Consider the following 56,656-nt stretch of genomic DNA (forward strand, 5'->3'; position numbering starts at 1 on the left):
ATGCAGGTGGGTTACGCGCTCTATCCGCTCGGCAACGGCGCGAACGGCGTCAACTGGGACGATCCCGCTTCGCACCAGGCGGCGGTGAAGCAGGCGCTGGAAGCGAATGGCTATGACTTCTCGACCCAGCACCCGCCGTTCGTGCGGGTCGTGGGGATCATTGCGCTGATCTGCGCGCTGGGGATGCTCTCGGCACTGACCTATGGTTCGGTCGCGGCGCTGCTGTCGGAGATGTTCCCGCCCCAGATTCGCTACAGCTCGATGTCGATCCCGTACCATATCGGCGCTGGCTACCTTGGCGGGTTCCTGCCGCTGATCGCGGGCTACATCGTCGCGACGACGGGCAATGCCTATTCCGGGCTGTGGTACACCTGGGTCGTGATGGCGTTCGGCCTCGTCGTGGGGCTGTGGGGCATCAAGGGCGGTCCGCCGCGCGATTTCGAGGTGTCGGACCACGAACTGCCGGTTTCGGTCGCCAATCCGTGACAATTCTTCCGCCGCCGACGCTGCGGCTGCGCCTCGACACCGCCGCGCTGGCAGACAACTGGCGCGCGCTCGACCGGCTTTCGGGCGCTGCGCGAGCGGGTGCGGCCGTCAAGGCTGACGGTTACGGACTGGGCGCTGGGCAGGTCGTGCCGGTGCTGGCAGAGGCTGGCGCGCGCGACTTCTTCGTCGCTCACTGGAGCGAGGTGCCGGAGGTGATTGCGCACGTTCCGCCAGAGCGGGTCGCGGTGCTGCACGGGCCATTGCACGACGATGACTGCGCATTTGCGCGCAAGGTTGGCGTTAGGCCGGTCCTGAACAGCCTGGCGCAAGTCGCGCGTTGGCAAGCGAGCGGGGGCGGGACGTGCGACCTGATGGTCGATACCGGGATCAACCGGCTTGGCGTTCCGGTCAGAGCGCTGGGCGACCCGGTGTTCGCCGGACTCGAGATCGATACCCTTATGTCGCACCTCGCGTCGGCGGACGAGGATAGCTCTACAAATGCGCTCCAGCTTGCGCGCTTTGCAGAGGTTTGCGCACAAATGCCCGCGCGTCGCCGGAGCCTGGCCAATAGCGCCGGGATTGCGCTAGGTCCGGACTACGCGTTCGACGTCACCCGGCCCGGCCTGGCACTCTACGGAGGGGTTCCGCGAGCCGAGCTGGCTGGCGAGATCAAGGCCGTCGCCCATCCCGAAGCGGCGATCCTGCAGGTACGCGAACTGAAGGCTGGCGACGGCGTAGGCTATAACCACGCCTTCATCGCACCACGGACGATGCGCGCTGGAGTGGTTTCGCTCGGTTATGCCGACGGTTTCCTGAGGAGCTGGGGCGAAGCGGGTGCATTGAGCCACAAGGGGCGCAGCCTGCCGCTGCTCGGCAAGGTGTCGATGGACATGGTGGTGGTCGATCTCACGCACGCGCCCGAGATTTCCGAAGGCGATTGGCTGTCGGTCCCCTACGATCTTCCCGCTGCCGCTCATACGACCGGGCTCACCCAATACGAATTGCTGACGGTGCTCGGGCGACGATTTCGACGCTAGCCAATCAAGCAGCATTGCAACGCTTTGCTGCACCACAGGCGGTGCAGCATTTGTTGCGCTGCACATGCTGCAAGTGCTAATGCCGGGGTTTCGCAGCACGCTCCGGAGAGGTGAGTCGGAATGTCCAGGAAATCGACCAACGGTGACGACGCGGTCATCATCAAGAAATACGCCAACCGCCGTCTCTATAACACCGCCTCCTCAAGCTACATCACGCTCGACGATCTGTCGCGAATGACTCGCGAAGGGGTGGACTTCAAGGTGCTCGACGCCAAGTCGGGGGAAGACATCACCCATTCGATCCTCACCCAGATCATCATGGAAGAGGAATCGAGCGGTTCCGAACCGCTGCTGCCGATCAGTTTCCTGCGCCAACTCATCACGATGTACGGCAATTCGATGCAGGCGATAATGCCGAGCTATCTCGAAGCGATGATGACCAATTTCAGCGAGAACCAGGCCAAGCTGCGCGAGGCATTCAAGCAAGGTGCGGGCGACAACCCGCTCGCCAAGATGGCCGAAACCAACATGGCAATGATGCGCGCTGCCGCCGAGGCGTTCATTCCCGGCAAGGGCGCGAAAAAGCCGGCAGCCAGCGCTTCCAAGGCAAGCGAGCCGTCTGCCGATGCTAGCGCCGAACTGGCAGAACTGCGCGCGCAGATGGCGGCGATGCAGAAGAAGCTCGACCAGCTCGGCAAGTAATCGGCGCGATTTTCGCCGCGAATAGGCACTGGACCCGCCCCGTCAGGCGCGGCTAGTGCCGCCCGGTCATACCTACCAGCAAAGAACCGCAACCAGTGTCCCAGATTCGCCATGCCCTGTCGGTCAAGCGCGCCGACGATTTCGCCCAGTGGTACCAGGAAGTCATTTCCGCCGCCGACCTTGCAGAAGAGTCGGGGGTTCGCGGATGCATGGTCATCAAACCGTGGGGCTTTGGCATCTGGGAGCGGATCCAGCGCCTGCTCGACGCGCGCATTCGCGATACCGGGCACGACAACTGCTATTTCCCGCTGTTCATTCCGCTCAGGAACTTCGAGCGTGAGGCCGAGCACGTCGAGGGCTTTGCCAAGGAAATGGCGGTCGTCACTCACCACCGGCTGATTGCCGACGGCAAGGGCGGGCTGGTGCCCGATCCCGAAGCCAAACTGGAAGAGCCGCTGGTCGTGCGGCCGACCTCCGAAACGATCATCGGCGATGCGATGGCGCGGTGGATCCAGAGCTGGCGCGACCTGCCGCTCAAGATCAACCAGTGGGCCAACGTGGTGCGCTGGGAAATGCGCACCCGGATGTTCCTGCGCACCAGCGAATTCCTGTGGCAGGAAGGGCATACCGCGCACGAGACCGCCGAGGACGCGAAAGAGCACACCTTGCGGATGCTCGAAGTCTATCGTGCCTGCGCCGAGGAAGACCTCGCGTTGCCCGTTATCGCGGGCGAAAAGCCGGAAAACGAACGCTTCCCCGGGGCGGTGGAGACCTGGTCGATCGAAGCGATGATGCAGGACGGCAAGGCGCTGCAGGCCGGCACCAGCCACTATCTCGGCACCAATTTTGCTGAAGCCAGCGGGATCCGCTTCCAGGATCGCGAAGGCGGCCAGCAGCTGGCGCACACCACCAGCTGGGGCGTTTCGACCCGCATGGTCGGCGGCGTGATCATGACTCATGGCGACGACGACGGGCTGAAGGTCCCGCCCGCGCTCGCTCCGTGGCAGGTGGTGATCCTGCCGATGCTGCGCGACACCGACGAGGATGCCGCGTTGCTCGAATATTGCGAAGGCCTGAAATCGCGCCTCACCGCCCAGCAAACGCTCGGCGAGCCGCTGCGGGTGCTGCTCGACCAGCGGCCCGGCAAGGCGGCGGGCAAGCGGTGGGACTGGGTGCGCAAGGGTGCTCCGGTTATCATAGAGGTCGGTCAGCGCGACATGACCGAAGGCAAGGTCAGCCTTCTGCGCCGCGATGCGCTGTGGGCGGAAAACGGCAAGCCTGCCTTTGCAACGCCTTCGATCGACCAAGTGGGCGAAACGATTCCAACAATGCTCGCCCAGATGCAGCAGTCGATGCTCGAGGGCGCTCGCGAATGGCGCAATGCGCGGATCACGCGCGGGGTAAGCGAATTTGCAGCGCTCGAGGCCGCGTTTGCAGAAGGTGTGAAGAATCCCGGCTGGGTCGAAGTTCAGTGGGCCAGGCCGACGGGCGATGAACTCGACGAAGTGGTCGAACGGCTCAAGGCGCTCAAACTAACCTTCCGCAACGTTCCGCTGGACGCGGAGCCTGCCGATGGGGCATGTATCTTTACTGGAAGGCCTGCGGTCGAGCGCGTGCTGGTGGCGCGCGCCTATTGATCCGGCGGGTCATCCCAACGAAGCGACAAGGGGATCGGTTCATGCTCGGCGCCATCAAGTACCAATTTTCGCACCTGTTCGACTTCACCGGGCGCGATGCCCGCCAGACCTTCTGGTTCTGGATTCTGTTCGTCGTGATCGTGAATATCGTCGTCTCGCTGGCGGTCAGCGTGCCGATGATGGCTAACGCGGTTTCTGTCGGTATCGCGAGCGCGCAGGGGACGGGGCAGGGCCCCGACGAGGCAGCAATAATGCAGAGCATGAGCGGTGCCGTCGGCAATATCGTGCTGGTGTCGCTGGTGCTGGCACTGGTCAATATCGTATTGGTTGCCGCTGCATTCGTCCGCCGTCTGCACGACAGCAACAAATCGGCAGTCTGGGCAGTGGTTGCCGGTGCGCTCTACATTCTGTCGCATTGGCTCGGATACCTTCGAAGTGGCGATGTCGTCGAACTGATGCAGCGCGCGGCATCGGCGGCGGACCCGCAAGCCGCGCTTGCAAGCAATTCTGCGATGGCGTGGGATGGTCTGATCGGATGGATTCCGGTGATCATGCTGGTCGTCTTCGGAGTGATGAATTCGGATCCCGGCCCGAACAAATACGGGGACGAACCGGTCCGCTTCTGACCGTCTGCTGCTTCACGGCAGGGGATGACGCGCACTGGCGATTGGCCTAGGGGCTGAGCGATGCCTCACCGCCGCCAGCCCGGCTTGCCCAGCCGCGAACAGATCCTCGAATTCATCCAGACTTCGCCCACGCCTGCCGGCAAGCGCGAGATCGCCAAAGCGTTCGGGCTCAAGGGACAGGAAAAGATCGCGCTCAAGAAGCGGCTGAAGGACATGGCCGAAGAAGGCCTGATCGACGGCAAGAAGACCGCCTATCACCGGATGGGCGGGGTGCCAAAGGTAACCGTGCTGCGTGTGCTCGAGATCGACGATGGCGAGGCGTTCGCGATTCCAGACGCGTGGAGCCCCGACGATGCCAGCCCGCCGCCGCGCCTGCGAGTGATCGAAGGCAAGGGCAAACGCGCGCGCCAGCCTGCGCTCAAGGTTGGCGATCGTATCCTCGCCCGTACCGAGGAGACCGGGCGTGGCTGGATCGCGCACCCGATGAAGAAGCTGCCCGCGCGCACCGAAGGGCTGATGGGCGTGGTCGAGATCGACAAGGCGGGCAAGGGCTGGCTCGCGCCGGTCGACAAGCGGGTGCGCAATTCTTCCCCCATCGCCGACCTCGGCGAGGCCGAGGCAGGGCAACTGGTGGTGGCCGAGCCCGCGGGCCGCTCGCCGCGCGCCGGAGTCAAAGTGGTCGAAGTGCTCGGCGATCCGCTCGCGCCCAAGGCGTTCAGCCTGATCGCCATCGCCAAATACGGCATCCCGCACGTGTTCCCCGAAGAAGTGCTGGCCGAGGCCGAACTGGCGGCGAAACTGCCGCTCTCGCACGAAAACCGCGAAGACTTGCGCGAATTGCCGATCGTCGCGATCGACCCGGCCGACGCACGCGACCACGACGATGCGATCTGGGCTGAGCCCGATGACGAAGGCGGTTACCGTGCTGTCATCGCGATCGCCGACGTCAGCTTCTACGTCCGCCCGGGCAGCAAGCTCGACCGCGAAGCGAGGAAGCGCGGCAACTCGGTCTATTTCCCCGACCGGGTGGTGCCAATGCTGCCCGAAGTGCTGAGCGCCGATGTCTGCAGCCTCAAAGAGGGGCAGGATCGCGCCGCGATGGCGTGCCACATCCGCATTTCGCCGCAGGGCAAGGTCACCAAATGGCGCTTCACCCGTGCGCTAGTGCGGATTGCCCACAACATCGCTTACGAGGACGCGCAGGCCCTGGTCGATAGCGGGGAGCCGCCCGAATGGCTCGCCAACCTGTGGGGTGCATGGAAGCTGCTTGCCGCTGCCCGTTCCGAGCGCGATCCGTTGGAGCTCGAGCTTCCCGAACGCCGCGTTGTGCTCGACGACCAAGGCAAGATCGCCGAGATTGCGGTGCGCGAGCGGCTCGACGCGCACCGGGTGGTCGAAGATTTCATGATTGCCGCCAATGTCGCTGCGGCCAAGGCGCTCGAAAGCAAGACCGCGCCGGTGGTGTACCGCGTCCATGAGCCGCCGAGCCGCGAGAAGCTGATCGCCTTGCGCGACTACATGAAGACCTTTGGGCACACCCTCTCTCTCGGGCAGGTGATCACGCCGAGCCTGTTCAACCGGATGCTCAAGGACATCGTTGACGAGAGCGAGAAAGCGCAAGTGATGGAGGCGGTGCTGCGCAGCCAGACGCAGGCCTATTACGGGCCGGCGAATGCCGGGCACTTCGGCCTCGCGCTCGGCTCCTACGCGCACTTTACCTCGCCGATCCGCCGCTATGCCGACCTGCTGGTGCATCGCGCGCTGGTCGACGCCTTCCAACTCGAACAACCCAAACCCAAGGGCGACTTGCCACCGACTTCGGGCCTGTCCGACCGCGACCGAGAAGACCTCTCGAAGGTGTCCGACGCGATCAGCCAGGCCGAGCGCCGCGCGATGGAAGCCGAGCGCGATACGATCGACCGCTATGTCGCCGCGTGGCTCGCCGGGCGGGTAGGGGAAGTGTTCGAAACCCGCATAACAGGGGTGCAGGGCTTCGGGTTCTTCGCGACGATCATGGGGATGGGCGGCGACGGACTGGTGCCGGTCTCGACACTGGGTCGCGAGCATTTCCGTTACGACGAAGCTTCGCAGACGCTCACCGGCGAAGCCAGCGGGACCAGCTATGCACCCGGCAACCGGTTGCAGTTGCGATTGGCCGAAGCAAACCCGCTCACCGGCGCCCTCAAGTTCGAGCTGCCCGACGGTGAAGGCCGGATCGAGCCGCGCGGCAATCGCCCCGAACCGCGGCGAAGCGCCAAGCCCAAGGGCAAGTACATACAGGGCCAGCGCGGACGCCCGAAGAACATCCGCCACCAAGGCCGCAAGCGGAAATAGCCCGCCTCAGGCCAGCCGGTCGATATCCTCGTCGGTGAACGTGCCGGGCACGATATAGACCGGGCAGGGCAGGGCGCCCGCCTGGCCGCTGAAATAGGTCACCAGCGGGCCGGGCCCACCTTCGGCGGCGGTGCCGAGCACCAGCGCGGCGACCTCGGCGTGTTCGTCGAGGTACTGGCGGATCACCTTCTGGGTATCGCCTGTGCGCACCGCGATCACCGGCATCTTGCCGATCTCTGCAAACAGGCTACCCGCCGCGCTATGGGCAATCACTTCGGCGCGGTCGAGCGCCTCCTGCTCGATCGTCGCCTGCACACCGCCGAACGCGTTGAAGCTCTCGCGCTGGACCGGCGCGAGGATATGGACGTTGCCGCCGGTCTTCATCGCGCGGCGCGAGGCAAACCGCAGCGCCTTCAGCGCTTCGGGCGTCTCGTCCATGATCACGAGGTAGATCCGCATTCTTGCCCCCTGTCGTTGCGCGCACGGTATCTTCCGAAATCGTATTCAGGGCAAGAACCTTGCTCCATCCAGCGCATTGCGCCAAAGCGACGCTACGTAATCCGCACGTATAGCGAAGGACTGCCCGCTCGTATGCCGACGCCGATCAAGATGCCTGCCCTGTCCCCGACGATGGAGGAGGGAACGCTCGCCAAATGGCTCGTGAAAGAGGGCGATAGCGTCGCTGCCGGCGATATCATGGCCGAAATCGAGACCGACAAGGCGACGATGGAATTCGAAGCGGTCGACGAAGGCACGATCGCCAAGATCGAAATCCCCGAAGGCACCGAAGGGGTCAAGGTCGGCACCGTGATCGCGATGCTGGCGGGAGACGGAGAGGATGCGAGCGACATGGCGGCATCGGCTCCCGCGCCTGCACCTGTACCGGCAAAGGAAGCGACGACACCGGCACCGAGTGCGGCTTCCGCCCCTGCTGCAACGCCTGCGCCTGCCAAGAGCGCTCCGGTTGCCACCGGGGACCGTATCATCGCCTCGCCGCTCGCCAAGCGGATTGCCGAACAGAAAGGTATCGACCTCTCGACCGTGATCGGCTCCGGGCCCAACGGGCGGATCGTCAAGGCAGACCTCGAAGGCGTTGCATCGGGCGCGGCCCCGGCAAAGGCAGCCGAGGGCGCGGCTCCTGCCGCCGCTCCGGCCACGGCCCCCGCTACAGTGCCCGATTTCGGCATTCCTTACGAAGCGGAGAAGCTCAACAACGTCCGCAAGGTCATCGCGCGCCGCCTGACCGAGGCCAAGCAGACCGTGCCGCACATCTACCTCACGGTCGACGTCCAGCTCGACAAGCTGCTCAAGCTGCGCAGCGAACTCAACGCCGCGCTCGAGGCGCAGGGCGTGAAGCTCTCGGTCAACGACCTGCTGATCAAGGCGCTCGCCAAGGCGCTGGTGCAGGTTCCCAAGTGCAACGTCAGCTTTGCGGGCGACGAGCTGCGCAAATTCTCCCGTGCGGATATCTCGGTCGCGGTGGCGGCGCCTTCCGGCCTGATCACCCCGATCATCGTCGATGCCGGGGCGAAAGCGATCAGCACGATCAGCACCGAGATGAAGGAACTGGCCGGCAAGGCGCGCGACGGCAAGTTGCAGCCGCACGAATACCAGGGCGGCACTGCCAGCCTGTCGAACCTCGGAATGTTCGGGATCAAGCAGTTCGAAGCGGTGATCAATCCGCCGCAGGGCATGATCCTGGCGGTCGGTGCGGGCGAGAAGCGGCCGTACATCGTGGATGACGCGCTCGGCGTAGCCACCGTGATGAGCGCCACCGGCAGCTTCGACCACCGCGCGATCGACGGCGCCGATGGGGCCGAGTTGATGAAGGTGTTCAAGGAACTGTGCGAGGCACCGCTGGGGCTGGTGGCTTGAGTTGGTCACTTGCAGCTAGATCGGCAATTGTCGCCTTGATCGCGGCAGTTGCTGCCGGACTACCAATGGCAGTACTTCTGACTTGGGATGTAGACCCGACAATGCGGCTTGGTGTTGCATTCAATTATATCGAGTTCGCGATGGCCGGTTCGTTCCTCATCGGTTTGCCTGTCGCAATAGGTATTTTCTTCGGTTTCAGAGAGTTACCGGACTTTCGGTTTCCGCATTTGTTGCTGCTGGCAAACTTCATCGCAGCCCTCCTAATTTTCATAATTGTTGGGATGTCCGGCGCATTTGGCGCTGTGTTCTTGGGCGTTCCGATTCTTTTCGCAGCCAATGTTTTCGCGATTGCAGGGTGGTTCATGGTGTTCCGCCCATATCAGATGAAGCATGTTGACTGAACGCGACCCCCTCATTCGCATCACCGCGATGCCGACCGATCTCAACCCCTATGGCGGGGTGTTCGGTGGTTGGCTGATGAGCCAGATGGCACTTGGTGCAGGCGCGCTGGCGAGCCGGGTCGGGAAGGGCAAGGCGGTGGTCGTCTCGGCCACCGATTTCGCCTTTCCCGGCGCGATGGCGGTGGGCGACGAGCTCAGCATCTATTGCGACATTCTCGCCACCGGCAACACTTCGCTGACAATCGCTGCCGAGGGCGTCGCCCGTACGCGCAACGGTGAGGCCACTACCCGAGTTGCCAGTGGCCAGTTCAAGTTCGTGCTGCTTGATGAAAACGACCGACCGCGCCCCGTGGGCGAAGCGGCCCCGGAATTGACAAGGACCTGATCGATCATGGCTGATCAATACGACGTAATCGTTCTCGGCTCCGGACCCGGCGGCTATGTCGCGGCGATCCGCTGCGCGCAGCTGGGGCTGAAGACCGCCATCGTCGAACGCGAGAACCTCGGCGGCATCTGCCTCAACTGGGGTTGCATCCCGACCAAGGCGCTGCTGCGCTCGGCGGAGATCCTGCACTACGCGCAGCACGCCAAGGACTATGGCCTCAAGATTGCAGGTAGCATCGAAGCGGACCTGGAGGCGGTGGTGAAGCGCAGCCGCGGCGTCGCCAAGCAGCTCAACCAGGGCGTCACGCACCTGATGAAGAAGAACAAGATTGCGGTGCACATGGGCGAAGGCACGCTGACCGGTCCGACCAGCCTCACCGTGAAGGGTGACCCCGGATCAAGGTCCGGGGCAGGAAAGGGCGAGGAGAAGCTCACCGCCAAGCATATCATCGTTGCCACCGGTGCGCGTGCGCGCGACCTGCCGTTCGCGCCGGCCGACGGCAAGCGCGTGTGGACCTATCGCCATGCGATGACCCCGCCCGAAATGCCCAAGAAGCTGCTGGTGATCGGCAGCGGCGCGATCGGGATTGAATTCGCCAGCTTCTATAACGATATGGGCTGCGAAGTGACCGTGGTCGAAATGCTCGACCGGATCGTGCCGGTGGAAGATGTCGACGTCTCCGCATTCCTCGAAAAGAGCCTCACCAAGCAGGGCATGACAATCATGACCGGCGCGGGCGTGGAAGACATCAAGGTCTCCGCCAGCGGCGTGAAGGCGAAGATCAAGGACAAGGCGGGCAAAGTCTCCGAGAGCGAATTCAGCCACTGCATCGTCGCGATCGGCATCGTCCCGAACACCGAGAATGTCGGGCTGGAAAAGCTGGTCGAAATGGACCGCGGGTTTATCCAGATCGACCCGTACGGCCGCACCAGGTCCAAGGGGCTGTGGGCGATCGGCGATTGCACCCCGGGGCCGTGGCTGGCGCACAAGGCGAGCCACGAGGGTGTCACAACAGCCGAGGCGATCGCCAAGGAGCTGGGCAACAAGGATGTCCACCCGCACCCGCTCGACCGAAACAACATCCCGGGCTGCACCTATTGCCACCCGCAGATCGCCAGTGTGGGCATGACCGAGGCCAAGGCCAAGGAAGCCGGGTACACCGTGAAGGCGGGCACGTTCCCGTTCATCGGCAATGGCAAGGCGATCGCACTGGGAGAAGCGGAAGGCTTCACCAAGACGGTGTTCGACGCGAAGACCGGCGAACTGCTCGGCGCGCACATGGTCGGCGCGGAAGTGACCGAAATGATCCAGGGCTTCGTCGTTGGCAAGACGCTGGAGACGACCGAGGCGGAACTGATGCAGACGGTGTTCCCGCACCCGACGATCAGCGAATCGATGCACGAAAGTGTGCTCGCATCCTACGGACGCGCACTGCACATCTGATCGCGCAGGCGACGCAATTGTTTGCCCGCGCCGCTACGCTATCATGTGAATACGGATCGGAAATGCGAGGAAAGTGGTGGACGCACTAGGGCTCGAACCTAGGACCCGCTGATTAAGAGTCAGCTGCTCTACCAACTGAGCTATGCGTCCACACCGTCGTTTCCGGGCCGGTCTGGCTGGCCCCCGAATCGTCGGGAGAGGCGCATATAGCCGCTCGCGCGCGGATGCCAAGGGGTTTGCCGGGTTTTTGTGCGGAACGCCTCAACCGAGCCCGCGCCGGCCGCTTTTTGCGTTCCACCGGTTGATCATCATCAACGTGCCGATGCAGATCATGTTGGTCATCATCGAGCTGCCGCCGTGGCTCATGAACGGCAGCGGGATGCCGACCACGGGCGCAAGGCCCATCACCATCATCAGGTTGATTGCGACGTAGAAGAACACCGTCGCCACCATCCCGCCCGCGAGCAGCCGGGCGAAGCGGTCTTCCGATGCGAGCGCCACTTTCCAGCCCCATCGCAGGATCAGGAAGAACATCGCGAGGACGAATATCCCGCCGAGGAAACCCCATTCCTCCGCCATCGTCGCGAACACGAAATCGGTGTGCGGTTCGGGCAAGTAGTTGAGATGGCTCTGCGATCCCTGGTCGAACCCCTTGCCGGAAAATCCGCCCGAACCGATCGCGATCTTCGACTGGGTGATGTGGTAGCCATCACCCAGCGGATCGCTCTCCGGATCCATGAAGGTGAACACGCGCTTCTGTTGGTAGGGCTTGAGCCCGAAAAAAAACGCGATCGGGGCGGCAATCAGCCCGGCGATTGCACCTCCGGCGAACCAGCGCATCGGCAATCCGGCGAGGAACATCACCACCACGCCGCCGAAGCCGATCGCCAGCGCCGTGCCGAGGTCGGGCTGGGCGAGCACCAGCAGCATCGGCATGCCGATCAATACGCCCGCCGGGATGATCGAGCGCCAGGTCGGGACCATGCCCGACGGCAGTGAGGCGTAGAACCGCGCGAGCGCCAATACGATCACCGGCTTCATCAGCTCGGACGGCTGGAGCACCAGCGGCCCCAGGTTGATCCATCTTTGGCTGCCGCCGCCGATCGCACCAACCGCCTCGACCGCAACCAGCAGCAGCAGGACGACGACATAGGCCGGGTAGGCGACCAGTTGCACGAAGTCCTTGGGCACGAGCGTCATCACCGAAGCGACCCCGAGGAACACCGCGAACCGGATCAGATGCGACAGGGCATAGGGCTGCAAATGCCCTCCGCCTGCCGAGTAGAGCACCGCTCCGCCGAAGCAGACCAGCGCGATCAGCGGGATCAGCATCTGCCACGGTTGGCGCAGCACGGCGGCAGGGATGATCGAGTTCATTCGCTTGTGCCCGTTGGTGGGGCGGCCGGGGCTGTCGCTCCTGCCTTGGCGGCCTGCGCTTTGGCGACCATCTCCGCGCGGCTTTCTGCATCGACCCGCGAGTTGGCAGGGGGCGCTTCGATCTCCTGGTTCGCCAGTTCGATCCCCGCCTCGCCGACGAATGCGGCATATTCGCGCACCATGCGCTGCTCCGGCGTGCCGCCCCAGCTCTTCTCGAGCGCGTGGAGAGTATCCATTGCAGAGACGGGATCGAACAGGAAGGTCATTACATCCTTGGCGATCGGCGCGGCGGCACGGGCGCCAAAGGTGCCGTGTTCGACCACCACCGCCATCGCGTAGCGCGGCTTGTCGGCCGGTGCGAAACATATGAAAAGAGAGTGATCGCGCGATTTCCAGTCGCCCACGTGGCCTCGGCTGACAAGCTTTTGGACCTGCGCGGTGCCGGTCTTCCCGGCCATCTGGATGCCGCCGATATTGATCCGGGCGCTGCTTGCCGTGCCCGCGCCGTTGACCACGCGGAACATCCCGTCGCGCGTTACCTGGAACTGGTCGGGTGTGAACGGAAGGGTCGGACCGAGCGGCTTGGGGTGCCCGAACAGCAGCGACGGGTTCAGGTCGCGCCCGGTGGCGATCCGCGAGACCATCACCGCAAGTTGTAGCGGCGATACAAGCACATAGCCCTGGCCGATCACGGCGTTGAGCGAATCCGCATCAGTCCATTTCTTGTCGAAGCGGTGCATCTTCCACTCGGAATCGGGTACCGTGCCGTATCGTTGCGAAGTGCCGGGAAGGTCGAATTCGTGCCCCAATCCGAACATCTTCGCGACCGGCGCGATCGCGTCGTATCCGACACGATGCGCCATCGTCCAGAAGTAGGTGTTGCAGCTCTTCTCGATCGCGCCGCGCATATCGAGCGAGCCGTGGACCGCGTCGCAGCGAAAGAACCGGTTGCCGAGGCGATAACCGCCGGGGCAGAAAATGTGCTCGTCGGGCGAAACACCGAGCGATTGCAGTGCCAGCGTCGCCATCGGCTTGACCGTCGATCCGGGGGGGTAGAGGCCGCGCACAGCCTTGTTGAGCAGCGGGATGTGGTCGTTGCTGTTGAGCATCTTCCACCGCAGCCGCCCGATCCCGCCGACGAAACTGTTGGGATCGAACGACGGCATCGATGTCATCGCCAGGATGCCGCCTGTCTCGCAGTCGATCACCACCACTGCGCCCGACTCGAGCCCGGTGCGGCGGGCAGCGAAGTCCTGCAGCGGACCGTCGATAGTCAGCTTGACCGGTTTGCCCTGGATATCTTCGCGGGTTTCGAGTTCGCGCACGATCCGCCCCTGCGCGGTCACTTCGACCCGCCGGGCACCGGGCACGCCGCGTAGCGCTTGCTCGAAATCCTTCTCCAACCCATCCTTTCCGACTTTGAAGCCGGGGGTGATCAGCAGCGGATCGTGGTCCTTTTCGTATTCCTCGGCCGATGCAGGTCCGACGTAACCGATCAGCTGGCCAACCGATGGGCCGGTTGGGTAGTAGCGTGAGAAGCCGCGTTGGGGGATTACTCCCGGCAAGTCGGGCAGCCGGACGCTGACCGCGGCAAACTGGTCATACTTGAGCCCGCTGGCAACTTCGATCGGGGCATAGCCGTGAGTCTTGCCGACCTTGTCGAGCAGGTCCTGTTTCTTGTCGGGACCGAGCGACAACAGCGAGGCGAGCTCGTCGATCTCCTTCTTCGGATCGCGCATCCGGTCAGGGAAGATATCGACCCGGAAATCGGCGCGGTTAGAGGCCAGCGGAGCGCCGTTGCGATCGAGTATCCATCCCCGGCGCGGGGGGACGAGCGTGAGGTTCACCCGGTTACTTTCGGATTCGGTGCGATACTTGGCGTGCTCGAAGATCGACAGGTAGCCGAGCCGTGCCGCAAGGATCACGCCGATCCCCCCCTGGACGCTGGCGATGGCGAAGCTGCGACGGTCGAAGCTGTTGCTCAGCGTGGCCGGGGTCACGATCTCGCGCGCGCGTTTGCGCCACTTGCGCATCAGCCGATCACCCGCACCCGGGTGAGGCGAAGTCTGTCGAGTATCGCGACCATGCGAGCGATAATGGGGAACATCGGGATCGACAGCAAGAGTTGGGGCGCTATCACCGCGAAGGTCACGCCGTCGATCCGACTGCCGGAAACCAGCGCGGATACGATCAGGTAGCCCGCGATGAACACCGTCGCGACCAGCCAGTCCTGCACGAAGGCGCGCCATGGAAACCGCGCTTCGAGCGCTTCGATGCCGATCATCGCGACCGACCACAGCAGGATCGCGCTGCCGAACGGCTGGCCGCTGAAGAGGTCGTTGAATGCGCCGAGGAACACCCCGCACCACACCGGCAACAGGCCGGGACGGACGAGCCGCCAGGCGAGCAGCATCATGAATCCCAACGGCGGAACCAGCGGGATGGCCGAGGCGATCGGGAATTGCGGCACCAGCGATCCAAGCATGATCGTCGCCCAGGGAATCGAATACGCCAGCAGCGGCGAGTGCGTGCGGTTGATCTTGCTGCCGTAGTGGTCGCGGCGGGCGCGGGCGGAGATCGGGTCGATCATTCGTCGGCCACGTTGGCTGCCGGTTCAGCGCCGACTTCGAGGTGGACCGGGGTCTTGGCAGTCTCGACTGCCCTCGGCTGCCAGATCGGTTCGACCGCGACGAAGTCGGTCGCAGCCGGGTCGGCGATGACTCGCGCGATCCCGCCATCGGAAGTAACCGTGTCGAGGATCGCGACCGCGATGCCCGGCTGGTAATACCCACCCGCGCCGCTGGTCACGAACACGTCGCCCGGCTTGAGCGGGTTGAGGCCAAGGTTGATCAAGCGGATCCGCAAACGCCCGTCACCGCGCCCTTCCGCGAATGCGACCACGTTGTCCTTCGTGCGGCGCACCGGAACCACGCTTTCGGTGTCGGCCAGCAGAAGGACCCGGGCGCTATCGGCTCCGGCTTCGAGCACGCGTCCGACGATCCCACGCGGAGAACGAACCGGCATTCCGGGAGTCACCCCTTGGTCCCGCCCCGCCCCGAGATAGGCGAAGCGGCGGGTGCTGGCGGCAGACGATCCGACCAGCCGCGTCACCACCACCGGCGGCAAGTTGCTGTCTTTCAGCTTGAGCAAGGTCTTGAGACGGGAATTTTCCTGCCGGATCGCGTCGGCTTCCTTCAGCCGGATGCGTGCGAGCTCGACTTCCTTCTTCAGTCGGGCGTTCTGGCTGCCTGCCCGCAGGTAACCAGAAATCGCGTCGAACAGCCCCTGGCCGTCGGCCCGCACGGTCGCGCCCGCCTCGCCGGCAGGGGCGACCACGTCACCGGCAACCGAACGCACCCCGTTGAACGATGTGGGGCGCCACAGCGAAATGGCGAGCAGGACAGCGCCCAGCAACGCGCCGACCGTCGCCAGGACATAGCCGGTAAAAAGTCCGTATTGCGCCCTTCGCGAATGCCCCGAGCGCCGTGATGAAGTCGGCGCCATGTCCTCTCAGCTCCTTACGCGGTCATCAAGACGCCGCGGTAGACCGGATCTTCCATCGCGCGCCCCGTACCGATCGCCACGCAGGTCAGCGGATCTTCCGCGATGGTCACCGGCAGGCCGGTCTCTTCGCGCAAGTGATCGTCGAGCCCGCGAATGAGTGCACCGCCACCGGTCAGGACAATGCCCTGGTCGACGATGTCGGCGGCCAGTTCTGGGGCGGTGTTTTCCAGCGCGATGCGCACGCCTTCGACGATCGCGCCGATCGGTTCGGACAGTGCGTCAGCCACGTGACCCTGGTTGATCGTGATCTCCTTGGGAACGCCATTGACCAGGTCGCGCCCCTTGATGGTGATCGTCTCGCCGATCCCGTCCTCGGGCGCCATCGCGACACCGTAGTCCTTCTTGATCCGCTCCGCAGTCGATTCGCCGATCAGAAGGTTGTGGTGCCGGCGGACGTAGCTGACGATCGCTTCGTCCATCTTGTCGCCCCCGGTCCGGACCGAAGTGGTGTAGGCGAGACCGCGGAGCGAGAGCACCGCGACTTCGGTGGTGCCGCCGCCGATATCGACTACCATGCTGCCGACCGGCTCGGTCACCGGCATGTCCGCACCGATTGCGGCGGCCATCGGTTCGAGGATCAGGTAGACCTGGCTTGCACCCGCGTTGCTGGCCGCGTCGCGGATCGCGCGGCGTTCGACCGAGGTCGAGCCCGAAGGAACGCAGATCACAATCTCCGGATAGCGCAGCAGGCTCTTGCGGCCGTGTACCTTGCGGATGAAGTGCTTGATCATTTCCTCGGCGATTTCGATGTCGGCGATCACCCCGTCGCGCAGCGGACGGATGGCCTCGATCGAGTCCGGAGTCTTGCCCATCATCAGCTTGGCATCGTCACCCACCGCCTTGACGCGCTTGATGCCGTTCAGCGTCTCGATGGCTACCACCGACGGCTCGTTAAGGATGATGCCTTGACCTTCGACATAGACCAGCGTGTTCGCTGTCCCGAGGTCGATTGCCATGTTCTGCGAGCCAATTTTGAGCAGATTCGAGAAAAAACCCATAGTGTGCCAAATTCCGTAGGTGTTTCATGCCTTTGCCGCGCCAAGGCACGAACAATGCATCCCGGGTAATACGAGGAATGCGCGACCCTTAGACAAACAGTCAAAAAGGGGCAAAATTTTTGTGCGGTAACCCACGGGTAATCCACACCGCCTGCCTCGAAAAACCCGCCATTGGTCGCTAGAACCCGGTCGATGCCGCAAATTCGCCGCCTGCCAGACGAACTCGTCAACCGGATTGCCGCAGGCGAAGTGGTCGAGCGACCCGCCGCTGCGCTCAAGGAGCTGGTCGAGAACGCGATCGATGCCGGCGCGCGCACTATCGCGGTTTCGCTGGTCGAAGGCGGGTTAGACCGGATCGAAGTGATCGACGATGGGTGCGGGATGACGCCCGATGAAATGGCGCTTGCGCTCGAACGCCATGCTACGTCGAAACTGCCCGACGATGCGATCGAACAGGTCGCGACACTGGGCTTTCGCGGCGAAGCTTTGCCTTCGATTGCCAGTGTTGCCCGCTTCACGCTCGAAAGCCGTCCGAAGGGCGCTGTGCAGGGCTGGCGCAAGGTCGTCGATCATGGTGCGCAGGTGGAAGACGGACCGGCCGCGCTGCCGCCGGGCACCCGGGTCCGGGTCGAACACCTGTTCGCCAAGGTTCCCGCACGGCGCAAGTTCCTGCGCACGCCGCGCAGCGAATACGCCGCTTGCCTCGATGTCGTGCGGCGGCTGGCGATGGCGCGGCCCGATGTTGGGTTCTCGCTCGAGCACGGCGGGCGACGGATCCTTGCGCTGCAGCCGGGGCAGGGCCTGGTCGAGCGGGTCGCGCAAGTCGTCGCACGCGAGTTGAAAGACAACGGCGTGCCGATCGATCTCGAACGACCCAGCGGCTCGGGCGCTATGCGGCTCGGCGGGATCGCGGGCCTGCCGACCTTCAACCGCGGGGTCGCCGACCACCAGTACCTGTTCGTCAACGGTCGCCCGGTGAAAGACCGGCTGCTGGTCGGTGCGGTGCGCGGTGCCTATGCCGATATGCTCGCGCGCGATCGCCACGCGGTGCTGGCACTGTTCCTCGAGCTGCCGCCCGAGGAAGTCGATGTGAATGTCCACCCGGCCAAGACAGAGGTCCGCTTTCGTGATCCGAATGGGGTGCGTGGATTTATCGTTTCGGGCCTGCGTCTCGCGCTGTCGGCTGGCGACCGGCGCAGCGCGCAGGCACCCGATGCGGCGGCAATGGGCCGCTGGCAATCGGAACCGGTAGGACCCGACCCGGCACCGGCGCTGGCATCCATCTTCACCGGGCGCGATTGGTCAGGTTCGACAACGGGTGTGCGCGAAGCCTCGCAAGCATGGCGCGGCCAGGTAGCGAACGTGATGACTGCGCCGAACGACGCCGCGCCTGCGGGCCGGGCGGAAGAAGCGGCGCAGCTCCCCGAGAACTTTTCGGATTACCCGCTCGGCATCGCGCGCGGACAGGTCGCGGAGACCTATATCGTGGCCGAGGCGGAAGACGGGCTGGTGATCGTCGACCAGCACGCTGCGCACGAGCGGTTGGTGCTCGAACGGCTCCGTGCCGCCGGTGCTGACGAAGCAGTCGCCCGCGCGCAAGCGCTGCTTATCCCCGAAGTGGTCGAACTCGACGAGCCCGATTGCGACCGGCTCGAAGGCGCGATCGACAAGCTTGCGGGCATGGGTCTCGCGATCGAGCGGTTCGGCCCAGGCGCGATGCTGGTACGCAGCCTGCCGCACGCGCTCGCCAAGGCCGATCCGCACAAGCTGCTCGCCGACATTGCCGATGACCTCGCCAAGCACGGCGAAGCACTGCTGCTCGGCGAAAAGCTCGACCTCGTGCTGGCGACGATGGCGTGCCATGGTTCGGTTCGCGCTGGCCGGGTGCTGACCGTCGCTGAAATGAATGCCCTGCTGCGCGAGATGGAGCGGACCCCGCGTTCAGGCCAGTGCAATCACGGCAGGCCGACATGGGTCAAACTGTCGATGGGTGATGTCGAGAAACTGTTCGGGAGGCACTGATGCGTGGCATTGCGGTGGCGATCTGTCTGTTCGCGCTGGCGGGTTGCGGGCAGGGCCTGACCCAGGCTGAGCGGCAAGCGCAAGATGCCAAAGACGTCGCCGAAGTGAAGGCAGCCAACACACCTCCTCCCAAGATGATCACCCCGCAGGCGATCCTCTACCCCGATATCGAGAAGGCCGGGATCTATGGCGCATCGTGCGGCTTCGTGCCCGATGGCGGGGGGCTGCGGGCAATCGCCATCGCGATGGAAGACCAGGGCTACATGAAGATCGATGGCGAGATGGTGATCTTCGCTGCCGACAAGGGCAGCCGCCAGCTGCCCGGCGCTGCGCGCGAGCATTATGACGCGCACGATTACGGTTTCACGCTCGATATTGCGGAAAACCAGAGCTCGGGCACCGATCCGGAATCGCACAACTATCCGGCCGTTTTCGTGCTGCGCGACGGACAGGGCCGCTCGGTCTTTGAAGCGCAAGGCATGGCGCAATGCGGATCATAGAAGCGAAGTAAGCCAAGTTCGAAACAGGCGATCGCCCTAAATCCGGGTTAACCCGCGATCCGCGTCGTCCAATCCGCAAATGCATACCAGGTTTCGGTGTGAGAGATCGGGATCTTGAGGACCAGCGTCGCAACCGCCACGACGAGCGCAATGGTCCACGCCGGGTGGACCGACCCGCGTCGGCGCTTGTCGGCGATCATTCCGGCCACAACCAGCAGCTGAAGCAGTAGGCCGACGACTGTGGGCATGGCTTCGGGAGGGAGGGGAGCCGTTCCCGGGCGTAGCCCCGGGGCAAATCCTGCGGCCATCAGGAAGGCGAACCGCGCAGCCGCCGCATCGATCAGCGAAATCGTACCTGCCAACATCAGCCGCTTGTGCAATTCGGGGCAGTTCACGCAGGCGATCGCTGCGCCGGTAAAGATAGCGAAGAGGGTCATCGCCGATAGTGGTGTCGTCAGGAAAGCGCGGGCTTCGTTACCGCCGCCCTGAGCGAGCCGGTGGGACAGGCTCGAAATCGCGGTAACGTAGCCGATCACCACGACCAACGATGCGAAAGAAATGCCCGCCAGCCCCCAACTGCGGTGGCTGCGCATCCTGCCTTGCGAGCCGAGCCATGCCTGCATGATCAGGAAGAGCACCCAAGCCGTGCTGAGCACTCCATGTATCTGCAGCAGTGGCGGACCGTTGAAGGTGCCTGCCGGAAGCTGCAGCCAGTAGGTTGGCGCGAACCCTATGATGGCAATCGCCGCGCATGCCACCGCCAGCCAGAGATATTCACGACTTCGCAAACCTGCGCCCCGGTTCGTGCTTTCGGACCGGCCTATGCGTTCGTCGGACTCTGTTGCCATTCCGGTCACCTCCGCCAAGCAAGAACGCGCCCACATTCGGTCATCCGCCAACGGGAAAGGTTGCGAGCGCAATCGCCGAAAAATCAATGCAGGCCGTAAACCTCCGTGCTTAGGTACTTGATGCCGGTATCGCACATCAGGGTCACCACGGTCGCATCCGGTCCAAGGCGTTCGGCCAGCTTGAGGGCGGCCACAACGTTCGCTCCCGACGATGCGCCACCGAACAAGCCTTCCTCCCGCGCGAGGCGTCGAGCCATGGACATTGCATCGGCGACCGGAACGGGAATGATCTCGTCGACGATGTCCGGTCTCCAAAGCGGCACAACGAATCCCATACCGATCCCTTCGATGTGGTTGTCGCCCGACGGGCCGCCCGAAAGTACTGCTGACTCGGCAGGCTCGACCGCCACGATCCTGATGTCGCTTGTATGTCGGCGCAGCGATTCTGCCGTACCACGCAGCGATCCGCTCGTTCCGACCGCTTGGACAAATGCGGTTACATTGCCGCCGGTTTGTTCCCAGATCTCGTCGCCAAGCTTGGCATAGCCCTTCAATACGTCGGTATTGTTGAACTGATCGGCCCAGAAATGGCCCGGCTTCAGGCTGAGTTGACGCGAAGTCTCGATGAGTTTTTCGACAAGTTCTGAAGTGATGTTCTTGTTGTCGCTTTTGATGAGCTGGAGCTCGGCTCCCAGCGCACGCATGTGATCGAGCTTTTCCGAACTGAATGCGTCGGACGAGACCAGCAGGCATTTGTAGCCGAGCGCGATGGCAACGCTGGCAAGCGAGGTCCCCGTGCTACCGCTGGTGCATTCGACGATCGTGTCGCCCGGTTCGAGCCGTCCATCCTCAGCGGCACAACGGATGATGGCCAGCGCCGCACGGTCCTTCATGCTGCCCGTCGGATTGGCTGCTTCGAGCTTGACCAGAACCCGCGCGTGGTGTGGCGAAACAACCTTGCGGAGCTGGATAAGCGGCGTGTTGCCGATCAGTTCGATTACGCTCTGATGCATTGACGCCGTCCCCCAGGAAGGTCGATGCCGTTGCAGGTCGACTTAGTTCCGGGATCGAAATGTTGCAAGAAATGTCGCGCGCGCCGACCGGCGGCGTCCCCACCCGACGCGAACCTCGGCTTGAGCGATTCAGCCGCCGAGCGCGTATTCCTCCGCGGTCACCGGATCGCCGTTTGGCGTGCGCAGCGACAGCGCTCCGCTGATCCAGACGACCGACAGAAACAGGATCACCAGCGCCAGGCCGACCAAGAGGACGTAGCGCATTACGCCCGGCGTATCGGCACCGCGCGCTTCGGAGGTTTCAATGTGGACTTCATCGCCGTTTCTAAACATCAATCGTCTCCCACGCGATGTTTTGAACGGTCTCCCTTTTACCAGAAACGGCGGGATCGGACAATCGAGACAGACCTGTCTGCCTGTCTGCCGCTAATCCTCTATCGGCGCCCCGGGATCGCGCACCGCGATCAGGCCGTTGGCGATCATCGTCATTACCGGTTCGCCATGCTGGTTGAACACGGTGTTGCGCGACTTCATGATGCCCATCTCGCGGCGCGACTTGCTGCGGCGCTTTTCGAGCAGCTCGCTCTCCACCCGCAGGGTGTCGCCGGGATAGACCGGCTTGAGCCAGTACAGCTCATCCATTCCCGGAGAGCCGAGCCCGGCCTGCCGGTTTTCCTTCATGTTCGCGACCATCATCGCCATGGTCATTGCGCAGGTATGCCAGCCGCTGGCGGAGATACGCCCGAAATGGGTCTTGGCGGCGGCTTCGTCGCTCAGGTGGAACGGTTGCGGATCGTATTTGGCTGCAAATTCGAGAACCTCTTCGCGGGTCACTTCGTAGTGGCCGTAGGAGCTCTTCCTGCCGACGACGAGATCTTCGTAATAATCCATATTCCCCCTGCTCGATCCATTCATTGCAACAAGTAAGCGAATACCGTCCACGCCGAACCTGACGTTATTGTAAGGCTCCCGTTCAATGCGTCAGACGTTGAACTTGAACAGCATCACGTCGCCGTCCTGCACGAGGTATTCCTTGCCTTCCTGGCGCAGCTTGCCCGCTTCGCGCGCACCGCTTTCACCGCCGAGCGCGACGTAGTCGTCGTAGGCGATGGTTTCCGCGCGGATGAAGCCGCGTTCGAAATCGGTGTGTATCTCGCCGGCCGCCTGCGGTGCCTTGGCGCCCGCAGGGAAAGTCCACGCGCGCGCTTCCTTGGGGCCGACGGTGAAGAAGGTCTGCAGGCCAAGCAGCGTATAGCCCGCCCGGATCACGCGGCTGAGGCCGCTTTCGGTGAGGCCCAGTTCGGCGAGGTATTCGGCGCGCTCCTCGGTATCCATCGCCACCAGCTCGCTTTCGATCGCGGCGGAGACGACCACTGCCTGCGCGCCTTCGGCAGCGGCCTTTTCGAACACCTTGGCGGACAGCTCATTGCCGTTGGCGGCATCTTCTTCCGCCACGTTGCACACGTAGAGCACCGGCTTGGCTGTAAGCAGCTGCGCATTGCGGAAGATGTGCGCCTCCTCGTCGTCTTTCGGCTCGGTCAACCGCGCAGGCTTGCCTTCGCGCAGCAGGTCGAGCGCCTGGCCCAGCACGCTGGCGGTCAGCTTGGCTTCCTTATCGCCCGCGGTTGCCTTCTTGGCCGCGGCGGGGACGCGCTTTTCGAGGCTCTCGAGGTCGGCCAGCATCAGCTCGGTCTCGACCACTTCGGCGTCCGCAATCGGATCGACCTTGTTGGCGACGTGCTGGATGTCGTCGTCTTCGAAGCAGCGTAGTACGTGGACGATCGCATCGACCTCGCGGATATTGCCGAGGAACTGGTTGCCGAGGCCTTCGCCCTTGCTCGCGCCTTTCACGAGGCCGGCGATGTCGACGAACGCGAGCTGGGTTGGCACGATCTTGGCGCTGCCACCGATCTTGGCGATCGTGTCGAGCCGCGCATCGGGCACCGCGACCTGGCCCACGTTGGGCTCGATCGTGCAGAACGGATAGTTCGCCGCCTGCGCCGCCTGCGTCTCGGTCAGCGCGTTGAACAGGGTGGACTTGCCGACATTGGGCAGCCCGACGATTCCGCAACGGAAACCCATGAATTACTCCGGATGGTAGGTGTGGCGCGCCCGATAGGCGGGTAGCGCGCGAAAAGCTAGGGGCTTGGGGCTTCTGCGGATGGTCGACGATCGAACGGCGACCCGGCGGGGGCGGAACGCTATCCGCAGCTTTGAAGGATGTGACTTTTGGCGAAATCGCGTGCGATCATAGCGGTTTGCGTGCGTTGATGGATTGCGCGGTGTGACTTTCCAGAATTGAGAAGTCCACACATGGCGCGGGCCGGGAAGGCAGATGTGCGCGAAGAATGATGGCGTGCCGGTCATGCCGGGCAGGGTGGCCGATTTACCCCGTGTAGGACAGGGCGAAGTTGCTGGCCGAATTCTGTCCTGTGTGGTGACCGAGGGCGCCGAAAGCGGACATTCCGCTAACGACCCGAATGCGGACATTGAAGGGACTCTTAGATTGAAGCATCGCCAATCAGACACCCAATCCTCCCGATGTCTCGAACGGCTCACTCGGCCTCCGCGCTCCTAGCAACCCGCGTCCAAGCATTGCGACTGCCCTCAGGCAAGACCGCATTTTTCACGCCATAGGACTTAGAACCAAAGGTCGTCGCATTCTGCTTCAGCCTAGCTAATCAGTGTCTCGGAATGGGCCAATTGGATGGCAAATCCGGCCGACCAATTGTCAATTGCTGTTCTGCCGATAAGACTGAAGGAATCAGAATGAGGTGGGGACGTTGAGTTGGAGCCAGTAGTTCCTTCGACGGATGTGAAGCTCGTAGTTCGGAAGACAATCGTTCGATTGGTTCTTTCGAGCTTTCTAATGCTCTTTGTCGAACTCGCGCTAATTCGATGGCTCGGCGCGAACATCGTTCACCTTTCCTACTTTTCAAATTTTGTTCTTCTGGGTTCGTTTCTCGGCGTTGGGGCCGGATTCCTGATCAGCCGAAAGGAGTGGTCGATTTGGCCATTCTCACTTCCAATCTTGTCGATCCTTGTGATCTCAGTTTTGCTGTTCCCCGTTTCGATCGAACGGGCCGGCTCCGATGTTATCTACTTTACTTCGCTTGAGGTCAGTGGGCCGCCCGCGTGGCTCGCTCTGCCGGTTGTATTCGTGCTGGTCGCGACCATCATTGCTGGCCCTGCCGAAATAGTCGGGCGTTGCTTCGGCGAGCTGCCACCACTCTCTGCCTATCGATATGATTTGATCGGCTCCCTTCTTGGCATCGGCGCGTTCACCGCGCTCAGCTTCCTGCAAGCGCCGTCGATTGCATGGGGCTTGATTGCCATCGTTTTCTATCAAGTCCTGGCAACGAAGGGCCGACGAGTTGTGAACCTCGCATGGAGCGCGTTTCTTGCCATTGCCCTATGCGTTGAAACATTCACCCCCGGTGTGAGTTGGTCGCCCTACTACAAGATAACCACCTATCGCTCTGACCGCGATGCTCCGGGTTTTCTGCTCATAAAGGCGAATGGCGTTCCGCACCAATTGATGGCGCCCGCTAGCTGGAAGGTAAAACAGGGAGAGCGCATCTACGAAGCTCCATATCTACGTTTGCCGACCAACAAACTGGATGACGTTCTGATTATTGGCGCTGGTTCAGGATCAGACGTTGCGATCGCTCTTCAGGAACATGCGAAGCGTATTGATGCAGTCGATATTGATCCTCGAATTTTGCAGATCGGTACCAATCAGAATATTGACCGCCCATACGCCAACCCCAACGTCACCAAGCACGTCAATGACGGTCGCGCCTTTTTGGAAAGTACTAACCGCAAATATGACCTGATCCTATTTGCACTGCCGGACTCGCTTACACTCGTCAGTGGCGCCTCTCAGATCCGACTTGAATCGTTCCTATTCACGAAACAGGCAATCGAGTCCGTTCGGCGACATCTGAAGCCTGATGGCGCTTTTGCGATGTACAACTACTATCGCGAAACGTGGCTCATAGATCGCCTGGCTGGCACTGTTGCCAAAGTCTTCGGCCATTCCCCGTGCGTCGACACATTTGCAGGCGCACAAGCGACGATAAGTGTTGCAATGAAGCAATCCGCGCAGCGGTGTCAGTTGTCATGGAACCCAGCTTCGACAGGGTCGATTATCGAGCCAGCGACGGATGACGCACCTTTCCTTTATTTTCGAGGTGATGATTTTCCTCCGCTCTATACCATAACCCTTCTCGGCATCCTGATTACGTCGCTCGTCGTCGTACGTTCACTAGGCGGTCCTCTGAAGGGGATGCGTCCTTATGCCGACCTGTTCTTCATGGGGGCAGCGTTTCTCCTCCTTGAGACTAAGAATATTGCGACCTTTGCCTTGCTCTTTGGCACGACTTGGTTCGTCAATGCATTGGTCTTCACAGGTGTCTTGCTAATCGTGCTTGCCGCTGTGGAGACAACGAGGCGGCTAAGAACCCCGCCACTTCCCGTTGTTTATGCCGCGATCGCCGCTTCATTGGCTACGGCGTGGATAATCCACCCGGAATGGTTGCTACCATTGCCATTCTTACCGCGCCTTGCTGCGGCTACCCTGCTAGCATTCATGCCAATCTACTTGGCCAACGTCGCTTTCTCGAAGCGCTTCCAGGAAACTGCAGATTCTCAATCGGCCTTTGCCATCAACCTGCTAGGAACGATCGTGGGAGGGTGTCTTGAATATTGCGCTTTGTATTTGGGTTACAACAACTTGTTGATCGTAACCGGACTACTTTATCTGATCGCGTTTCTGTTGGTTCCTCGCCAAATGGCAAAAGTTGCCTGACTTCAGACCACAGGCGCTATTGCTTTCAGATATCGCATACCACCCTAGACGATTTGTCCGCTTTCCACCCCAAACGTGACCTAGCTGACAGTCAGCTCGTCACCTAAAAGCGGCTGGTCAGGTAACGACCCGGAAGCGGACGTTAGCCTTTTACAACGTCGCCCCGGGCTTGACCCGGGGTCCCGCTTCCCTTTTTCCTGGATTCATGGACAGGGAAAATCGGGGTGGCTGGGTCTACATCATGACCGACCGCTATCGCGGCACATTGTATGTCGGCGTGACGTCCGACCTTGCGTCTCGCATTCACCAACACCGGACCGGGACCGGCTCCGATTTTTGCGCGCGCTACCGTCTGACGCGACTGGTGTGGGCCGAGTTCGGCGAATCCATCACCGAGTGCATCACGCACGAAAAGCGCATCAAGAGATGGCACAGGGCGTGGAAGATCGAGATGATCGAACGCGCCAATCCTTCGTGGGACGACTTGTTCGATAGCCTTGTCTGAAGGAACAGCGGGACCCCGGGTCGAGCCCGGGGCGACGAAAGTGGCAGGCTAGTCCGCCTTCCGCCCCAAAGCAGAATTCCTCGCCTAATCCTGCTGCCTCAGTGCCACGTCGCTCATGAAGCGCGCATCGTCGCCTTTCGCCAGCTGATCCGCCTCCGCGCCGATCGCACCGAGCATATCGGCAAGGTCGTCCATTTCCGCCTTGGCGTAGTTTCCAAGGACGTAGCCAGTCACCCGGTCCTTGTGCCCGGGATGGCCAATGCCGATCCGCACGCGGCGAAAGGCTCCCCTGAGCCCTGTCGAAGGGTCGGGGCCCCCAAGTCCGGCAACGTGCTGATCGATGCTCCGCAGCCCGTTGTGCCCCGCCAGCCCGCCGCCAGTGCGGACCTTGACCTTGAACGGAGCGAGGTCGAGCTCGTCGTGGAACACCGTCAACGCGTCGGGCTCCAGCTTGTAGAACCGCATTGCTTCGCTGACCGATCGGCCGCTTTCGTTCATGTAGGTCGCAGGCTTTAGCAGCAGGATCTTCTCCCCGCCGATGCGGCCTTCCTGCACCCAGCCGGAGAACTTCTTCTGCACCGGGCCGAACCCGTGCATATCGGCGATCACATCCACGGCCATGAAGCCGACGTTGTGCCGGTGCATCGCGTATTCCGGTCCGGGATTGCCGAGGCCTGTCCAGATCTGCATCGGCGCCTCCTATGCGTCGCGGGTGCAAATGAAAAGCGCCGACCCTTTCGCAAGGGCCGGCGCCAATCGGTTCCGTAGGCCGGAAGGGCGTGTTCGGATTACTCCTCGCCGCCTTCTTCCTCTTCGCCTTCGTCGCTGGCTTGCGCGGAAGCGGGCACGTCAGCAGCGGCCACTTCTTCGCCTTCCTCGCTCTCGCTCTTCTTGAGCGCGGACGGAGCGACCAGCGTGGCGATGGTGAAGTCGCGATCGGTAATCGCGCTCTCGCTGCCTTCAGGCAGCTTCACTTCGCTGATGTGGATCGAATCGCCGACGTCCTTGCCGGTCACGTCGATCTCGATTTCGCCGGGGATCTTGTCCGCATCGCAGACGAGGTCCAGCTCGTGGCGAACCACGTTGAGCACGCCGCCCTTCTTGAGGCCGGGGCTGGCTTCTTCGTTGGTGAACACCACGGGCACCTGCACTTCGACCTTCGCGCCCTTGGCGAGGCGGAGGAAGTCTACGTGGACCGGGCGGTCGGTCACCGGATGGAAAGCGACATCCTTGGGCAGGGTGCGGACGGCCTTGCCGCCGACATCGATCATCACGATCGAGTTCATGAAGTGGCCGGTGTCGAGCTGGCGAACCAGCTCCTTGGCCTCGACGTGGATTGCCACAGGGTCTTCCTTGCCGCCATAAATCACGGCGGGGACACGGCCTTCGCGACGCAGTGCCCGGGAGGCTCCCTTGCCAGCCCGGTCGCGCGTCTCGGCCGGCAGGGTCAGAGCGTCGCTCATCGTACAGTGCCTTTCGAAATGCGTTTGATACTATTCGGTCCGCCACGCCTCCAGGGATGACCATGACGCCGAAGCGCGCGCCATTAGGGGCATGGGCCGCAAAAGGCAAGGCCCGAGGGCAGGGAAGGGAGGCTTAGTGGACTCCGGCAGCGACGCCGAGCCGTTCGAACACCGTTTCGTGGAGCAATTGCTCGAATTCGAGCCCGGCCTTGCCGTTTTCGACCCACAGGACCTCGGCAGCGAGCGATTCGAGCCCGTCGAAGCGCACGAACAGGCTGTCGCCCGGCTTGAGCGAGCAGGTCCGGCAATCGAGCATGCATCCGGCAAGCGACAGGTCGAGTACTTCGAAATCGATCTTCGATCCGGTCCTGGTGCGGCATTTCGCTCTCATCTTCCGCATCCTTTCAAGGTTTGCTTCCGAGGCGTCTCCCGATGCCGAATATCGTCCTAACTGCCTAAGGCCCTCCTTCGAGGCAGCGTTAGTTTCATTCTTCGAGGTATCCTGAAGCGGCCGGTAACCTTCTGGCTTCACGCTTCTCGGTCGAGCGTCTCCAATGCCGTCGCCAGCGAATCGACGTCGGCGAACGAATTGAACAGCGCGGGCGTGATCCTGACGCACGCCCCCGAGGCGAGGTCGGTCCGGTGGACGGAAAAGATGCCGAACCGCTTGAGCAGCGTCGCGGCGAGCGCCTTGTTGTCCTCCACCGAGGTCTTTCCGCGCACCCGGAACGAAGTGATCCCCACGTGCATCCGCGGATCGTCGGGCGTCATTACTTCCATGCTGGCGAGCTTGCGCGCGCGGGCCACCCACCGGTCGCGCAATGCCCGCAGGCGCGCTTCGCGCAGCGGACCGCCGATGCTCGCCTGGAACGCCAGCGCTTGCGGGACCGTGAGTTGCGTCGCGAAATCGACCGTGCCGGTGTGCAACCGCGTCTCGATGCTGTCAGGATTGCGCGGGGCCTCGGCGATGTCATGATCGATCGCGGGCAATCGGCTGCGACGGATATACATGATCCCTACGCCCAGCGGGGCGCCGATCCACTTATGCAGGTTGATGCCGACGAAATCGGCATCGAGATCGGGCAAGGTAAAGTTCGCCTGCCCCAGGCTGTGCGCGGCGTCGACGATCGCATCGATCCCGCGTTCGCGCGCCATGGCGACGATTTCGCGCACCGGGATCATCAGGCCGGTCCGGTGGCTGATATGGGTCAACAGGACGAGGCGGATGGTGGGATCGGCATCGAACGCCTCACGGTAGGCCGCGAGGACATTGTCGTGGCTTGCCGGTTCGGGCAGCGCGATCTTGGTGACCTTCGCCCCGCGCTTCGCCATCGACGAGACAAGGCTTTCCTGCATCGAATCGTAGTCGAGGTCGGCGTAGAGCGCGGTCTCGCCCGGCTTGATCCGGTTGTAGTTGCCGATCAGCGCCTTCAACGCTTCGGTAGCATTGCGGGTGAACAGGATCTCGTCCGGATCGACCTTCAGGAAGTCGGCGACCGCGTCGCGCGATTTCTCGAGGTCCGCACCCATCCCGCGCCGCGCGTAATAGCTGTTGTCGCGGTTCACCCGGTCGATGTGCACCTTGTAGGCATCGAGCACCGGGCGCGCCATCATTCCCCAATTGCCGTTCTCGAGCTGGATGATCTCCCGGGTGACGTCGTAATGCGAGGCGACCTGCGCCCAGTATGCCTCGTCGAGCACTTGCTGCATGATCGTACCTCCGGCGGGTGTCGCCGCAAAAGTTCGTGGCGCCAGCGTACTTGCTCCCGCCGCAGCCATCGCGGTCGTAAGGGCCGACCTGCGGCTCATGTTCGGGCCCTGGCGAGTTGTCTTGTCCGACATCGTTCACTCCACCCGCGTCACGCGGAAACCCTTCGCCCGCAGCAGTTCAGGCAAGCCGGCGGGCGGGGCAAGATGCGCCGCACCAACCGCGACCAGAGGCATCTTGCCGGAATCGAGCGCTAGCGCGATCGTGTCGGCCCAGCGCTTGTTGCGGTCGGTCAACAGGGCTTTCTTGAGGTCGGGATCCGCCAGCATCCCGGTGTCGCCTTCCTTCGAGATCGCCACCATGTCGCCCTTGAGCCACAGCCTCTCGAGCTTGGCGGTATCTTCGGTGTTCATCGTGTCGTCTTCGAGCACCGCGCCGAGCAGGTCCTCCTGGTCCTTCTCGGGCAGCTGATCGAAGATCGCGAACTGGCCTTCGATCCCTTCGAGCTCGACCACGTCGCGCGCGCGGAAATCGCGGATCAGTGCCTTGTCGACCCCATTCTCCCCGGTCGACTTGTCGGCCAACTGCGCGAGCATCAGCGCCGCGCCCCAGGTCTCGATCGCCTTGAAGTCGGCTTCGCGATAGCCGCCCTTGGCGAGCAGCGCCTGCAGCTTGCCGCGCAGCCGCTCGGGCACCCGCTGGCTCAGCGGTGGAAGGCCGTCGGTATGCGACATGCGGGTGAAAGTAGCCGAGAGTTTCACGGTGTCGTCGAGATCCTTGACTTCGACGATCAATTCTCCGGCATCGACGATCACCTTGTCGAGCCTGGGGGTGCGCCACTCGGTATCCCGCGGCAGCGCGTGGATCGTGCCGAACAGCCAGCCGACCGTCTTGCCGGTGCCGTCGGCCACTTGCCACAGCGCGGGCGATGGGGCCGGCTGGGCCGGTTCATGCGACTTCTGGCTGCATGCCGCGAGCGCGATGGCGAGCAGGGCGATCGCGAGCTTGCGGATCATTGGACGCGCTCCACCTTGATGCCCATCGCGGCGAGATCGTCCTGCACGCTGCCCTTGCCCGCGAGATGTCCCGCGCCGACCGCCAGGAACACCGTACCCGGCTTGTCGAGCCGCTGCTTGATCCAGCTGGCCCAGTTGCGGTTGCGCTGGTAGAGTAGCTGGTCGAGCAATTGCGGCTCGTCGATGTCTTCGTTCATCAGCTTGGCAAGGCCATCGGCATCGCCTGCCAGCCAGTCGGCGATCATCGCGTCGAGCTGGGCCTTGATGTCGTCTTGCCCGTCGATCGTCTTCATCAGGAAATCGATCTGCGTCGCTTGCGGAAGGGTGTCGAACAGCGAGAGCTGGTAGTCGACCGTCTCGAGCGCGCCGCGCGCCTTGTCAGGGCCAGCCTCGGCCTGCAGCTTCTTTTCTACCCCGTTGGCACTGGCGATCCCCTGCTTGGCGAGCGGGATCATCGTGAACAGCAGCGTGGCATACCACGGTTCGAACCGGTCGAATGCGGCGACCGGCAACCCGAGGTCGGTCATTGCGGCATCGTATTTCGTGCGCTGCTCGTCGCTCAGCAGGCCACGCAAGGATTGCCCCTCAGGCAGCACGCCCTTTGCCATGACAATGTCCTTCACCTTCGCGGTGTCGTCCGGCGTCATCGCAATTTCGGTCACCAGCGTGTCGGACGACTGGAGCGCCGGAGCAATCTTTCCGCGTAGCCAGTCGACGCCCTTGGGCAGCGCGTGGACCGTGCCGAACAGGAAGATCGTGGTGTCCTCGTCCCTCACTTCCCACAACGCGGGGCCGGGCGGCAGCGACGGAGTGGCAGCGGTAACTGCGGTTGCGACAGATGCATCCGGCTGTGCCTGTTCCGCGAAGGCCGGCAGGCCCGAAAGCAGCAGTGAAACCGAAGCGATGGTGGCTGTCGCAGCGCGACGGAGCGAACGGGAAACGACCATGCACCTGCTTTGGGGCGCTGCACGGCTGTGTCAAGCGATCCGCGCCCCATTGACCGGTTGCGGGCCATGCGCCATGGGCCGCGCCCATGAATGCCGTGCCTGCCCGCGACCCGAAGACCAGCTTCCAGGACATGATCCTGGCGCTCCACGATTTCTGGAGCGCGCAGGGCTGCGTGATCCTCCAGCCGTACGACATGCGGATGGGTGCGGGCACGTTCCACACCGCCACCACGCTGCGCGCGCTGGGTCCGGAGCCGTGGAATGCCGCCTTCGTCCAGCCGTGCCGCCGCCCGACCGACGGGCGCTATGGCGAGAACCCCAACCGGTTGCAACACTATTACCAGTACCAAGTGATCCTCAAGCCGAGCCCGCCCGACCTGCAGGAGCTCTATCTCAAGAGCCTCGAAGTGATCGGGATCGATCCGCTGAAGCACGATATCCGCTTCGTCGAAGACGACTGGGAAAGCCCGACGCTGGGCGCGTGGGGCCTCGGCTGGGAAGTCTGGTGCGACGGGATGGAAGTGACCCAGTTCACTTATTTCCAGCAGATGGGCGGGTTCGACTGCAAGCCGGTTGCGGGCGAGCTGACCTACGGCCTCGAACGCCTCGCGATGTATATCCAGGGCGTCGACTGGGTCTACGATCTCGATTTCAACGGCCGCGGGGTAACCTACGGCGAAGTATTCCTCGAAAACGAGAAGCAGATGTCGAAGTGGAACTTCGAGGTCGCCGACACCGATGCGCTGTTCGACCTGTTCAACAAGGCCGAGGCGGAGTGTCAAAACTGCCTCGCCAACGACGTGCCTATCGCCGCCTACGAGCAGGCGATCGAGGCGAGCCACGTGTTCAACCTGCTGCAGGCGCGCGGGGTGATCTCCGTGCAGGAACGCGCCAGCTACATGGGCCGCGTACGTGATCTCGCGCGTGGTTCGTGCGAGGCCTACATGGCCAAGGAGAAGGACCGCTGGGCGCGCGACTTCGACGGGTGGACGGCATGATGGGCATCCTGACCCAACCGTTCGTGTCGAGCGCAGTCGAGACACGTCAGCACCAGCACCTCTCGACTACGCTCGAGGCGAACGGGGAGGCAGTGCGATGAGCGACTTCCTCCTTGAGCTGCGCTGCGAGGAAATCCCTGCGCGGATGCAGGCCGGTGCCCGCGCCGACCTGGAGCGGCTGTTCCGCGCCGAGATGGCCGCAGCAGGTCTGGCGGTCGAGAACATACGCGTATGGTCTACCCCACGGCGACTTGCGCTGGTGGTCTACGACGATCTGCCCGAAACGACCGAAGCGGTCAGCGAAGAGGCCAAGGGGCCACCCGAAGGCGCGCCCGATGCCGCGATCGACGGGTTCTGCCGCAAGAACGGCGTCACCCGCGACCAGCTGACCTTGCGCGACGTGAAAGGCCGAAACACCTATTTCGCGGTGATCGAAAAGCCGGGTAGGGCGGTGAAGGACGTCCTCGCCGAGTCGATCCCGGCGATTATCCGCGCATTCCCGTGGCCCAAGTCGATGCGTTGGGGTGCAGCCTCGATCAGCACCGAGAGCTTGCGCTGGGTGCGCCCGCTTTCGGGAATCGTGGCGCTGTTCAATGGCGAAGTGGTCGCGTGCGAAATCGACGGTATTCGCTCGGGTCGCGAAACACTGGGGCACCGGTTCCACCATACGGGCCCGATCGCGATTGAAAGCGCGCACACCTATGCGTCGCAGCTGCTCGATGCGCGGGTGATCGTCGAACACACCAAGCGCGAAGCTCTGATCCGTCAGGGCGCGGCTGAAGCTGCCTCCGCCGCCGGGCTGACGCTGGTCGCGGACGAGGGGCTGGTGATCGAGAACGCCGGGCTGACCGAATACCCTGTCCCGCTGCTGGGCCGGTTCGACGAGGCGTTCCTCGACGTGTCGCCCGAGGTCATCCAGCTTACCGCGCGGGTGAACCAGAAGTATTTCGTGTGCGAGGGCGCGGACGGCAAGCTCGCCAACGCGTTCGTGTGCACCGCCAATATCGAGGCGGCGGACGGCGGCGCGGCGATTGTCGACGGCAACCGAAAGGTCCTCGCCGCGCGGCTTTCCGATGCGCGGTTCTTTTGGGAACTCGACCAGAAGACCATGCTCGAAGAGCACGCGAAGAAGCTGGAGCGGATCACCTTCCACGAGAAGCTCGGCACCGTCGCCGACAAGGTTGATCGGGTGGCGAAGCTGGCGAGGTGGCTGGTCGAATCCGATATCGTCGTCCCAGCGAAAGCTGGGACCGCTGTCGGCTCGGACAAGCAACCGATCCCAGCTTCCGCTGGGATGACGAAAGAGGAACTGGCCGACCTCGCCGAACAGGCAGCGCGCCTCGCCAAGGCGGACCTCGTCACCGAGATGGTCGGCGAATTCCCCGAGCTGCAGGGCGTGATGGGCGGCTACTACGCCCGCGCCGAGGGGCTGCCCGATGCCGTCGCCGACGCGATCCGCGATCACTACAAGCCGGTCGGGCAGGGCGACGAAGTGCCCACCGCGCCGGTGACGGTGGCGGTGTCGCTGGCGGACAAGCTAGATACGCTTTCCGCCTTCTATTTTGCGGGCGAAAAGCCAACCGGCTCTAAAGATCCCTTCGCTCTCCGCAGGGCAGCGCTGGGCGTCATTAGACTGACTAGCGAAAACGCATTGCGACTTCCTCTGCAGGCCCTGCTGGAAGCCGCAATCGGCCCGCTGAGCATTTCCGCTGCGCGTGCGGCTTTCAGCGGGCAACCGCTCCTCGACATTCTTTCGAAAGGTTTTCCGTCAGCGATGGCCCTTGGTCGCGCCAAAGATGACGGAACACACGACATTTCGATTGATGGTGTGAACTTGGAAGGTGTTCCGTCCAAATTTGTTCAACCATTGGTCGACTGGATAGAGCGCTCGTCAAACAATGCGAGTTGGCGGGAGGAACTCCTCGACTTCTTCGCCGACCGCCTGAAAGTCCAGCAGCGCGAAGCGGGTGTCCGCCACGACCTGATCGACGCGGTGTTCGCGCTTGGTGGCGAGGACGATCTCGTTCGCCTGCTCGCCCGCGTCCACGCGTTGCAGGCATTCATGGAAACCGAAGACGGCGCGAACCTGCTCGCGGGCTACAAGCGCGCGGCCAATATCCTCAAGAAGGAAGGGTGGGAGAACGCGACCGACCGGATCGCCCGCACCGGCGACGAGGACCCGATGGAGAACGTCGACGATCCGCAGATGCGCGCGATCTATGCAGCGCGGGCCGAGAATGCGCTTTCTTACACACCCGAACCTGCCGAAAAGGCGCTGATCGACGCGCTCGATGCCGCCGAACCGAAGGCGGCTGCGGCGATCGAGGCAGAAGACTTCGCCGCCGCGATGGCCGCGCTCGCATCCTTGCGCGCACCGATCGACCGGTTCTTCGATGAAGTGACGGTAAACGCCGATGAAGAAAACAAGCGCCAAAGCCGCCTCGCGCTCCTTGCGCGGTTCCGTGCTGCAGTGCACAACGTGGCCGACTTCTCCCGCATCGAGGGGTAGCGAAACAATACTCAGGACCGTGTTCCATGTGTTCCACGGTTCAGGCAGGACGGAACTGAGATGAACAACACGGTCTACCCCTTCGGCGGCGACGCCCCGCATTCCGATCCGCGGCAGAAGGACAAGACCGTCACCGGCGGCAAGGGCGCGAACCTGGCGGAAATGGCCAGCATCGGCCTGCCGGTGCCCCCGGGTTTCACCATCACCACCGAGGAGTGCGTCCGCTACCTCACCGAGGGCAGCGATTTCAGCGACGCGCTGCGCGCCGATGTCGCCAAGGCGCTGGCGCATATCGAGAAGGCGGTGGGCAAGCGCTTCGGCGATGCGGCCGATCCGCTGCTGGTCTCGGTCCGTTCGGGCGCGCGGGTGTCGATGCCCGGCATGATGGACACCGTGCTCAACCTCGGCCTCAACGATGCGACGGTGGAAGGGCTGGCGGCAACCAGCGAAGACCCGCGGTTTGCGTGGGACAGCTATCGCCGGTTTATCCAGATGTATTCCGACGTGGTGCTCGGCCTCGATCACGGGCTGTTCGAGGAAGCGCTCGAGATCGCCAAAGAAGACAAGGGTTTCTACGCCGATACCGAGATGGAAGCGGAGGACTGGCAGGCACTGGTCGCCGAATACAAGGGTATCGTCGAACAGGAGCAGGGCAGCCCGTTCCCGCAGGACGTGACCGAGCAGCTGTGGGGCGCGATCCGCGCGGTGTTCGACAGCTGGGACAGCGACCGGGCGAAGGTCTATCGCCGCTTGAACGATATTCCCGGCGACTGGGGCACCGCAGTCAACGTGCAGGCGATGGTGTTCGGCAACATGGGCGATACCAGCGCCACCGGCGTCGCCTTCACTCGCGATCCGGCGACCGGCGAGCGCGCCTACTACGGCGAATGGCTGGTCAACGCGCAGGGCGAAGACGTTGTCGCGGGCATCCGCACGCCGCAGTATCTCACCAGGGCTGCACGCGAGGCTGCCGGGGCCAAGCCGCTCAGTATGGAAGAGGCGATGCCCGATGCCTACGGCCAGCTGGCCGAGGTGTTCGACCTGCTCGAGAAGCACTACCGCGACATGCAGGACATCGAGTTTACCGTCGAACGCGGCAAGCTCTGGATGCTCCAGACGCGCAGCGGCAAGCGCACCGCCAAGGCTGCGCTCAAGATGGCGGTCGAAATGGCGGGCGAGGGCCTGATCGACGAGGAAACCGCAGTGTTGCGGGTCGATCCGATGGCGCTCGACCAGTTGCTCCACCCGACGCTCGATCCGGATGCGGCGCGCGACGTGCTGACCACCGGCCTGCCTGCCTCGCCCGGCGCGGCGAGCGGCAAGATCGTGCTCGATGCCGATACGGCGGAAGCGTGGGCGGCGCGCAGCGAGAAAGTGATCCTCGTGCGGGTCGAGACTTCGCCGGAGGACATCCACGGAATGCACGCGGCGCAAGGCATCCTCACCGCGCGCGGCGGCATGACGTCCCACGCGGCGGTGGTCGCACGCGGGATGGGTCGCTGCTGTGTGTCGGGCGCATCGGCGGTATCGATCGACCTCAAGACCCGCACGCTGCGGATCGGCGGGCGCGAGCTGGCCGAAGGCGACACGATCACGCTCGACGGCGGTAATGGGCAAGTGATGGCGGGGGAAGTCCCGACGATCGAGCCCGAGCTGGCGGGCGATTTCGGCACGATCATGGAATGGGCCGACCGGCATCGCCGGATGAAAGTGCGCACCAACGCGGAGACCCCGGCGGACTGCGCGATGGCGGTGCAATTCGGTGCCGAGGGCATCGGCCTGTGCCGGACGGAGCACATGTTCTTCGATGCCAGCCGCATCAGCGCGGTGCGCCAGATGATCCTCGCCGAAGACGAAGCCGGGCGGCGCAAGGCACTGGCCAAGCTGCTTCCCGAACAGCGCGCCGATTTCCGCGCGATCTTCGAAGTCATGGCGGGCCTGCCGTGCACCATCCGCCTGCTCGACCCGCCGCTGCACGAGTTCCTGCCGACCGGCGATGCCGAGTTCGAGGAACTGGCCGATGCGACCGGATACGGCGTCGATCACTTGCGGCGCCGGGCGGAAGAGCTCCACGAATTCAACCCGATGCTGGGCCATCGCGGGTGCCGACTGGGGATCACCTACCCCGAGATCTACGAAATGCAGGCGCGCGCGATCTTCGAAGCGGCGTGCGAAGTGGCCGAAGCGAGCGGTGAATCGCCGGTGCCCGAAGTCATGATCCCACTGGTGAGCACCAAGCGCGAACTCGAACTGATGAAGGCGCTGGTCGACAAGGTTGCGGGCGAAGTGTTCGCCGAGAAGGGCCGGACGCTCGACTATCTCGTCGGCACGATGATCGAACTGCCGCGCGCCGCACTGATGGCGGGCGAGATCGCCAGGGAAGCGAAGTTCTTCTCGTTCGGCACCAACGACCTGACGCAGACGACGCTGGGCGTTTCCCGCGATGACGCCGGGCGGTTCCTCGGCACATATGTCGACAAGGGCATCTTCGCGCGCGATCCGTTCGTAAGCCTCGATGTTGAAGGGGTCGGGCAGCTGGTGCAGATGGCGGCCGAGCGGGGCCGGGCAACCTTGCCTGCGATCAAGCTCGGCATATGCGGCGAACATGGCGGCGATCCGGCGAGCATCGCGTTTTGCGAGGAAGTCGGGCTCGACTACGTCAGCGCCTCGCCCTATCGCGTGCCGATCGCAAGGCTGGCAGCAGCGCAAGCAGCCCTGGCGCGAAAAGCCTAGTTTTTCCAGCCGGTCAGGGTCAGAACCTCGAGCGTTTCGACCACCTTCCCGGCGCTGTCTGCGCCATCGAGGAAGGCCGCGCGGGCCCGCTCCAGCCCGGACTTGGTGAGCGGTGGGGCGCTGTCCGCCAAGGTGCTGGTGAGGCCCTGCGCGCGCAGGTCCGCGACCAGCGTGTCGAGCGAGGAATAGCGCAGCCGCAGCGTCCAGCTGTCGGACACCTGGCGGGAGAAACCGGCCCGTTGCAGCAGTGCCGCCCCGGCTTGCGCATCGACTGCGGGGTGGAGCCGGGCAGCGGGTCGCTCGGCATCAGCCGCGAGCAGCGCGGAGCGCAAGCGCGGCAGGCTGCCGGCACCGATCATGCTGGCGATCGCGATCCCGCCGGCCCTGAGCGCGCCGCGCAAGTGGATCAGCGCGCCGGGCAAGTCGTTGACCGTTGCCAGCGTGCCGAGGCTGGCAATCAGGTCGAACTCGCCCACCGGCCACGGCTTCTCGTGATCGAGCGCCTGTGCGTCGGTCACTACGACCCGCGCGCCCTTCGCTTCGAGCGCAGCGGCGAGCCGATTGGCCCCGGCACCCACCGCGAGCGCGCGACGCGGAGCAAGGCGCATGAAGTCGATCCGCTCGAGGGTATCCTCGACCAGCGATTCGGCGAGCCAGTCGGCTGCATCGGGCCGGCCCTGGAGTGCCCGCGCCCGCGCTGCCCGCGCTTCGCGCCGGGTCGGGCTGAATATCGTCGGCGGCCCGTTGGTCATGGCGGGCCTCGTGCGCCTGACATCGGCGCGATGCAAGTGCTAAGGACCGCGTGAATGAACAGGCTTGTCCGTCACTTGCGCGATGGAGTCGCTCCGCTGGTGGACCTCGTCTATCCGCCGCGCTGCCCGCTATGCGGGTGCGCGATTGCCAGCCAGTCGGGTCTTTGCGCTGATTGCTGGAGCGAGTTGCGCATCCCGGGCGAGCCGGCGTGTGCAACCTGCCAGCGCCCGCTTGAAGGTACGGCGGCGCAAGACGGCGCGGTTTGCGCAGTGTGCCTTGCCAAGCCGCCCAAGCACGACGGGATTGCTGCCGGAACGCTCTATAGCGATGGCTCGCGCAAGCTGGTGCTGTCGTTAAAGCACGGCCGGCGGATCGCACTCGCACCGCTGATGGCGCGGCTGATCGCTGCTCGCCTGCCGCAACTGGAGGGAGAGTGGATCGTCGTCCCGGTCCCGCTCCATCGCTGGAGACTATGGTCGCGCGGATTCAACCAAGCCGCACTGTTGGCCCGCGAAATCGCCCGACTCAAGGGTGCGAAATTGGTCGTTGATGGATTGTTGCGGACGAAGCGAACGCCGATGCTGGGCGGGCTCGGAAAGCGCGCGCGTGCTCGCGTTCTGGCGGGTGCGCTGGCAGCCCATCCGCAGCGGCTGGCCGAGATAGAGGGAGCGCAAGTGATCCTCGTGGACGATGTCCTGACCAGCGGCGCAACCAGCGATGCCTGCGTCGGGACGCTCAAGCGGGCAGGAGCAACGAAAGTGATCGTGGCGTGCTTTGCCCGGGTACTCGACGAAGTCGACGGCCATGCACCGGTGCCCCAAACGGAAACGCCCGGGGCGTTAACCCCGGGCGTACCGTGACGAAATTCTCGGGACCCGCCTTGCGGCTATGGCAACCACCCCCTTTTGGCTGCCTGGGTCCGATCCCTCATCGTCCACCGGTGCGTCGCGTCTAGCGCGTGGCGCCGATCCGGCGGTTCCCTGAACCTGGCGCTCTACTGGCACCGGCGTTCCGGTTTGCGGCCTTCCCTAAAGGCTGCGCAGGCTCATTCCCATTTTTGCCCGGGAGAGGGTAGCGGGAACACGCATCGGCGTGGATTTTGGGGATTATCTGTGGTTATCCTGCAACAAGCGGCTTGCCCGGCTTGCATGCCACATTCGCCATCGGAAGGACTTCAAGCGTGACCAGCACCCACGATCATCAGCGCGAAGCGGGGGCCGAATTCATGCCGAAGTTCGATGCGGCGGGGTTGCTCAGCGCGGTCGTTGTCGATGCGGTGAGCAAGGATGTCTTGATGGTTGCCTTCATGGATGCCGAGGCGCTTGCTGCGACGCGTGAAACGGGGTTCGCCCACTTCCACTCGCGCTCGCGTGGGAAACTCTGGAAGAAGGGCGAGAGCTCGGGCAACGTGCTCAAGGTCGAGCGGATCAGGGTCGATTGCGACCAGGATGCACTGGTGCTCGAATGCACCGCCGCCGGGCCGGCTTGCCATACGGGTGCGACGAGCTGCTTCTATCGGATACTCGAGGATGGCGCTCTCCAACACGTCAAGACTTGACGCAAACGTAAACCTCTGCAATCAAGGGACATGGCCCAGACCGCTTCCGAACCGTCGCGCAAACATTCCGGTGCCCACCTTGAGCGACCCGACGAACTGGGGCGCGACCAGTTCTCGATTTCCGACCTGACCGAGGAATTCGACTGCACCGCGCGGGCGCTGCGTTTTTACGAGGATGAAGGCCTGATCGCCCCGCGGCGCGTGGGCCTCGCCCGTATCTATTCGAAGCGCGACCGGGCCCGGCTCGCGTGGATCATGCGTGCCAAGAACGTCGGCTTCAGCCTGTCCGAAATTCGCGAGATGATCGACCTGTACGACCTTGGCGATGGCCGTGCGGAGCAGCGCCGGGTCACGATCGAGAAATGCCGCGCGCACGTTGCCAAGCTCAAGCGGCAGCGTGCCGATATCGATTCGGCGATCACTGACTTGACCGACTTCATTGCCCAGGTCGAGCAGGTGATCGACGAGGGCTGAGTGCCCTAAACCGTCCAGTCCAAGGATCAGACATGCCAACTTATACCGCCCCCACGCGCGACACGCGCTTCGTCGTCAATGAAGTCCTCGATCTGCCGAGCTATGGCAACTTGCCGGGGTTCGAGAGCGCGAGTGCGGACATCATCGACACGGTGATCGACGAATGCGGCAAGTTCGCCGCGCAGGTGCTCCAGCCGATCAACCAGTCGGGCGACGAAGAAGGCTGCACTCGCCACCCGGATGGTTCGGTCACTACGCCCAAGGGCTTCAAGGAAGCATTCGAACGATATCGCGATGCCGGCTGGGGCACGATCTCGCTGCCCGAGGAATTCGGCGGACAGGGCATGCCGCACGTTCTCGGCTTCGTGGTCGAGGAATTCGTTTCGTCCGCAAACCAGGCCTTCGGGATGTATCCGGGCCTGACCAACGGCGCGGTGAACGCGATTTTCGCCAGTGCGAACGAAGAGCTCAAGGCGAAGTACTTGCCCAACATGATCGCCAACAAGTGGCTCGGCACGATGAACCTGACCGAACCGCAGTGCGGCACCGACCTGGGCCTGATCCGCACCAAGGCCGAGCCGCAAGCGGACGGCAGTTACCTGGTGACCGGCACCAAGATTTTCATTTCTGCCGGTGAGCACGACCTGACCGAGAACATCATTCACCTGGTCCTCGCCAAGACCCCGGGCGCGCCCGATTCGAGCAAAGGCATCAGCCTGTTCATTGTGCCCAAGGTGCTGGTCAACGAGGACGGTTCGCTGGGCGAGCGCAATGCGGTCCAGTGCGGCTCGATCGAACACAAGATGGGCATCCACGCCAACGCCACCTGCGTGATGAACTACGACGGGGCGAAAGGCTGGATGGTCGGCGAGGAGAACAAGGGCCTCGCGGCGATGTTCGTGATGATGAACGCGGCGCGGCTCGGTGTGGGCATCCAGGGCCTGTCGCAAGCCGAAGTCGCTTACCAGAACGCAGTGGCCTACGCGAAGGACCGGCGGCAGGGACGTGCACTGACCGGACCGGAAGATCCCGAAGCCAAGGCCGATCCGATCCTCGTCCATCCCGACGTGCGGCGGATGCTGATGGACGGCAAGGCGTTCACCGAAGGAATGCGCGCGCTGTACCTGTGGGGCGCGTTGCTCGAAGACCTGACTCACAAGTCCCAGAGCGAGGAAGAGCGCGCCGAAGCCGACATGCTGCTCGGCCTCATGACCCCGGTGATAAAGGGTTACGGCACCGACAAGGGCTACGACGTCGCGACAAACATGCAGCAGGTCTTTGGCGGCCATGGCTACATCGACGAATGGGGCATGGGCCAGTTCGTGCGCGATGCCCGGATCACGATGATCTACGAAGGCACCAACGGGGTGCAGGCGATGGACCTGTGCGGCCGGAAACTGGCCAGCAAGGGCGGCGCGGCGATTCAGAAGTTCTTCGCACTGTGCGACGAGGAAGTGGCCGCTGTGAAGCAGGTCGAAGGGCTCGCGCCGCTGGCCGAAGCGTTCGACAAGGCGCTGGGCCAGCAGAAGGCCGCGACGATGTGGTTCATGCAGAACGCGATGGCCAACCCCAACAACCTCGGGGCGGGCGCGCATCACTACATGCACATCATGGGCATTGTGACGCTGGGCCTGATGTGGCTGCGGATGGCGAAAGTCGCTGCGGCCAAGCTGGCCGGGGGCACCGATGACAAGGCATTCTACGAAGCCAAGCTGACCACGGCGCGCTATTTCATGGATCGGTTTGCGCCCGATGCGGGCGCGCTGCGCCGCAAGATCGAAGCCGGATCGGATTCGATGATGGCGCTGGACGCAGACGCGTTCGATACGGCTGCGTAGGGAGGAAATCGGCCTGCGGGGTCGCCCGGAAGGCAACCCCGCAAACCGTTTGGCCTAGGCGGCCTGCTTGCCGAGGGCGTGGACGTCGGCCGCGCCGAGCAGCTGCCCGCCGATACCCCAGTCACCCTGTTCGACTTCCATGATTCGAACCCAGGTCACCGGGCGCATCGCTTCACCTTCGACCGAAACCATCGCTTCGGTGACCTGCGAAATCAGGTCCTTCTTCTGGTCCGGGGTGAAAACGTCCTTGATTACGTCGATCGTTACGAGAGGCATTTCAATTCTCCTGTCTGGTCATTCCATCGGGTGCTTCCGATGACCTCTTGCTACGCCGCTCGTTCCGGCCATGCTTGACGGCGACGTGAATTTGCCTGACCTTTTCGTGAAGAATTTGGGGAGGTGGGGACCGATTGACCGATTTCGGCGCCGCTCTGTATCGATTCGACGGATTCGCGCTCGACAGCGCAAAGTTCGAGTTGCGCCGTGACGGCGAGCAGATTGCCGTCGAACCCCAGGTCCTTTCGTTGCTCATGCTGCTGGTGGCCAACCAGGACCGGATGGTCTCGCGTGACGAGATCGTCGATGTCGTGTGGGACGGCCGGATCGTTTCGGAATCGGCGATTTCGGCCCGGATCAAGTCGGCCCGCAAAGCAATTGGTGACGACGGCACGCGTCAGGCGCTGATCCGCACGATCCACGGGCGCGGGTTCAGGTTCGTGGGACAGGCCGTCGTCGATGCCGCGTCTGGCACAATGACTCCGGTCCGCATCGCCGCGCCTCAATCGGAGGAGGTTCCTGCGGCAATGGATCAGGCCGATAGTCGCCCTTCGATCGCGGTGCTCCCGTTCGACATCCTCGGCGATGCCGGCTCGCATGCCATCGTGGCCGACGCCTTGCCGGCCGATATCATCATGGACCTCTCGCGGATGCATTGGCTGATGGTTATCGCGCGTGGGTCGAGCTTTCGTTTTCGTGGCGGGGAAGTGGGTCCGAACGAGATCGGGCGGCGGCTTGGGGTGCGCTATTGCCTGAGCGGCACGCTCGAGTTGGCAGGGGTGGAACTGATCATCAGCGTTGCGCTGGTCGAAACCGCCACCCGCAACACGATCTGGTCCGAGCAATACCGTGCACCATTGGCGGAAGTGCAACAGATGCGGGCGGTGATCGAGGAGAGCGTTGTAGCTGCCCTTGCAGTGCAAATTCCGCAAAACGAAGTCCGGCGCGCGCGAACGCGGCCAGCGTCGGAGCTCGATGCGTGGGCGAGTTTCCACCTTGGCCTCGATCACATGTACCGCTTCAACCAAACCGACAACGCGCGCGCTGCGGAGCTGTTCGAGCAGTCGCTGGCGCGCGATCCATATTTCTCGGGCGCTTTCGCCGGCCTTTCGTTTACTCACTTCCAGAACGCATTCATGCGTTATCGCGAAGAGCCGCGGGCGGAAATCGAACACGCGCGGCAGTTGGCCCAGCGAGCGGTCGAGACCGACCGGCTCGACCCCTTTGCGCATTACAACATGGGGCGGTGCCTGTGGCTGGAAGGGAACCTGGAAGAGAGCATGAGCCTGTTCGATCAGGCGACCAGCCTTAGCCCCAACTTCGCGCAAGGGGTCTATAATCGCGGTCTCGTCGGGACGATCGCCGGGCACGCGGAGGCAGCCGACCGCGATCTCGAGACTGCCTTGCGACTGAGCCCGATCGATCCGTTGTCCTATGCCATGGTCTCGAGCCGGGCGCTGACGCACATCCAGTTCGGCGACTATGCGAAAGCTGCCGAATTCGGCGTGCGCGCTGCGACTATGCCGGGCGCGCACAAGCACATCGAGCTGATCGCTGCCTTCGCTTGCCACCTGGCCGGGCGAACTGGCGATGCACGGCAATGGCTCGAGCGAGCGCGCAAAAAGGATCCCGGCATTGGGGCGGACGCTTTCTTCAATGCATTTCCTTACGCGCAGACCGCATCGCGCGAACTGATCGAGAGGGCGCTAAGCGATCTCGGCGTGTGAGCGTCAGAACAGCCGAAGCTGCCCGCCGACCGATGGCGGCCTGAACTGCGAGCAATCGAGCGTGAACCGCTCCTTGCCGATTCCGGCACGCTTGCACGCGATGCGAAAGCGGGCGCGGAACAGGTCTGCCCACACGCCGCTCGGCTTCATGCGGGAAAAGAAGTCCGGATCGTTGTCGCGGCCCTGGCGGATTGAACGCACGATGCTCATCACCTTGCTCGCACGATCGGGGAAGTGAACGTCGAGCCATTCGCGGAACAGCGGCGAGACCTCGTGCGGCAGGCGCAGCGCGATCCATCCCGCCGAGCGGACGCCCAGCGCTGCCGCGCGCTGGACGATCTCTTCCATGAACGGGTCGGTGATTGCGGGAATAACCGGCGCAGCCGAGCAGTGCGCGGGGATGCCCACCTCGACCAGTTTTCCGAGCGCCGCGAGCCGCTTGGCGGGAGCTGCGGCGCGCGGTTCGAGCTTGCCCGATAGCACCGGATCGAGCGTCGTGACGGAGATCGCCACCGCGACAAGGTTGCGCTCGGCCAACTGCGCCAACAGGTCGAGATCATCGAGCACTCGGTCCGATTTGGTGGTGATCGTTACCGGATGGCGCGCATCGAGACATACCTCGAGCACTTGCCGCGTGATGCGATAGCGCCGCTCGATCGGCTGGTAGGGATCGGTATTGGTTCCCATCGCGATCGGCTTGGGCCGATATCGGGGCCGTGCCAGCGTTTCGCGCAGCAGCCTTGCGGCATCGGGCTTGGCGAACAGCTTGGTCTCGAAATCGAGCCCTGGCGACAGGTCGTGATAGGCATGGGTGGGCCGGGCGAAGCAATAGATGCAGCCATGCTCGCATCCGCGATAGGCATTGATCGAGCGGTCGAACGGGATGTCGGGCGAACCGTTGAACGAAAGGATCGTCTTCGGGTGCTCTTCCGTGACGGTCGTGCGCAGCTTGACCGGCGGGCCGTCCAGCATTTCCATGTAGTCGCGCCAGTCGCCTTCCATCTCGCGATCCGCTAGTCCGAATCGCTGCGGCACCTGCCCGGACTGCGCTCCGCGGCCCCTAACAGGTGAACTGGGAAGGGGTGGTTTGTCTCGCTGCTCCTTCGATTGGAACATACGGGGAACACACCGAGTCGGGAAGTGATTTACCGTTTCTTGCGGCAGGGACTCGACATAGCGGTGCGATAATCCCTTTCGAAACAATCGCGCAGTCCTTGCAGCACGCCGATCTGGCGCCGGGCGAAGGCGTCGTCGGGGTGCTTGCGGAGGCCCGATTGAGCGAATTCGATGCCTTGTCGGTCATGATCGAAAAACGCGAGAACCCCGCGCAGGTAAATGTTCCACACCTCGGCATGGGGATCGTCACTGCCGGGCGTACGAAACGCCTGTGCGGCGAGTTTTCTGGCCTGCTTCGTCCGCCCGATAAATGCCAACAGTTGCGCCCGGTGAAGGGTGCCAATGCCTTTGGCGCGAGCGTTGGGAAACCCGGGCCCGTTCTCCAGCCAATCGTCGTAGGCCGCTAGTGCAGCGCTAGGACAACCTTTTTCGGCGAGTCCGCGGAAGCTGCCGGCTTGTTCACCAACTTGGTCGAATTCATTCCATTGCAGAGCCCGCGCCTCGTCCTGTTCGGCGAGACTTACACGGCATTTCTCTCCGGAGTCGATCGCCGCAATGTTGGCAGCGGACTGTTGTCCTGCGATCGCAAGAGCTGGCGAAGCCAGAATGCCAAGTGCGAAGAGAGCGACCGCCCTCATCGATTACTTCTCCATGAGGCGCGGCATCAGTTCGACGAAATTGCACGGGCGATTACGGCTGTCGAGCTGCTCGGCGAGGATCCCGTCCCACCCGTCCTTCACCGCGCCGTTCGATCCCGGCAGGGCGAAAATGTAGGTCCCGCGCGCGACCACTGCGAGCGCGCGGCTTTGCACGGTGCTGGTGCCGATGGTCTTGTAGCTGAGCCAGCGGAACAGTTCTCCGAAGCCAGGGATTTCCTTATCCTTGATCCGTTCGAGCGCTTCGGGTGTCACGTCGCGCCCGGTTAGCCCGGTGCCGCCGGTGCTGACAATCGCGTCGATTTCGGGATCGTCGATCCAGTTATCGAGCCGGGTCACGAGCGTATCGGCATCGTCTTTCTCGATCGCGCGCGCAGCGAGGCGGTGACCTGCGGCCTTTACGCGCTCTGCCAGGATGTCGCCGCTGGTATCGTTTGCCCCAGTCCGGGTGTCGGACACGGTCAGAACCGCGATGTTGATGGGCTTGAACGTACGGTCGGGGTCGATCGCCATCAGATCAGGGTCGCACCGAAACCGGAGCGTCGTTTACCGACAGCCGAACCGCGCCGGTTCCTGAAAGTTCAGGGAAGGTCGGCCACATGCCCTGCGCCAGCGCCTTGCGGCTGTCCGATGCGCCGCCTGCCTGCCGCTCGTACATCCAGTAGTTTCGCATCACGATTGCGACATAGGAACGGGTTTCCCAGTACGGGATGCTTTCCATGTAAAGTAGCGGATCGCCCTCGTCGTTGACCTGCGTATTCCACCGGGTGACCGGGGTCAGGCCGGCGTTGTAGGCGGCCATGATCTTGGGCAGCAGCCCGCCGGTGGCCGGAGCATCACGCAACATCTCGAGGTTTTCCTGCCCGAACGCGAGGTTGGTGCCGGGATCGCTCAGGTTGACGTAGCTGGCACTCATGTTGAGCCGCGGGGCGTGTTCACGCACTGTGATCGGAGTGATCTGCATCAATCCGCGCGCCTGCGCCGGACTGACTGCCGAGGTGCGGAAGTTCGATTCCTGCAGCGCGTGGGCATAGGCGAGGGCCGGATCGACCTGCCAGCCGTTGACCGGTTTCCAGCGCGGGGCCGGGAAGCGCAACGCACGTTCGGCTTTCGCGCCAATCGGGACATTGTGCGCCATCCACAGTTGCGTGGAGGGCAGGCCGAGCTCGCGGGCAAGGCGGCTCAAAGAATCGTATTCGGAAGGATCGCCGATCTTGGCTTCGTAACGCAGCACCGTGTCGGCATCGTCATCGCGGCCGATTTCCGACAGCGCGACTGCGGTGCGCACGTTGGGCACTTCGCGCAGGCGCTTCCAGTCAGTGAGGTCGAAATCCGGCCCGCGATCTTCGCGCGGCAGGCGCTCGCCGAGTTGTTCGCGGGCGAGCATCCCGTAGAGCGTTTCGTCGAGCTGGGCGGCACCGCGCAATTGCTCGGCGGCCTTCTCCGGCTGGCGGCTGCGGATAAGGGCGCGGCTTGCCCAGTAATAGGCGGCAGCCGTTAGCTCGGGGTTTTGCGAGCTAAGAGACGCGTTCCGGAACGAATCGGCGGCCTGGCCGAACTCGTTGAGGCGCCAGGCTGCAAGGCCCGCAGCCCAGTATCCTTCGGCGACCCATGCGCCCGCGCCGTTGACCGGCACCGTCTGCGCCATTGCTAGTGCCTGCGCGTCCTGGTTCTCAATATAATACGACCACGCAACGCGCTGGCGCCATTCGGCGCGCGCTTCGGGCGAGAGGTTGGCGTCGATCCCGTCGAGCAGAACCCGGGCGCCGTCAGGATCGTCAGCGACGATCTTCTGCTTGATCGCATTGGCGATCGAATCCGGCATGGTGCCGTCATCGACGCTGCGCGGCAGGGTACGCTTGGGGGCGTAGGACTGGCTCACCAGCATCTGCTGGCTGGGCAGGTCCGGTGGATTTTCGAGGCCGCGCTTGAGCCCGAGCTGGATGATCTGGTCGGCCTGCGGCAGGTCGACGCCGTTCGCCAGCCATGCCTGGATCTGGTCGAGATCAACCTTGGGGCTCTTGGGGTCGAGGTAGTATTCAGCGCGGGCGAAGTGGTGCAGCGGGCCGTCGGGCCGATCTGCGAACATCTGCTGGACGGTTGGCCAGTCCTCGCTGTCGATCGCGGCGAACAGCGTCTTGTACCAGTCCTTGTCCGAATTGCTCAGCAGTTCGGGGACGTTGGTGGAATTGGCGCGGTTGCGGAAGTATTCGGCGGCGCTCGAGTTGGCGAGGGCGGGTGACGACACCGCCAGGAACGCAAGCGTGCCCGCAATCGCGAATGCCATTTGACCCCGAGAAAACCCCCGAACCATCGATCCCTATCCGTCCGTCCAATCCAGCCAGCGTTGCCAGAGCCTCGCCCGTGTGGCTGCATTTGCCAGCAGCCGCTCCGGGCCGACTTCGGCCATCGCCGGAACCCTGACCCCTTCATGGTTAAAATTCCGTAAGGCGGCAGGGCCTTGCGCCGGATCGTGCCCGCAAAGCGGCAGGATGTTGCGTCCGAGGACAAGGATTCGTTTTGGAGCGCCCAGAGCGACATGGTGCGCCAGCAGCTCGCCCATTCTGCCAGCAGCCAGTGCACGCCAGTCGGGCAGGGGCGTATGGCGCGGCAGGACGGCCACGAACGAGGCGTTTTCGGCAGCGATTCCGGCAGCGGCCAGGAATCCCGCCAGCAGCTTGCCTTGCGGACCGGTTAGCAACTGCTCGCGGTCCTGCTCTTCGGGCTGTGCGACGATTATCATCAGCTCCGCGCCGCTGTTCCCGCGCGAGGCGATTCGCGGCGCCAGTCCGCCGTCGTCGAGACTTGGCTCGGTGAGCCACCATTGGCGGAACGCGGCAAGATCGCTCGGCCAGCCTTCTTTCGCACCGCCGATTTGCGGTCTCTCTGGGGTCGACTGCGCATCGCCGTTTTCGTGCGTGGCGACCGCCGTGGCTGGAGCCGCCTCGGGTTCACTCTCCACATCCGCCAGCCAGCCGCTCGCTTCGTCGGAAAAGTCCGCATCGACGCCTGCTTCGCGCCACCAGTCGAGCGCGGCGGCTACCTGTCGGTTCAGGGAGAGGGATGTCTTGCCGGTCATGGGATATTCGCGTGCAGGTCTTGACCTGCCCCGCGCGGGCAATCAAGCACGTCGGTAGATTTTGCGCGGGAATAGACAGGGAAGAGCGAAGCCGATGGTCGAACGTGAATCGATGCCGTGTGACGTGGTGATCGTCGGGGGCGGGCCGGCTGGCCTTGCTGCCGCGATCCGCCTCAAGCAGCTCAACGACAGCCTCGAAGTGGTGGTCCTCGAAAAAGGCTCGGAGATCGGCGCGCACATCCTGTCAGGCGCGGTGGTCGATCCCAAGGCGATCGATGAGCTGCTGCCGGAATGGCGCGAACAGGGCTGCCCGATGGCGGAAACCCCGGTGACCGACAACTGGCACTGGGTGCTGACCAAAAGCGGGCATTACGCGCTGCCGCACATCATGATGCCGCCTTTCATGTCGAACCACGGCACCTACACCGGCAGCCTCGGCAATATGTGCCGCTGGCTTGCTGAACAGGCCGAAGCGCTGGGCGTGATGGTGTTCCCGGGCTTTCCTGCCGCCGAAGTGCTGGTGGGCGAGGATGGCGCGGTCGGCGGGGTCATCACGCAGGACATGGGCGTTGCCGCAGACGGTTCGCACAAGGGCGATTTCCAGCCGGGGATGGAGATCCACGCGAAATACACGCTGTTTGCCGAAGGTGCGCGCGGAAACCTCACCAAGCGGATGAAGGCCAAGTTCGACCTCGAGGCCGATTGCCAGCCGCAGGTCTATGGCCTCGGCATCAAGGAGCTGTGGGATATCGACCCGGACAAGCACGTGCCGGGCCGGGTGATCCACACCCAGGGTTGGCCGCTGTCGGAAAGCGAAAGCTGGGGCGGCGGGTTCCTCTACCACCAGGCCGGCGGGCAGGTCGCGCTCGGATTTGTCACCGCGCTCGACTACAAGAACCCGTGGGTCAGCCCGTTCCAGGAATTCCAGCGCTGGAAGCAGCACCCCGCGATCCGCGAATACCTCGAAGGTGGCAAGCGCGTGGCTTACGGCGCGCGCGTGATCAACGAAGGCGGCTGGCAGTCGGTGCCCAAGCTGGCGTTCCCCGGCGGTGTGCTGATCGGGTGTGCGGCGGGCTTCGTCAACGTCCCGCGCATCAAGGGCAGCCACACCGCGATGAAGAGCGGGATGCTCGCTGCCGAAGCGGTCGCTGCTGCGATCGCGCGCGGAGAGGAAAAGACCGAGCTGATGGACTACGACGCAGCCGTGCGCGACAGCTGGATCGCGACCGAGCTCAAGAAAGTCCAGAACGCGCAGCCTGCGGTCGCCAAGTACGGCGGCACGCTCGGCACGGTGCTGGCAGGCGCGGATATGTGGATGCGCCAGCTCAAGATCGGCCTGCCGATCGCCATGAAGCACGAGCCGGACTACGAACTGACCGGGCGCGCGGACCTGTTCCCCAAGATCGACTATCCCAAGCCCGATGGCGAGATCAGCTTCGATCGACTGACTTCGGTCAGCTTCAGCTACACCAACCATGCCGAAGACCAGCCCTGCCACCTGATCGTGAAGGACATGGAGCTCCAGAAGAGCAGCGAACTGGGCGTCTATGGCGGACCATCCAACCGCTATTGTCCGGCCGGCGTCTACGAATGGCTGGAAGACGAAGCGACCGGGGCGATGAAGTTCCAGATCAACTCGCAGAACTGCGTCCACTGCAAGACCTGCGACATCAAGGATCCCAACCAGAATATCACCTGGACCACGCCGGAGGGTGGCGGCGGGCCGAACTATCCGAATATGTAAGGCGCGAGGTCGCTTCATGGTCGGATCCACCGCATATAATCGGCTGATGCATGAATTGTGCGCTGTCAGAGGCTGGTGCGGGGGAATCGTCGACCGCGAACCTTCACATGTCGACGATTTCATTCCTGATTCCGGTGAAGTGACCGCAAATGAATTCATCGATTGGTTGTTTAAGGCAGAGGGTTATGAACCATCGCATGAGCCTCCCGAGCGGGTTGCAGCTTTCCGAACGGAATTCTTTGCTCTCTTCGTCCAAGTGATGGGCGCTGCCCAAGTCGATGCTACTCAGCTAAAGTGGGACCTCGATGATCCCAAACTCAATCGGGATTGAGGCGACTACACTCAAAGCTATGCGCGAAACCGCCTACGCCAAGATCAATCTCGCGCTGCATGTCCGGCGGCGGCGCGAGGACGGGTATCACGAGATCGAGACGCTGTTCGCGTTCGTGAACAAGGGCGACACGCTGCGCGCCGACTCGTCGCGCTATGACAGGGTGCGGGTTTCCGGCGAATTCGCGGGCGCGCTGACCGATCCGATCGACAATATCGTGATGCGCGCGCTCACCGTTCTGCCGCGGTTCGAGGGGATGGAAATCTCGCTCGAAAAGAACTTGCCGGTCGCCGCCGGGCTGGGCGGCGGATCGGCGGATGCGGCGGCGGTGTTCCGCATGATCGAACTCGCCCACGGCCTGCCCGATGACTGGCAAGCGCGGGCCGCTAAGCTCGGCGCGGACGTGCCCGCCTGCGTTGCCAGCCGGATGTGCCTTGGCCACGGGACCGGAACCGAATTGGCGAGCGTTGAGAATGACTTGCAAGGCACACCTGTCATCCTTGTGAACCCGCGCGTGCCGCTGGCCACCGGTCCGGTGTTTGCGGGTTGGGACGGTCAGGATCGCGGGCCGTTGCCCGAAGGCCCGGCCTCGAAGATCGCTGCCGAAGGGCGCAACGATCTCGAAGCATCGGCGATCGATTTGTGCCCTGCGATCGCCGATGTGCTAGAGGTGCTCGGCGGAACGGATGCCTTCGTCAGCCGTATGTCCGGTTCGGGGGCAACCTGTTTCGCCCTTTTCCGCAGTCGCGAAGCGCAGAGCGCGGCAGCGGACTTCCTTGCCCGGACCCGGCCCGACTGGTGGTGCTTGAGCGGAGAATTGCGCGCGTGAACGAATGGCAACCGTACCGGCAAGTCGGCCTCAGTGACGAGCCGCGCAAGGGCGGCATCGTCTGCGTCGCCGACCACGCATCCAACTTCGTGCCCGATGACATTCCGCTCGGCATTCCGCCGAATCTGCTCGATTCGCATATTGCGGTCGATATCGGGGTCGAGGGCGTGGCCGAACGAATGGCGCGTCGCCACCATATCCCGGCGCACCTTGCCTGCGTCAGCCGCCTGGTGTGCGATTTCAACCGCGAGGAAGACCATGCGGGGGTCGTCCCGACCACCAGCGACGGGCACCTGGTCCCGGGCAATATCGGGGCCGATCTCGAAATGCGACTGGGGCGATTCCATCGCCCCTACCACCAGGCTTGCAGCAAGTTCATCGCGGCCCTGCAGCCGCGGCTGGTCATCTCGCTGCATTCGTTCACGCCCAAGCTGGAAACCAAGCCTGATGAGGACCGCCCGTGGGAAGTCGGGGTGCTCTATAACGAGGACGATCGCGCTGCGCGTCACGCGATCCGGCTGCTTTCCCAGCAAGGGCTGACCGTGGGCGACAACCAGCCCTATTCGGGGCGCGAGCTCAACGGATCGATGGACCGGCACGCCGAGGCCGAGGGCGTCCCCTACCTGACGTTCGAAATCCGCAACGACCAGATTCGCACCGAAGCGGGGCAGGCGCGCTGGGCGGCGATGATCGCCGATATCGCCGGGCGCGTCTCGGTAATGGTCGAACTCGCCTGATCCTGCTAGCGGCGCGGCTGTAGCGGCCTAAAGAAATTCGCGTTAGACCCTCGCTGCTTCGCCGCGCAGGGCGACGGCACCCGAGTTTGCTGACCGAGTTTGAGACCATGCCCGATTATCGCTCCCGCACATCGACCCACGGCCGCAACATGGCCGGCGCCCGCGGCCTGTGGCGCGCGACCGGCATGAGGGATGATGACTTCGGCAAGCCGATCATCGCGGTGGTCAATTCGTTCACCCAGTTCGTGCCGGGTCACGTCCACCTCAAGGACCTGGGCCAGATGGTCGCGCGCGAGATCGAGGCGGCGGGCGGCGTCGCGAAGGAATTCAACACCATCGCGGTCGATGACGGTATCGCGATGGGGCACGACGGGATGCTCTATTCGCTGCCCAGTCGCGACCTGATCGCCGACAGCGTGGAATACATGGTCAACGCGCACTGCGCCGATGCGATGGTGTGCATTTCGAACTGCGACAAGATCACGCCGGGGATGCTGATGGCCGCGCTGCGGCTCAATATCCCGGCGGTATTCGTCTCGGGCGGACCGATGGAAGCGGGCAAGGTCGTGGTGAAAGGCAAGGAAGTCGCGCTCGACCTGGTCGATGCGATGGTTGCCGCTGCCGACGAAGCCTATTCGGACGAGGAAGTCGCCAGCATCGAACGCTCGGCGTGCCCGACCTGCGGTTCGTGCAGCGGCATGTTCACCGCGAACTCGATGAACTGCCTGACCGAAGCACTTGGCCTGTCGTTGCCCGGCAATGGTTCGACGCTTGCGACCCATGCCGACCGCCAGCGCCTGTTCGAGCGTGCGGGCAAGCTCTCGGTCGAGATGTGCCGCCGGTATTACGAGGAAGGTGACGAAAGCGTCCTGCCGCGCTCGGTCGCCAGCTTCGCCGCGTTCGAGAACGCGATGAGCCTCGATATCGCGATGGGCGGATCGACCAACACTGTGCTTCACTTGCTCGCCGCTGCGCATGAAGCGGGCGTCGATTTCACGATGGCCGATATCGACCGGTTGAGCCGCAAGGTGCCGTGCCTGTGCAAGGTCGCCCCCGCGAAAAGCGACGTGCATATGGAAGACGTCCACCGGGCGGGCGGGATCATGGCGATCCTCGGTGAGCTCGACCGGGCGGACCTGATCAACACCGCGCTGCCGACCGTTCACAGCCCGACGATGGCCGACGCGCTCGACGCGTGGGACGTTGCCCGCACCAACAACCCGGCGGTGCAGGAGTTCTTCCGTGCCGCGCCGGGCGGAGTGCCGACCCAGACCGCGTTCAGCCAGGACAAGCGGTGGGACGAGCTCGATCTCGATCGGCAGGGCGGGGTGATCCGCAGCGCCAAATACGCCTTCAGCCAGGATGGCGGGCTTGCGGTGCTGTTCGGCAACCTGGCCGAAGACGGCTGCATCGTGAAGACCGCCGGGGTCGACGATTCGATCCTCAAGTTCTCGGGCCCTGCAAAGGTCTACGAGAGCCAGGATGCTGCGGTCGCTGCGATCCTCACCGACCAGGTGCAGGAAGGCGACGTAGTCGTGATCCGCTATGAAGGGCCGCGCGGCGGGCCGGGAATGCAGGAAATGCTCTACCCGACCAGCTACCTCAAATCGAAGGGGCTGGGGAAAGCCTGCGCGCTGATTACCGACGGGCGCTTTTCCGGCGGCACATCGGGCCTGTCGATCGGCCACGTCTCGCCCGAAGCGGCGGAAGGCGGGGCGATCGCGCTGGTCGAGGATGGCGATACGATCGAGATCGATATCCCGGGCCGCAAGATCGACCTGGCGATCCCGGAAGCCGAACTGGCCGAACGTCGGGCACGGATGGAAGCAAGCGGAGATGGTGCATGGCAACCCGCCAAGCCGCGCCCGCGCAAGGTGTCCGATGCGCTCAAGGCCTATGCCGCGATGACCACCAGTGCCGCGCGCGGCGCGGTGCGCGATGTGAGCCAACTCGTCCGCAAATGATCCGTTCGCTCGCCGCGCTAGGGCTCGTGGCCCTGTTGGCCGCCTGCAACCGGGGCGATCCGCAGCCGCAAGCGGAACCCGGCGCAAAGCGTATTGAGTGCGCCTTGGGGCCGGGCAGCACGTTCTCTCCCGCCTGCCTGGTCGAAAAGACCGAAGGCGAACAGGGACCGGAATTTGTCGTTCGCCATCCCGATGGCAGCTTTCGCCGCCTTCGCATCGCCCCGGATCGTAGCGGGATGATGGCGATTTCGGGCGCGGCAGATGCGGTCAACGAGCTGGTGGGCAATCCCAAGGTGCTGCAAGTGACCGTGGGCGACGATCGTTATCGTTTCCCGGCAGACCTCGATGCCGGCAAGTGACCAGGTCCTCACCGCAGCGCAAATGCGCGCGGGCGAGGAGGTGCTGGTCGCGCAAGGAATTTCGGTCGACGAACTGATGCAGCGCGCCGGGCAGGGTGCCGCCGATTGGGTCTGGCGCGTCGCGATGGGCGGCGCGGTGACGGTGCTGTGCGGCCCCGGCAACAACGGCGGCGACGGCTACATGATTGCCGAGACTCTGCGGGCGCGCGGGCTGGAGGTGAAGGTTGTCGCGCCGATCGAACCGAAGACCGACGCTGCGCGCAATGCGAGAGCGGCGTGGCAGGGTGAAGTTGTTGAAGGTGCCGACAGTGTGCACGGCGCGGTGTTCGTCGATTGCCTGTTCGGCTCGGGGCTCACGCGACCCTTGTCGAGCGAGCACGCGAAGTTGATAGCCCAGCTGGCGTCCAACCACCGCCATTTCGTTGCGGTCGACCTGCCGAGCGGGGTGGCGACCGATGACGGCACCTTGCTCGGCGAAGTCGTACATTGCGACCTGACGCTAGCGCTTGGCGCATGGAAACCGGCGCATTTCCTGATGCCTGCCCTCGAACGTCTCGGAGGGGTTCGGCTGGTCGATATCGGCGTCGAGCCGGTTGCCGGTGCTGCTCACGTCGTTCCGCGCCCTGTGCTGGCTTCACCCGACCGCGCGGCACACAAGTATTCGCGCGGCCTGTTGGGTGTGGTTGGAGGAGCGATGCCCGGTGCTGCGATGCTCGCGTGCAAGGCTGCGATGCGCGCGGGGGCAGGCTATGTAAAATTGTTCGCGAACGAACCAGTGGTTGGCGCACCCGATGCGCTGGTGACAGTGAGCGATCCCCTTGAACCGGCGCTGGCGGACAAGCGGCTCTCCGCTTTGCTGGTCGGACCGGGCTTGGGCCGGAGCGAAGCCGCGCGCGGGCGGCTGGCTGCGGTACTGGAGGCGCGGGTTCCGGCGGTGCTTGATGCTGATGCGCTGCACCTGCTCGACGAAGACCTGCTCGAAGGGGTCGATACCTCGCGGTTGCTTGTTACGCCCCACACTGGCGAACTGGCGAAGCTGTGCGAAACCTTCAGGATTGCCGAACCGACCAAGCGCAGCATGGCCCAGGGTTTGGCAGAGGCCACGGGTCTTACCGTGCTCGCGAAGGGACCGGACAATCTGTTGGTGGCGCGTGATGGCCGGACGGCGTTCTTCCCGCCCGCTTCGAGCTGGCTGGCCAATGCGGGAACCGGCGATGTCCTCGCCGGAATCGCGGCAAGTCGTCTGTCCACTGGGCGCGACCCGTTCGGCGCTGCCGG

General features: G+C 63.7%; 53 protein-coding genes and 1 tRNA gene (2 of these 54 only partly in view). 29 read left to right on the forward strand and 25 right to left on the reverse strand.

What is annotated here, in order from left to right:
• The 6 genes from CJO11_RS00275 to rnr form a co-directional block, all read left to right on the forward strand.
• A protein-coding gene (locus CJO11_RS00275; protein ID WP_095010904.1) for an MFS transporter crosses the window boundary here: on the forward strand, positions 1–486 show its final stretch. Its footprint begins 1,218 nt before the window's first position; 486 of the gene's 1,704 nt are visible here — the last part of the coding sequence; its start codon lies beyond the left edge, outside the window; the stop codon is at positions 484–486.
• A complete protein-coding gene (gene alr, locus CJO11_RS00280; protein ID WP_095010905.1) occupies positions 483–1,523 on the forward strand; it encodes an alanine racemase in 1,041 nt (346 codons plus the stop codon). The genes CJO11_RS00275 and alr overlap by 4 nt, the downstream gene beginning before the upstream one ends.
• 120 nt (positions 1,524–1,643) lie before the next feature.
• The gene (gene phaR / locus CJO11_RS00285) at positions 1,644–2,225 is read left to right on the forward strand and encodes a polyhydroxyalkanoate synthesis repressor PhaR (RefSeq protein ID WP_095010906.1); all 582 of its coding nucleotides are present in this window, start codon (positions 1,644–1,646) and stop codon (positions 2,223–2,225) included.
• A 95-nt stretch (positions 2,226–2,320) separates the two neighbouring features.
• Positions 2,321–3,862: a proline--tRNA ligase gene (proS, locus tag CJO11_RS00290; RefSeq protein ID WP_095010907.1), complete on the forward strand. Its 1,542-nt coding sequence runs from the start codon at positions 2,321–2,323 to the stop codon at positions 3,860–3,862.
• Between the two features lie 41 nt (positions 3,863–3,903).
• Positions 3,904–4,488, forward strand: coding sequence for a DUF805 domain-containing protein (locus CJO11_RS00295; protein WP_169829104.1), 585 nt, complete (start codon positions 3,904–3,906; stop codon positions 4,486–4,488).
• A gap of 60 nt (positions 4,489–4,548) precedes the next feature.
• Positions 4,549–6,822, forward strand: coding sequence for a ribonuclease R (gene rnr / locus CJO11_RS00300; protein ID WP_095010909.1), 2,274 nt, complete (start codon positions 4,549–4,551; stop codon positions 6,820–6,822).
• A 6-nt stretch (positions 6,823–6,828) separates the two neighbouring features.
• Here the strand turns inward: rnr and CJO11_RS00305 are convergent, their stop codons facing one another.
• Positions 6,829–7,281, reverse strand: a complete 453-nt coding sequence (locus CJO11_RS00305; RefSeq protein WP_095010910.1) for a universal stress protein — start codon at positions 7,279–7,281, stop codon at positions 6,829–6,831.
• A gap of 132 nt (positions 7,282–7,413) precedes the next feature.
• Between CJO11_RS00305 and CJO11_RS00310 the strand changes: the two genes are divergently transcribed.
• The 4 genes from CJO11_RS00310 (at position 7,414) to lpdA (ending at position 10,926) form a co-directional block, all read left to right on the forward strand.
• Entirely contained in the window at positions 7,414–8,697 is a 1,284-nt protein-coding gene (locus CJO11_RS00310; protein WP_095010911.1) for a pyruvate dehydrogenase complex dihydrolipoamide acetyltransferase, read from the forward strand.
• A gap of 65 nt (positions 8,698–8,762) precedes the next feature.
• Positions 8,763–9,098 carry a hypothetical protein gene (locus CJO11_RS00315; RefSeq protein WP_095010912.1) on the forward strand — a complete coding sequence of 112 codons (336 nt, stop codon included), beginning with the start codon at positions 8,763–8,765 and terminating at the stop codon, positions 9,096–9,098.
• A 28-nt stretch (positions 9,099–9,126) separates the two neighbouring features.
• Entirely contained in the window at positions 9,127–9,483 is a 357-nt protein-coding gene (locus CJO11_RS00320; RefSeq protein WP_169829105.1) for an acyl-CoA thioesterase, read from the forward strand.
• A gap of 6 nt (positions 9,484–9,489) precedes the next feature.
• Entirely contained in the window at positions 9,490–10,926 is a 1,437-nt protein-coding gene (gene lpdA / locus CJO11_RS00325; protein WP_095010914.1) for a dihydrolipoyl dehydrogenase, read from the forward strand.
• A gap of 74 nt (positions 10,927–11,000) precedes the next feature.
• Here lpdA and CJO11_RS00330 read toward each other — a convergent pair.
• The 6 genes from CJO11_RS00330 to CJO11_RS00355 form a co-directional block, all read right to left on the reverse strand.
• Positions 11,001–11,076, reverse strand: a tRNA-Lys gene (locus CJO11_RS00330).
• 111 nt (positions 11,077–11,187) lie between these two features.
• On the reverse strand, positions 11,188–12,303 hold the full coding sequence (gene rodA / locus CJO11_RS00335; RefSeq protein ID WP_095010915.1) for a rod shape-determining protein RodA: 1,116 nt from the start codon (positions 12,301–12,303) through the stop codon (positions 11,188–11,190).
• Entirely contained in the window at positions 12,300–14,336 is a 2,037-nt protein-coding gene (gene mrdA, locus CJO11_RS00340; protein WP_095010916.1) for a penicillin-binding protein 2, read from the reverse strand. The genes rodA and mrdA overlap by 4 nt, the downstream gene beginning before the upstream one ends.
• Positions 14,336–14,893, reverse strand: coding sequence for a rod shape-determining protein MreD (gene mreD, locus CJO11_RS00345; RefSeq protein ID WP_169829106.1), 558 nt, complete (start codon positions 14,891–14,893; stop codon positions 14,336–14,338). Before mreD ends, mrdA begins: the two co-directional genes overlap by 1 nt.
• Positions 14,890–15,807, reverse strand: coding sequence for a rod shape-determining protein MreC (gene mreC / locus CJO11_RS00350; RefSeq protein WP_095010917.1), 918 nt, complete (start codon positions 15,805–15,807; stop codon positions 14,890–14,892). Before mreC ends, mreD begins: the two co-directional genes overlap by 4 nt.
• 14 nt (positions 15,808–15,821) lie before the next feature.
• Complete coding sequence (locus tag CJO11_RS00355; protein WP_095010918.1) at positions 15,822–16,865, reverse strand: rod shape-determining protein; 1,044 nt, start codon at positions 16,863–16,865, stop codon at positions 15,822–15,824.
• A 192-nt stretch (positions 16,866–17,057) separates the two neighbouring features.
• Here CJO11_RS00355 and mutL point away from each other — a divergent pair, with 192 nt between their 5' ends.
• Both mutL and CJO11_RS00365 read left to right on the forward strand, forming a co-directional pair.
• On the forward strand, positions 17,058–18,887 hold the full coding sequence (gene mutL, locus CJO11_RS00360; protein WP_095010919.1) for a DNA mismatch repair endonuclease MutL: 1,830 nt from the start codon (positions 17,058–17,060) through the stop codon (positions 18,885–18,887).
• A complete protein-coding gene (locus CJO11_RS00365; RefSeq protein WP_150124945.1) occupies positions 18,887–19,387 on the forward strand; it encodes a hypothetical protein in 501 nt (166 codons plus the stop codon). Before mutL ends, CJO11_RS00365 begins: the two co-directional genes overlap by 1 nt.
• Before the next feature lie 47 nt (positions 19,388–19,434).
• Here CJO11_RS00365 and CJO11_RS00370 read toward each other — a convergent pair whose 3' ends face one another.
• The 5 genes from CJO11_RS00370 to ychF all read right to left on the reverse strand — a co-directional run bounded on the left by CJO11_RS00370 (position 19,435) and on the right by ychF (position 23,330).
• Positions 19,435–20,175 carry a hypothetical protein gene (locus tag CJO11_RS00370; protein WP_150124946.1) on the reverse strand — a complete coding sequence of 247 codons (741 nt, stop codon included), beginning with the start codon at positions 20,173–20,175 and terminating at the stop codon, positions 19,435–19,437.
• 143 nt (positions 20,176–20,318) lie between these two features.
• On the reverse strand, positions 20,319–21,248 hold the full coding sequence (locus CJO11_RS00375; protein WP_095010922.1) for a PLP-dependent cysteine synthase family protein: 930 nt from the start codon (positions 21,246–21,248) through the stop codon (positions 20,319–20,321).
• A gap of 129 nt (positions 21,249–21,377) precedes the next feature.
• Positions 21,378–21,581 carry a hypothetical protein gene (locus tag CJO11_RS00380; protein ID WP_095010923.1) on the reverse strand — a complete coding sequence of 68 codons (204 nt, stop codon included), beginning with the start codon at positions 21,579–21,581 and terminating at the stop codon, positions 21,378–21,380.
• Between the two features lie 93 nt (positions 21,582–21,674).
• Positions 21,675–22,139, reverse strand: coding sequence for a MaoC family dehydratase (locus CJO11_RS00385; RefSeq protein WP_095010924.1), 465 nt, complete (start codon positions 22,137–22,139; stop codon positions 21,675–21,677).
• Positions 22,140–22,229: 90 nt separating this feature from the next.
• Positions 22,230–23,330 (reverse strand): redox-regulated ATPase YchF, encoded by a 1,101-nt coding sequence (gene ychF, locus CJO11_RS00390; RefSeq protein ID WP_095010925.1) that lies wholly within the window; start codon positions 23,328–23,330, stop codon positions 22,230–22,232.
• Positions 23,331–24,117: 787 nt separating this feature from the next.
• Here ychF and CJO11_RS00395 point away from each other — a divergent pair.
• Positions 24,118–26,058: a spermine/spermidine synthase domain-containing protein gene (locus CJO11_RS00395; protein WP_150124947.1), complete on the forward strand. Its 1,941-nt coding sequence runs from the start codon at positions 24,118–24,120 to the stop codon at positions 26,056–26,058.
• A gap of 205 nt (positions 26,059–26,263) precedes the next feature.
• On the forward strand, positions 26,264–26,563 hold the full coding sequence (locus CJO11_RS00400) for a GIY-YIG nuclease family protein (protein WP_095010926.1): 300 nt from the start codon (positions 26,264–26,266) through the stop codon (positions 26,561–26,563).
• A gap of 84 nt (positions 26,564–26,647) precedes the next feature.
• Here CJO11_RS00400 and pth read toward each other — a convergent pair whose 3' ends face one another.
• From pth to CJO11_RS00430, 6 genes are all read right to left on the reverse strand, one after another.
• Positions 26,648–27,253, reverse strand: a complete 606-nt coding sequence (pth, locus tag CJO11_RS00405; RefSeq protein WP_095010927.1) for an aminoacyl-tRNA hydrolase — start codon at positions 27,251–27,253, stop codon at positions 26,648–26,650.
• Positions 27,254–27,351: 98 nt separating this feature from the next.
• Positions 27,352–28,026 carry a 50S ribosomal protein L25/general stress protein Ctc gene (locus CJO11_RS00410; RefSeq protein ID WP_095010928.1) on the reverse strand — a complete coding sequence of 225 codons (675 nt, stop codon included), beginning with the start codon at positions 28,024–28,026 and terminating at the stop codon, positions 27,352–27,354.
• 133 nt (positions 28,027–28,159) lie between these two features.
• Positions 28,160–28,417: a PilZ domain-containing protein gene (locus tag CJO11_RS00415; protein WP_169829107.1), complete on the reverse strand. Its 258-nt coding sequence runs from the start codon at positions 28,415–28,417 to the stop codon at positions 28,160–28,162.
• 137 nt (positions 28,418–28,554) lie between these two features.
• On the reverse strand, positions 28,555–29,868 hold the full coding sequence (locus tag CJO11_RS00420) for an aminotransferase class V-fold PLP-dependent enzyme (protein ID WP_240504505.1): 1,314 nt from the start codon (positions 29,866–29,868) through the stop codon (positions 28,555–28,557).
• A 3-nt stretch (positions 29,869–29,871) separates the two neighbouring features.
• Entirely contained in the window at positions 29,872–30,750 is an 879-nt protein-coding gene (locus CJO11_RS00425; RefSeq protein ID WP_095010930.1) for a TraB/GumN family protein, read from the reverse strand.
• Positions 30,747–31,697: a TraB/GumN family protein gene (locus CJO11_RS00430; protein WP_095010931.1), complete on the reverse strand. Its 951-nt coding sequence runs from the start codon at positions 31,695–31,697 to the stop codon at positions 30,747–30,749. The genes CJO11_RS00425 and CJO11_RS00430 overlap by 4 nt, the downstream gene beginning before the upstream one ends.
• Positions 31,698–31,783: 86 nt before the next feature.
• Between CJO11_RS00430 and CJO11_RS00435 the strand changes: the two genes are divergently transcribed.
• From CJO11_RS00435 to ppdK, 3 genes are all read left to right on the forward strand, one after another.
• Complete coding sequence (locus CJO11_RS00435; RefSeq protein ID WP_095010932.1) at positions 31,784–32,695, forward strand: glycine--tRNA ligase subunit alpha; 912 nt, start codon at positions 31,784–31,786, stop codon at positions 32,693–32,695.
• A 97-nt stretch (positions 32,696–32,792) separates the two neighbouring features.
• Positions 32,793–35,204, forward strand: a complete 2,412-nt coding sequence (gene glyS, locus CJO11_RS00440; protein WP_095010933.1) for a glycine--tRNA ligase subunit beta — start codon at positions 32,793–32,795, stop codon at positions 35,202–35,204.
• A 60-nt stretch (positions 35,205–35,264) separates the two neighbouring features.
• Positions 35,265–37,937 (forward strand): pyruvate, phosphate dikinase, encoded by a 2,673-nt coding sequence (ppdK, locus tag CJO11_RS00445; RefSeq protein ID WP_095010934.1) that lies wholly within the window; start codon positions 35,265–35,267, stop codon positions 37,935–37,937.
• On the opposite strand, the gene CJO11_RS00450 is transcribed toward ppdK, so the two are convergent.
• Entirely contained in the window at positions 37,934–38,689 is a 756-nt protein-coding gene (locus CJO11_RS00450) for a methyltransferase domain-containing protein (protein ID WP_095010935.1), read from the reverse strand. The two genes, ppdK and CJO11_RS00450, sit on opposite strands and share 4 nt — an antisense overlap.
• A gap of 54 nt (positions 38,690–38,743) precedes the next feature.
• On the opposite strand from CJO11_RS00450, the gene CJO11_RS00455 reads away from it, so the two are divergent.
• From CJO11_RS00455 to CJO11_RS00470, 4 genes are all read left to right on the forward strand, one after another.
• Positions 38,744–39,550, forward strand: coding sequence for a ComF family protein (locus tag CJO11_RS00455; protein WP_095010936.1), 807 nt, complete (start codon positions 38,744–38,746; stop codon positions 39,548–39,550).
• Between the two features lie 320 nt (positions 39,551–39,870).
• On the forward strand, positions 39,871–40,248 hold the full coding sequence (gene hisI, locus CJO11_RS00460) for a phosphoribosyl-AMP cyclohydrolase (protein WP_095010937.1): 378 nt from the start codon (positions 39,871–39,873) through the stop codon (positions 40,246–40,248).
• 30 nt (positions 40,249–40,278) lie between these two features.
• Positions 40,279–40,722, forward strand: coding sequence for a MerR family transcriptional regulator (locus tag CJO11_RS00465; protein ID WP_095010938.1), 444 nt, complete (start codon positions 40,279–40,281; stop codon positions 40,720–40,722).
• A gap of 32 nt (positions 40,723–40,754) precedes the next feature.
• Entirely contained in the window at positions 40,755–42,560 is a 1,806-nt protein-coding gene (locus CJO11_RS00470; protein ID WP_095010939.1) for an acyl-CoA dehydrogenase C-terminal domain-containing protein, read from the forward strand.
• 54 nt (positions 42,561–42,614) lie between these two features.
• Here CJO11_RS00470 and CJO11_RS00475 read toward each other — a convergent pair whose 3' ends face one another.
• Positions 42,615–42,836, reverse strand: a complete 222-nt coding sequence (locus CJO11_RS00475) for a tautomerase family protein (protein WP_095010940.1) — start codon at positions 42,834–42,836, stop codon at positions 42,615–42,617.
• A 134-nt stretch (positions 42,837–42,970) separates the two neighbouring features.
• On the opposite strand from CJO11_RS00475, the gene CJO11_RS00480 reads away from it, so the two are divergent.
• Positions 42,971–44,563, forward strand: coding sequence for a winged helix-turn-helix domain-containing tetratricopeptide repeat protein (locus tag CJO11_RS00480; protein WP_095010941.1), 1,593 nt, complete (start codon positions 42,971–42,973; stop codon positions 44,561–44,563).
• Positions 44,564–44,566: 3 nt separating this feature from the next.
• On the opposite strand, the gene CJO11_RS00485 is transcribed toward CJO11_RS00480, so the two are convergent.
• The 5 genes from CJO11_RS00485 to CJO11_RS00505 are packed head-to-tail and all read right to left on the reverse strand — an operon-like array spanning position 44,567 to position 49,414.
• Complete coding sequence (locus tag CJO11_RS00485; RefSeq protein ID WP_095010942.1) at positions 44,567–45,679, reverse strand: PA0069 family radical SAM protein; 1,113 nt, start codon at positions 45,677–45,679, stop codon at positions 44,567–44,569.
• 29 nt (positions 45,680–45,708) lie between these two features.
• Positions 45,709–46,317, reverse strand: a complete 609-nt coding sequence (locus CJO11_RS00490) for a tetratricopeptide repeat protein (protein ID WP_095010943.1) — start codon at positions 46,315–46,317, stop codon at positions 45,709–45,711.
• 3 nt (positions 46,318–46,320) lie between these two features.
• Positions 46,321–46,848 (reverse strand): molybdenum cofactor biosynthesis protein B, encoded by a 528-nt coding sequence (moaB, locus tag CJO11_RS00495; RefSeq protein ID WP_095010944.1) that lies wholly within the window; start codon positions 46,846–46,848, stop codon positions 46,321–46,323.
• Positions 46,849–46,852: 4 nt separating this feature from the next.
• The gene (locus CJO11_RS00500; RefSeq protein ID WP_240504506.1) at positions 46,853–48,622 is read right to left on the reverse strand and encodes a lytic transglycosylase domain-containing protein; all 1,770 of its coding nucleotides are present in this window, start codon (positions 48,620–48,622) and stop codon (positions 46,853–46,855) included.
• Between the two features lie 33 nt (positions 48,623–48,655).
• Entirely contained in the window at positions 48,656–49,414 is a 759-nt protein-coding gene (locus CJO11_RS00505) for a hypothetical protein (RefSeq protein ID WP_095010946.1), read from the reverse strand.
• 94 nt (positions 49,415–49,508) lie between these two features.
• On the opposite strand from CJO11_RS00505, the gene CJO11_RS00510 reads away from it, so the two are divergent.
• The 7 genes from CJO11_RS00510 to CJO11_RS00540 all read left to right on the forward strand — a co-directional run.
• Positions 49,509–51,158: an electron transfer flavoprotein-ubiquinone oxidoreductase gene (locus CJO11_RS00510; RefSeq protein ID WP_095010947.1), complete on the forward strand. Its 1,650-nt coding sequence runs from the start codon at positions 49,509–49,511 to the stop codon at positions 51,156–51,158.
• A gap of 16 nt (positions 51,159–51,174) precedes the next feature.
• Positions 51,175–51,489 carry a hypothetical protein gene (locus tag CJO11_RS13165; RefSeq protein WP_150124948.1) on the forward strand — a complete coding sequence of 105 codons (315 nt, stop codon included), beginning with the start codon at positions 51,175–51,177 and terminating at the stop codon, positions 51,487–51,489.
• A gap of 19 nt (positions 51,490–51,508) precedes the next feature.
• Positions 51,509–52,318: a 4-(cytidine 5'-diphospho)-2-C-methyl-D-erythritol kinase gene (locus CJO11_RS00520; protein ID WP_095010949.1), complete on the forward strand. Its 810-nt coding sequence runs from the start codon at positions 51,509–51,511 to the stop codon at positions 52,316–52,318.
• A complete protein-coding gene (locus CJO11_RS00525; protein WP_095010950.1) occupies positions 52,315–53,055 on the forward strand; it encodes an N-formylglutamate amidohydrolase in 741 nt (246 codons plus the stop codon). Before CJO11_RS00520 ends, CJO11_RS00525 begins: the two co-directional genes overlap by 4 nt.
• Before the next feature lie 107 nt (positions 53,056–53,162).
• Positions 53,163–55,019 carry a dihydroxy-acid dehydratase gene (ilvD, locus tag CJO11_RS00530; protein WP_095010951.1) on the forward strand — a complete coding sequence of 619 codons (1,857 nt, stop codon included), beginning with the start codon at positions 53,163–53,165 and terminating at the stop codon, positions 55,017–55,019.
• The gene (locus tag CJO11_RS00535; protein WP_095010952.1) at positions 55,016–55,378 is read left to right on the forward strand and encodes a hypothetical protein; all 363 of its coding nucleotides are present in this window, start codon (positions 55,016–55,018) and stop codon (positions 55,376–55,378) included. Before ilvD ends, CJO11_RS00535 begins: the two co-directional genes overlap by 4 nt.
• Positions 55,365–56,656: the 5' portion of an NAD(P)H-hydrate dehydratase gene (locus CJO11_RS00540; RefSeq protein ID WP_095010953.1), read on the forward strand. Its footprint extends 106 nt past the window's final position; 1,292 of the gene's 1,398 nt are visible here — the first part of the coding sequence; the start codon lies at positions 55,365–55,367; the stop codon falls past the right edge of the window. Before CJO11_RS00535 ends, CJO11_RS00540 begins: the two co-directional genes overlap by 14 nt.

This window comes from Tsuneonella mangrovi (genome assembly GCF_002269345.1).
Taxonomy (GTDB): domain Bacteria; phylum Pseudomonadota; class Alphaproteobacteria; order Sphingomonadales; family Sphingomonadaceae; genus Tsuneonella; species Tsuneonella mangrovi.

What these genes read in the sequence shown, in the direction of transcription:
- phaR (WP_095010906.1), top strand. Translation starts at nt 1,644, where the DNA reads ATGTCCAGGAAATCGACCAACGGTGACGACGCGGTCATCATCAAGAAA.
- CJO11_RS00295 (WP_169829104.1), top strand. Translation starts at nt 3,904, where the DNA reads ATGCTCGGCGCCATCAAGTACCAATTTTCGCACCTGTTCGACTTCACC.
- rnr (WP_095010909.1), top strand. Translation starts at nt 4,549, where the DNA reads ATGCCTCACCGCCGCCAGCCCGGCTTGCCCAGCCGCGAACAGATCCTC.
- CJO11_RS00305 (WP_095010910.1), bottom strand. Translation starts at nt 7,281, where the DNA reads ATGCGGATCTACCTCGTGATCATGGACGAGACGCCCGAAGCGCTGAAG.
- CJO11_RS00310 (WP_095010911.1), top strand. Translation starts at nt 7,414, where the DNA reads ATGCCGACGCCGATCAAGATGCCTGCCCTGTCCCCGACGATGGAGGAG.
- CJO11_RS00315 (WP_095010912.1), top strand. Translation starts at nt 8,763, where the DNA reads ATGGCAGTACTTCTGACTTGGGATGTAGACCCGACAATGCGGCTTGGT.
- CJO11_RS00320 (WP_169829105.1), top strand. Translation starts at nt 9,127, where the DNA reads ATGCCGACCGATCTCAACCCCTATGGCGGGGTGTTCGGTGGTTGGCTG.
- lpdA (WP_095010914.1), top strand. Translation starts at nt 9,490, where the DNA reads ATGGCTGATCAATACGACGTAATCGTTCTCGGCTCCGGACCCGGCGGC.
- rodA (WP_095010915.1), bottom strand. Translation starts at nt 12,303, where the DNA reads ATGAACTCGATCATCCCTGCCGCCGTGCTGCGCCAACCGTGGCAGATG.
- mrdA (WP_095010916.1), bottom strand. Translation starts at nt 14,336, where the DNA reads ATGCGCAAGTGGCGCAAACGCGCGCGCGAGATCGTGACCCCGGCCACG.
- mreD (WP_169829106.1), bottom strand. Translation starts at nt 14,893, where the DNA reads ATGATCGACCCGATCTCCGCCCGCGCCCGCCGCGACCACTACGGCAGC.
- mreC (WP_095010917.1), bottom strand. Translation starts at nt 15,807, where the DNA reads ATGGCGCCGACTTCATCACGGCGCTCGGGGCATTCGCGAAGGGCGCAA.
- CJO11_RS00355 (WP_095010918.1), bottom strand. Translation starts at nt 16,865, where the DNA reads ATGGGTTTTTTCTCGAATCTGCTCAAAATTGGCTCGCAGAACATGGCA.
- mutL (WP_095010919.1), top strand. Translation starts at nt 17,058, where the DNA reads ATGCCGCAAATTCGCCGCCTGCCAGACGAACTCGTCAACCGGATTGCC.
- CJO11_RS00365 (WP_150124945.1), top strand. Translation starts at nt 18,887, where the DNA reads ATGCGTGGCATTGCGGTGGCGATCTGTCTGTTCGCGCTGGCGGGTTGC.
- CJO11_RS00375 (WP_095010922.1), bottom strand. Translation starts at nt 21,248, where the DNA reads ATGCATCAGAGCGTAATCGAACTGATCGGCAACACGCCGCTTATCCAG.
- CJO11_RS00380 (WP_095010923.1), bottom strand. Translation starts at nt 21,581, where the DNA reads ATGTTTAGAAACGGCGATGAAGTCCACATTGAAACCTCCGAAGCGCGC.
- CJO11_RS00385 (WP_095010924.1), bottom strand. Translation starts at nt 22,139, where the DNA reads ATGGATTATTACGAAGATCTCGTCGTCGGCAGGAAGAGCTCCTACGGC.
- ychF (WP_095010925.1), bottom strand. Translation starts at nt 23,330, where the DNA reads ATGGGTTTCCGTTGCGGAATCGTCGGGCTGCCCAATGTCGGCAAGTCC.
- CJO11_RS00395 (WP_150124947.1), top strand. Translation starts at nt 24,118, where the DNA reads ATGCTCTTTGTCGAACTCGCGCTAATTCGATGGCTCGGCGCGAACATC.
- CJO11_RS00400 (WP_095010926.1), top strand. Translation starts at nt 26,264, where the DNA reads ATGGACAGGGAAAATCGGGGTGGCTGGGTCTACATCATGACCGACCGC.
- pth (WP_095010927.1), bottom strand. Translation starts at nt 27,253, where the DNA reads ATGCAGATCTGGACAGGCCTCGGCAATCCCGGACCGGAATACGCGATG.
- CJO11_RS00410 (WP_095010928.1), bottom strand. Translation starts at nt 28,026, where the DNA reads ATGAGCGACGCTCTGACCCTGCCGGCCGAGACGCGCGACCGGGCTGGC.
- CJO11_RS00415 (WP_169829107.1), bottom strand. Translation starts at nt 28,417, where the DNA reads ATGAGAGCGAAATGCCGCACCAGGACCGGATCGAAGATCGATTTCGAA.
- CJO11_RS00420 (WP_240504505.1), bottom strand. Translation starts at nt 29,868, where the DNA reads ATGTCGGACAAGACAACTCGCCAGGGCCCGAACATGAGCCGCAGGTCG.
- CJO11_RS00425 (WP_095010930.1), bottom strand. Translation starts at nt 30,750, where the DNA reads ATGATCCGCAAGCTCGCGATCGCCCTGCTCGCCATCGCGCTCGCGGCA.
- CJO11_RS00430 (WP_095010931.1), bottom strand. Translation starts at nt 31,697, where the DNA reads ATGGTCGTTTCCCGTTCGCTCCGTCGCGCTGCGACAGCCACCATCGCT.
- CJO11_RS00435 (WP_095010932.1), top strand. Translation starts at nt 31,784, where the DNA reads ATGAATGCCGTGCCTGCCCGCGACCCGAAGACCAGCTTCCAGGACATG.
- glyS (WP_095010933.1), top strand. Translation starts at nt 32,793, where the DNA reads ATGAGCGACTTCCTCCTTGAGCTGCGCTGCGAGGAAATCCCTGCGCGG.
- ppdK (WP_095010934.1), top strand. Translation starts at nt 35,265, where the DNA reads ATGAACAACACGGTCTACCCCTTCGGCGGCGACGCCCCGCATTCCGAT.
- CJO11_RS00450 (WP_095010935.1), bottom strand. Translation starts at nt 38,689, where the DNA reads ATGACCAACGGGCCGCCGACGATATTCAGCCCGACCCGGCGCGAAGCG.
- CJO11_RS00455 (WP_095010936.1), top strand. Translation starts at nt 38,744, where the DNA reads ATGAACAGGCTTGTCCGTCACTTGCGCGATGGAGTCGCTCCGCTGGTG.
- CJO11_RS00465 (WP_095010938.1), top strand. Translation starts at nt 40,279, where the DNA reads ATGGCCCAGACCGCTTCCGAACCGTCGCGCAAACATTCCGGTGCCCAC.
- CJO11_RS00470 (WP_095010939.1), top strand. Translation starts at nt 40,755, where the DNA reads ATGCCAACTTATACCGCCCCCACGCGCGACACGCGCTTCGTCGTCAAT.
- CJO11_RS00475 (WP_095010940.1), bottom strand. Translation starts at nt 42,836, where the DNA reads ATGCCTCTCGTAACGATCGACGTAATCAAGGACGTTTTCACCCCGGAC.
- CJO11_RS00485 (WP_095010942.1), bottom strand. Translation starts at nt 45,679, where the DNA reads ATGTTCCAATCGAAGGAGCAGCGAGACAAACCACCCCTTCCCAGTTCA.
- CJO11_RS00490 (WP_095010943.1), bottom strand. Translation starts at nt 46,317, where the DNA reads ATGAGGGCGGTCGCTCTCTTCGCACTTGGCATTCTGGCTTCGCCAGCT.
- moaB (WP_095010944.1), bottom strand. Translation starts at nt 46,848, where the DNA reads ATGGCGATCGACCCCGACCGTACGTTCAAGCCCATCAACATCGCGGTT.
- CJO11_RS00500 (WP_240504506.1), bottom strand. Translation starts at nt 48,622, where the DNA reads ATGGCATTCGCGATTGCGGGCACGCTTGCGTTCCTGGCGGTGTCGTCA.
- CJO11_RS00505 (WP_095010946.1), bottom strand. Translation starts at nt 49,414, where the DNA reads ATGACCGGCAAGACATCCCTCTCCCTGAACCGACAGGTAGCCGCCGCG.
- CJO11_RS00510 (WP_095010947.1), top strand. Translation starts at nt 49,509, where the DNA reads ATGGTCGAACGTGAATCGATGCCGTGTGACGTGGTGATCGTCGGGGGC.
- CJO11_RS13165 (WP_150124948.1), top strand. Translation starts at nt 51,175, where the DNA reads ATGGTCGGATCCACCGCATATAATCGGCTGATGCATGAATTGTGCGCT.
- CJO11_RS00520 (WP_095010949.1), top strand. Translation starts at nt 51,509, where the DNA reads ATGCGCGAAACCGCCTACGCCAAGATCAATCTCGCGCTGCATGTCCGG.
- ilvD (WP_095010951.1), top strand. Translation starts at nt 53,163, where the DNA reads ATGCCCGATTATCGCTCCCGCACATCGACCCACGGCCGCAACATGGCC.
- CJO11_RS00535 (WP_095010952.1), top strand. Translation starts at nt 55,016, where the DNA reads ATGATCCGTTCGCTCGCCGCGCTAGGGCTCGTGGCCCTGTTGGCCGCC.